Here is a 50755-nt window from a genome sequence, read left to right on the forward strand (position 1 = left end):
CCATGCTCGGGTTGCCGGGTCGCGACGAGGAACTCGAGAACGTCCGCCGCACGATCTCCAGTGTTGGCAGGGCCGGCATCGGCATACTCGGGTACCACTTCTGCCCCCTCGGCGTGGTCCGCACCGGCATGGACGGTCGCGGCCGCGGCGGCGCGGAAGTCACCTCGTTCGATCTCGGTAAGGCGGTGGACCCGGCCTTCGCCGATCAGCTACTTGTTGCCCGGCGCAACGCTCCACGCAGCGAGTCGGGACGGCTCGGCAAGGACGACTTCGCCGCCGGTGGATACCCGGACCTCGGGGTAGAGATCTCCGAGGAGCAGATGTGGGACAACTACCGCTACTTCCTTGAGGCGGTCCTTCCGGCGGCCGAGGAGGCCGGCGTACGGCTGGCGATCCATCCGGACGACCCGCCGGTGCCTACGCTCGGGGGCATCGCCCGCATCATTCGCAGCGTGGATGCGCTGGTCCGTGCCTCGGAGCTGGTGCCCAGCCGGGCATGGGCCGTCGAGCTCTGCCTTGGCACGGTTTCGGAGATGGGCGGCGAGGGCGCCGTACTCGAGGCCATCGAGCGGTTCGGGCCGCGCGACCAGATCGCCTACGTGCATCTGCGTGACGTCCGCGGTACCGTGCCGACGTTCGAGGAGAGCTTCCTCGGTGAGGGCAACTACGACCCGCTCCGGGTGGTCCGGGCGCTGCGGGAGTCCGGCTTCGACGGCTTCATCCTCGACGACCACACGCCGCGGCTGGTCGGCGACAGCGACTGGGGACACCGGGGTCGCGCCCATGCCGTCGGGTATATCCAGGCGTTGATCCACGCCACCGAGGACGTCGCGCAGACCGCCACGGACGCGGACGCCGGACTCGCGACAGCCTGACCTACAGCCTGGCTACAGCTTGACCAGAAGGCTGTGGGTCAGCGACCGCGAGCCGACGGGCGCGGCGAGCGGACGTCCTGCTCGTCATCCAGAACGAAGTAGTCCGGGTGCTGCTTCTCCAACGGTTCCAGGACGCCGAGGACACCGCGCAGATGCTGGGTGAGCAGTTTGTCAGCCTGTTGGGTGCGCTTCGCGGCGACGTGATCGACCAGCGTCGCGTGCTGACCGTGCATCGACGACAGGATCGCCGGATCAGGCAGCGAGAGCATCCGCACCCGGTCGAGATGGGCTTTGATCGACGAGACGACCGACCAGGTCTTCGGGTGACCGGCGATCTCCAGCAGGGCTCGGTGCAACTCCTCGTCGGTGCTGAACCACTCGACCAGGTCACCGCGTTCGCCGGCCGCGGACTGCCTGGCCAGAATGGCGCGGAGGAGAGCCTCATCCACCGGCGTGATCCGTTTGATCGCCTGCGGCAACGACGCCCGCTCGAGGGTCTCGCGGATGAACTGCGCCTCGGTGACCTCCCGGACGCTGATCCGCGACACGAACGTGCCGAGTTGCGGCACCACCTCGACCAGGTTCTCGCCCGCCAACCGGATCAGCGCCTCCCGGACCGGAGTCCGGCTCACCCCGTAGACTTCGGCGAGTTCGCTCTCGGACAGCACCTGGCCCGGTTGCATTCCCAGCGTGATGATCTCCGCGCGGAGCTGCGTGTACACCTGGGATCGCGTGCTCGAGTCGCGCATCCGGCTGAGCTGGACGCGTCGCCCGCGCTGGGCCGTTCGCTCCGCCATCGAGGTCTCCTTCTGCCGTCCGGACAGTTGTATGCTAGCATACAACTCGTCCGGACGGCCGATCGGGCCCGGTCAGCGGGTGGTGTCCGGGAAGGTGTGCTTGCGGATCAGGCGGAATGTCACGCCGGTCAGCGGGCCGCTGATGAGGACCGGCGGCCGTCGGAGCGTGACGTCGAGGTCGTTCGTCGTGAACACTGCGGTGCTCGAGTCGTACCAGGCCTTCCGGCCCCATTGGCGGGTGACCTGCAGACCGCCCGCCTGCTCGAATTTCATCGCCGGAAGCGTGGCGCTGTCGTTGTGCAGTACGACGGAGTAGTGGTCGTCGAGGTACGAGTTCCACAACGCCAGTACGTCGGAGCCGTCGAGATCCCGGAACTGCAACGCCCACAACTTCGGGTCCAGCGGATTCGTCAGACTGACGAACGTGCCGAACTTGACGATGTGCGCGACCGAATGGAGCGCGAAGTACCCCTCCTTCGGTGTGAGATCAGGGCGGACCAACCCGTAGTTCGGGCCGTAGATGTTGTAGGTCCACGCCTCGTCCTCGAAGGCGTAGAGCCAGACACCCTTCAGGTACGGGAGACTGCGCGCAATCAGATACAACCTCGCGACGTACGCCGCCTGCAGTTCCTGGGTGACGCCGGCGTCGTCGGGCTGATCCTTGAAACCGGTGGTCCAGCCGAGTTCGGTGACGTAGATCGGGAAGTCCTGGCCGCCGTTGTACGTCCTCAAGACAGCCTGGAGATCCTGGATGTGCTGCCACCACACCTCGGGAACCCGGTTCTCCACCGGCAGATCGGCGTACACGTAGGTGTGCACCGAGAAGATGTCGCACACGTCGAGAATCCCGTTGTCCAGCAGCGTGTCGATGTAGGTGTAGTTCAGCGCGGAGACGGCGCCGCCGACAACGGTGATACCGGGGTCGACATTCTTCAGTGCCGTGTAGACGGCCGAGAGCAGGGTGACGTATTGCGCCGGGTCGCCGTTGCCGGTCACGCCGCCGATCGCGATGTCCCACTCGTTCCACACCTCGAACTGCGTCACTCGGCCGGCGAAGTGCTGCGCCACGAACGCGGCGTAGTTCGCGAACGCTGTGACCGCCGCGGGTGAGGTCGGCCGCTGGCCCCCGTCGTACAAGGGGTTGCCGTAGTCGAGGATGATCAGCGGCTCGATGCCGCGATCGACCAGCTCCTGGTAGTAGGTGTCGATCGCGGCGGGGATCTGGTAGACCCCGGCCTGAGTCTCGACGACGTCCCAGTGGACCTCGTCGCGGGCGGCGTTCGCGCCGCTCTGCTGGAGGACGTTCGACGCGTCGGGGATGTACTTCGGTCCGGTCAGGTGGGTGTTCAGGCCCATCAGGAACTTGGCGGTCGTGAGGACCGCGTTTCCGTGGGTCGTGGGCTTGCCGGCACTGCCCGCCGGGTGTGCCGACGCGGGAACGGCGTTGCCGATCGCCGCGGCGACGGTGCTGCCTGCGACACCGCCGAGAACGGTGCGTCGGCTCGGGCGGGGGTGGAGCGGTTTGCGGATCGCCATGCTAAGGTACTACCATACTACGACTCAGGCGAACAAGGCTCCCGTTAGGACTGCCGATGACCATCCGCCGTACCTTCCTGACCGCAGCGGTGGTCGCGCTGAGCGCGGCCCTCACCGCCTGCGGTACCGCCAGCAAGCCCGCATCCGGTGGGAATTCCGGGTCGAACGAGCTCACCGTGTGGTTCCCGGGCAACAGTCAGGTCGAGATCGACCTGGTGACGAAGACGCTGATTCCGAAGTTCGAGCAACAGACCGGTTCGAAGGTCACGGTGACCTACATCGACTGGCCGAACATCTCCCCGAAGCTGACCACCGCGTTCGCGTCCGGCACCACGCCCGACGTCTGGGGCCACGGGACGGCCGCGGCCTCGGGTTTCGTCGCGAACGACCGGGTGCTCGCCCTCGACGACCGGATCAACGCGATGCCTGCCTCCGATCGGGACGACCTGAACGCCTTGCTGGACAAGGGTGTTGTCGACGGCAAGCACTACATCTCGCCGCTGTCGGCCTCCGGCACTCTGCTCGTCTACCGCAAGGACATCCTGCAGGCGGCCGGCGTCGACCCGGCAACCCTGACCTCGTGGGAATCGGTGTACGACGCTGCCCGCAAGCTGAAGACCCCAAGTCGTTCCGGAGTGCAGATCCTGACCACTCCGATCGCCGATGAGCAGTCGTTCATCGCGTTGCTCACGTCCGACGGCGGCAGCATGCTCAGCTCTGACGGCAAGAGCGCGACGTTCAACTCGGCGGCCGGTGTTGATGCGCTGAGCTACATGGTCAAGCTCTATCAGGGTGATGGTGCCGTTGCCACTGGCGTCGGCGACGACTACCTGAGCCGGCCTCCGGCGCAGCAGCCACTGGCTCTCGGCACCGCGGCGATCACCCAGCTCGGACCGAACCAGCTGCTTCAGCTCGTCGCAGCCAAGCCTGACCTCGCCGACAAGCTGGGCGTGTTGGCTCCGCCGTCGATGGGTGGCCATCCAGGCCGCGCGTACGGCGGTGTGGGCACCGGCCTCTTCATCAGCAAGGACAGCAAGAACCAGGACCTGGCGTGGAAGTTCCTGCAGTTCATGGCGTCCCCGGACGTCAGCAACCAGTACGCGCAGGCTATCGGCAGCATCCCGATCCGCAAGTCGGCCGCCTCGAGTGACTACGTGACGAAGAATCCGCTGCTGACGACGTTCCTCACCGCGCAGCCGTCGTACGTCGCGAACCCGAACGTGCCGGCCTGGGTGCAGGTCCGCGATGTGCTCAGCCGGTACCTGCAGCAGGCGCTGGCCGGGAAGACGCCACCGAAGGACGCCCTCGATAAGGCGGCGACGGAGGTCAAGCCGCTGCTCGAGAAGTCCTAGGAGCATCGATGATCGCTGAGGCTCGCCGATGACGCAGACGGCCCAGACGACGAACATCACCCAGCCGAAGCGGGTACCGGAACTGGTGACCGGTACCCGCCGCCCGCGACGGCGTTCACCGGTGCGGCGGATCCGGGTGGTCGGCGTACTGTTCATCCTGCCTGCCGCCGCGTACGTGGCGATCTTCCACCTCTTCCCCCTCGCGTACGGGCTGTACCTGAGCTTCACGACGTACGACCCGCAGTCCCGATCGGGACCACAGCCGGTCGGAATCGGCAACTACACCAAGATCCTCACCGATCCTGTGTTCCTGAGTTCCCTGCTGGTGACGGCCAAGTACGTGCTGTACGTGCTGCCCGGTGCCGTGATCCTGGCGTTGATCCTGGCGCTCATGGTCAATCGCGGCCGCCGCGGCGTCGGGTTCTTCCGTACCGCGCTCTACGTGCCGCATGTGGTGTCGCTGACAGCCGTCAGCATGGTGTGGCTCTGGTTGTACTCCGAACAAGGTTGGTTCAACCAGATCCTTCGCGCCGTGGGGATCGGCGAGCGGCAGTTTCTGCTCGAGAGCGGGACCGCACTGGCAGCCGTCGCAGTGATGCGGATCTGGAAGGCTCTCGGCGGGAACATGGTTCTGCTGCTTGCGGGGCTGCAGTCGGTTCCGCGCGAGTTGTACGAGGCCGCTGCGGTCGATGGCGCCGGCGGCTGGGCGAAGTTCCGCTACGTCACGCTGCCCGGGCTGCGCGGAATGCTGACGTATGTCGTCGTCACCGACATCGTCTACCTCGCCCAGTCGTTCGGTGAGATCTACATCCTCACCAGGGGTGGTCCGGTCGACTCGACCACCACGGTGAACTATCTGATCTACAAGCAGGCGTTCCAGTTCAACGACATGGGCACCGCGAGCGCGATGGGATTCGTGCTGTTCGCGCTGATCTCGGCGGTCTCCTTCGTGTCACTGCGTCAGATGACCGGCCGGGGAGGCCGCCGATGAAGCCGAAACCAGTGCGCACCATCGGTACGAACCTCGTACTGATCGCGGTCACGATCGCCGTGCTGGTGCCGTTCCTGTGGATGCTGTCGCTGGCTTTCACGCCCGCCGACCGGGCCTTTGCGGCCAGCGATCTGATTCCGTCATCGCCCACCATGACGAACTTCACCACCGCTTTGACCAGTGGGGGTCTCGGCCGCGCGATGCTGAACAGCACGGCGGTCGCGATCATCGTCGTGGCCACGAACTGCCTGTTCGCGAGCATGGCCGGATACGCGTTCGCCAAGCTGCGTTTTCCTGGTGACACGATCGTGTTCGGCGTACTGATCTCGACGGCGATGATCCCGGTCTCGGTCACCCTGATCCCGCTGTTCCTGATCACCAAGGGGATTCCGTTTGCCGGAGGCAACGATATTCTCGGCGCGGGCGGCACGGGTCTGCTGAACAGCATCGGCGGGCTCGCGCTGCCCTATCTCGTCGTACCGTTGAACATCTTCTTGTCCCGGCAGTACTTCCTCGAGTTCCCCGACGAGCTCGCGGAGGCTGCCCGGACCGACGGTGCGGGCGAGCTGCGGATCTTCTTCCAGATCTATCTACCGCTTGCCAAGCCGCTGCTGGCGACCCTCGGCGTGTTCGCGTTCACCGGGATCTGGGACGACTTCCTCTGGCCGCTGGTGATCACGAACACCGACGCGATGAACACCGTCCAGCTGGCGCTGGCCAAGTTCCTTACCAGCGGAAACGTCCAGTACGGCCCGGTCATGGCCGGCGCGGTCCTCGTCACGGTCCCGGTTCTGCTTGTCTTCGCATTCAACCAGCGAGCCTTCATCAGCGGCCTGGCCGATGGCGGCATCAAGGGCTGACCTTGACCCGTACGTCAAGCTGCTTGTTCGAACCAGGTGGTCGTGAGAGTGGCGACTGTGGTGGGGGCGTCGTCGGTGATGAAGTGTGCGGCGTTGTCGACGTACGCGAACTCGACGCGATCGGCGTATCGCTTCGGATCGCGGCAGACGCGTCCCATGAGGTCCTCGGTCCAGGGGCGGTCGCGGCGGCCGAACACGAAGAGGGTCGGCACCGTGAGGCGCCGGCGGCGATAGACGCCGCGCGACATGCGCATGGCCTCGGGCAGGATCATGCCGCGAGTGAGCGGACGTACGGCGCCGTCGATGTCGGGACGGCCCATCGGGGCGAGGTGGGCTTCGATGGTTGCCTCCGACATCGGCTGGGCGACGTACGCCTCGGAGAAGATGCCGCGCAACGAGGCGCCGGGGCGGTGCCAGATGAACCGGGGTAGATGCCGGAAGCCCGGGGCAAGCTTCGGGCTGAACGTGAAGAAGCCCGGCGGCACGGAAAGTTCTACTGCCGTTCGAACCCGCTCGGGGTGCTCGTAGGTGAGCTGCATCGCGGTGATGGCGCCCATATCGTGAGAGACGAGGTGGGCGCGCTCGATGTCGAGGGCATCGAAGAGCGCGAGCAGGTCCTGGAGCCGAGTCTCGCGTTCGATCCGCGGATCGTCGGCGACGGTCCAGCCGGCTCCGCGCAGGTCGGGACAGATGACGCGGTAGCCGCGGGCGGCGATGACCGGAGCTACGGCGCGCCACTGCCACCAGTGCTGGGGGAATCCGTGCAGCAGCACGACCGGTTCGCCCTCGCCGACGGTGGCGACGTGAGTGCGCAGGCCGGGCGTCTCGACGACGAGATGGTCGAAGCCGGGCGCCTCGGGAAGTGGCGGCGACCAGGCCGAGTCGTCGACCGACCGGATGATTCGGGTCTCGGGCGTGGCCATGGCCGCCTCCTTGGTGCGGGTGGACTACTATTTTTATAGTAGGCTTCTTGGAAGGAGGCGTCCATGCCCGCGGCAACCCGGGTGCGCGCACTCGAGGCGGCCGTGGAACTGCTCGGCGCGGAGGGCGTGCGCGCGCTGAGTCACGCGCGCGTCGACCGACGGGCAGGCCTCGCGCCCGGTTCGACCTCGAACTGGTTCCGCACCCGCCGGGCCCTGCTCGCCGGGGTGGTGGACTGGATCGCCGCGAGCGAGCGTGACGATTTCGACCCGGGCGCGATGCCGGCCATCACTGGACCCGAGGGGCTGATCGAGGGTTTGTGCGCGATGACCGAACTGCAATCCGGGGCATTCGCCGCGCGCACCCGGGCTCGTTACGCCCTCTTCCTGGAACTCGCGGACGATCCTGAGCTCGGTGAGCCGCTGCGTCGACAGCGACGCGAGTTCGAACGGTGGACCGAGAGCATCGTGACCGCTGCCGGCATCCAGGATCCGGTGCCGGCGACGAGGGCCCTGATGGCACTCGGCGACGGCCTTCTCTTGCACCGCCTCACTGTCGACCCCGACCTCGACATGCGCCCCGCCATCGAACGCGCAGTCCGCGCCCTCGCCTCATCCTGAAAACTTCCGTCGCCGGTTCACCGGTTCACCGGTTCACCGGTTTGTCAGGCGTCGGTCGGCGGGCCGCTCGACTCGCGGATGATGAGTTCGTGGGGGACGGTGTAGACGGCGGCCGGGTCTCGATTGCCCTGGATCCTGCTGATAAGGGCCTCGAACGTCCGGTCCGCCAGCAGGTCCAGATCCGTTGCCACACTGCTCAGGCTGGGGGACAGGTAGCGGCCGTCGACGATGTTGTCCCAGCCGATCACGGCGACGTCGTCGGGCACCCGGACGTGATGCGCGATGAACGTCCGGATGGCGCCGATCGCCAGCAGGTCGCTGGCGCAGACCAGGGCGTCGATCTCACCGATCTGGGGGAGCAGTTGCTCGGCCATCGCCGCGCCCGTCTCCCGGGTGTACCGGTCGCATCGGAGCAGCCAGTCGTCCCGGGTCTCCAGGTCGAGGTCATTCACCGCGGCACGGAAGCCCTGAAATCGTAGTTGTCCGACGCTCGACGACCGCGCCGGATTGCTGCCGACGTACGCGATCCGCTGCCGTCCGCCGTCGGCGAGATGCTGGACGACATCCCGGGCGGACTGCTCGTTGTCGATCGCGACGTAGTCCGCCGCGCCTTCACTCAGGTGTTCACCGAGCAGCACCATCGGAGTGAACCGGCTCATGTCCGCCAGCCGCCGCGGGTCCACGGCCAGTGGGCTGTAGATCACTCCGTCGATGCTGTTGCCGGGATATCCGGCTGCGGCGCGCAACTCGTGCTCGTCGCTGCGCCCGGTCTCGTCGGTGAAGACGGTGTAGCCATGTCGTTCGCCCGCCATGATCACGGCATGCGCCAGGGCGCCCAGGTACGGTTCGTCGATCCGCGGCACCGCCAGCGCGACGATGTTGCTGCGGCCGCTCTGTAGCTGCCGGCCGACCAGTGACGGGGTGTAGCCCAGCTCGGCGATCGCGGCCTTCACCCGGGCCCGGGTCTCGGCCTTCACATGGCGCCGCTCGTGGACGACGTTCGTCACGGTCTTCAGCGACACCCCGGCCAGCTCCGCGACGTCCTTCAACCGGGCGGGCCGAGCCGGCCTGCCGTCCCTACCGGCGCCGACGTCGTCGCGGTTGTCGTCCATCGTTCTCCCCTCGATGACCTCAAACACCGTAGGACGACATCTTGACAGAGCTCATGCGCCCCGCGAGCATCACTTCTAACGTTAGAAATTCTAACGTTAGAAGTTTAGCCGACGCATCGCCACCGACAACGGGAGTGGCTCGTGAAGAAGATCGCGTTCGTCGTCTCTGTCGCCCTCTCCACCGGAGCCCTGTTCGCCACCGCGGCGTGCACCGGCGGCGCTCCGGGGACCGGCTCCGGGGACGTGAAGCAAGACACCAGCGGTCAGCAGGAGATCCGCTACATGATCGGCCAGCCCGAGGATCCGGCGGACCTGGAGCTGATCAAGTCCGACCTGAAGACCTTCGAGTCCAAGAACCAGGGCATCACGGTGAAGCTCGACGTGATCCCGAGCGAGAATGTCCGGACCGTCCTGCAGACCCAGCTGCGCTCCGGTCAGGGCCCGGACGTCTTCGGCTACGACACCGGGCCCGGATTCGCCGGCGCCCTCGCCAAGGCCGGGCTGGTGTACGACCTGACCAGCGCGTACGCCGAGCACAAGTGGCCGATCTACGACTTCGCCAAGAAGCGGGTCACCTTCGGCGGCAAGATCGTCGGCGTACCGAGCCAGATCGAGGAGGTCGGCGTCTTCTACAACAAGACCTTGTTCGCGAAGTACGGAATCGCCCAGCCGACCAACCTCACCGAGCTGACCGCCGCGGCCGAGAAACTCAAGCAGAACAAGGTCACCCCGTTCGCCGTCAGCGACAAGGAAGGCTGGCAGGGCGGCCACCTGCTCAGCATGTCGCTGTCCAGCGCCGTCGGGTCCAAGGGCATGGACGACCTGCTCAACGGCCGTACGTCGTGGAACACCCAGCCGGTCGTCGATTCGCTGGCGGTCTGGAAACAGTGGAACGACAAGGGATTGCTGACTCCCTCACCCGCCGCGGTCAGTTACGACAACGCGAACGCACTGTTCTACTCCGGCAAGGCCGCGATGAACCCGACCGGCAGCTGGCTGGCCCTGGACATCGAGCGGAACGCCAAGTTCGACGTCGGGTTCATTCCGTTCCCGGCCCAGAACGGCGCGGGGATCTTCAGCGGCGGTCTCGGTTCGGGCACCTTCGTGTCCGCCTCGACCAAGAAGGCCGATGCCTCGATCAAGTTCCTGGACTACCTGCTGACCGCCGAGCACGGCCGGTGGGCCGCGGAGAAGTTGCAGGACATCCCGGCGTACCCGATCGACACGACCGGCATGAAGGCGTCGCCGTTGTTCAAGCAGGTGCTGGACGACTCGGCCAAGATCGCCGGTGGCACCGGCGACTTCGGGTACAACATCGACGTCCTCACCACCGACGTCTTCAACAACGCCATGTGGAAAGGCATCCAGGGCATCCTGAGCGATCAGGCCGAGCCGGCCAAGGTCGCCGCCCAGTTGCAGACGGCGTACGAGAAGTCGGCGAAGTAGCTATGCGGGCCGTCAGCAACGTTCCTCCGGTGACCCGCCGGGCCCAGGCGCGCCTCGGCATCCTGCTGGCGCTGCCGGTCGCGGTCGTGACCGCGGTGTTCTTCGTGTTCCCGATGCTCAACGCGCTGTACTACGCGGTGGTCGACTTCGACGGTCTCGACCCGACCCCGCCGTTCGTCGGGCTGAGCAACTTCACCGAGATGTTCACCGATGCCGCAACGTGGCACGCGCTGGGCAACAACGCGATCTGGATCGCGATCGGCACCGCCAGCCCGATGATCATCGGGCTGCTGGTCGCCGTCGTGATCTGGTCCGGCCGGAGCGGCGCGGCGGTCTACCGGCTGCTGTTCTTCCTGCCGTTCATGCTGCCCGGTGTTGCCATCGGCATCGTCTGGGGCTGGATCTACGATCCCGTCAACGGCTGGATCAACCGTGCGCTCGGGGCCGTCGGTCTCGGCAGCCTGACCCGCGGCTGGCTCGGGGATCCGAAGACCGCGATCTACGCCGTACTCGCGACTGCCATCTGGGCGACCTGTGGTTTCGTCACCATGATCATCCTCTCCGCACTGCGCAACGTCGACGTGGAACTGGTCGATGCCGCGCGGATCGACGGGGCGAACGCCGCCCAGCGGTTGTGGCACATCCTGCTGCCACAGATCATGCCGGTCTTCCTGATGGTGCTCACGCTCACTCTGGTCGGCGGCTTCAGCGTGTTCGACATCATCTTCATCATGACCGGCGGCGGGCCGGCGGACGCGACGGAGGTGCTCGGGACCTACGCGTACTCGAGCGCGTTCCAGCTCAACCGGATCAGTTATGGCACGGTGCTGGCCCTGCTGATCACGGTCCTGGCCGTGCCGTTCACGATCATGCTGAACCGGCTTCAGCGTCGGCTTTCGCTGCAGGGGCTGGGGGCCTGATGGTCGAGATGCCTGTCGCCGTGTCCCGTCGTACGGAGTCCGCGGAGCAGTCGGAGCTCCGCCGGCATGTCTTCCGGCGGACCACCGGCCTCGCCGTGCGCCACGTCGTACTCGTGGCGATGGCGGCGCTGACACTGTTCCCGGTGGTGCTGATCATCTCCACGGCGCTCAAGACACCCCAGGATGTCCGGAGCGACCCGTTCGGATTGTTCTCCTCGTTCTCCTTCGAGAACCTGCGGTCGGCCTGGACCGTCGGGAGATTCAGCAGCTATTTGTGGGACAGCGTGCTGCTGACGGTGCCCAGTACGGTCGTGGTGATCGTGATCTCGACGATGGCCGGTTACGCCTTCGCGCGGTTGCCGTTCCCGGGACGGACGATCCTGTTCTACCTCGTCGTACTCGGTCTGCTGGTGCCGTTCTTCACGTACATGATCCCGTTGTACTTCCAGCTCCGGTCGATGGGGCTGCTGGACAGCCTGGTCGGTGCCAACCTGGTGCTGGTCTCGACCAACCTGTCGTTCGGGACGTTCTTCATGCGGGCGTTCTTCTCCGATCTGCCCGAAGAACTGGAGCAGGCGGCCCGGATCGACGGCGCCTCCGAGAGCCGGATCTTCGCTCAGGTGATGATGCCGCTGGTGAGCTCAGGTGCCGCGGCGCTGGCCGTCTTCACCTTCCTGAGCAATTGGAACAACTTCCTGGTGCCGTTGCTCTACCTGCCTAGTGGGAAATACCGGCCCCTCACGGCCGGGCTCTACAACTTCACCGGCGGTCGCTCGATGGACATCGGGCCGCTGGCCGCCGGCACCTTGATCACCATCGTTCCGGTGATCGCGATCTTCGTCATCCTGCAACGTCAGGTCACGCAGGGCTTCCTGTCCGGCGCCGTCAAAGGCTGATCGCGCCGTCATCGTTGCCGAACTCAAAGGAGAGCAATGCCATCCCTGGTCAGATTCAGCTCGCCTCGTGTCGCGGAGGTCGTGCCCGACGCCGAGCCCGCGGTCCAACCGGACGAGGTCCTGATCCGCACGCTGTACTCCGGGATCTCGGCGGGCACCGAGCTCACGGCGTACCGCGGCAGCAATCCCTATCTGAACAAGCGATGGGACGACTCGTCCCGGCTCTTCGTCGACGGCGACACCTCGATCAGCTACCCCGTGGACGGGTGGGGATACGAGGAGGTCGGTGAGGTCGTCTCGCTCGGTGCCGGCGCCGCGGGCGTCAACGTCGGCGACGTCGTCTGGGGAACGTGGGGACATCGCAGCCACACGGTGAAGAAGGCTGACTGGGCCGCGCGGCGGATCCTGGACGCCACCGTCGATCCGCGGGTCGGCATCTTCAGCCAGATCGGCGCGATCGCGCTGAATCTGGTGCTGGACGCCGACATTCATATCGGCGAGACGGTGGCCGTCTTCGGCCTCGGCGTACCAGGGCAGCTGGCGGCTCAGTTGGCCCGGCTGAACGGCGGCCGGGTGATTGCCGTCGACAACCTTCCGGCCCGGCGGCAGTTGGCCTCGGACCTCGGTGCCGATCACGTGATCGATCCTGCCGAGGGCGGTGTTGCCGAGCGGATCCGCGACCTCACCGACGGCCGCGGCGCCGATGTGTGCTTGGAGGTGTCGGGCAACTATCACGCTTTGCACGAGGCGGTACGGGCGGTCGCTTACAGCTCGAGGGTCTGCGTCGCGGGCTTCATGCAGGGCGACGGGATCGGCTTGCGGCTGGGGGAGGAGTTCCATCACAACCGCGTGGCGCTGGTCTGCTCGCAGATCTCGGGTGTCGCCCCGGCGGTGCAGCATCGATGGAACTACGACCGACTGGCGAGGACCGCGATCCAGCTCGCCTCGGAGAAGCGGCTGCACGTGACCGATCTGATCACCCACACAGTGCCGATCGCTGAAGCCGCGGAGGCGTTCCGGATGCTGGATGAGCGTCCGGAAGAGGCCTTGCAGGTCGTGCTCAGCTTCGACGAGGAGGTAACCGCATGAGCTTCCGGCTCGCAGCTGCCGAGATGACCCTGCCCGGCGAGACGTTGGAGGAGAAGTTCACCTTCGTCAGAAAGGTCGGCTTCGACGGTATCGAACTGTCCGCCCGCGGCGACGGCATCTTCGGTGCTCGGATCCACGAACTGCGACGGGCCCGCGACGCCGGCGTGCTGATGCCGACCGCCGTCGTACACATGGACCATTTCATCGGTGATTTCGATGCCGGCCGGCGCCGCGATGCCATCGAACAGCTGAAGATCCACTTGAGCACGATCGCCGCGGCGGGCGGCACCGGCATCGTCTCGCCGCACGCCTTCGGGCTCTTTTCCCGACGGTTGCCGCCGTTCACTCCACCCCGGTCGGTCGAGGACTCCCGCGCGGCATTGGTCGAGGCTCTGCGGGAGCTGGGCGAGCACGCCGAGTCCGTGGGTACGAAGGTCTATCTGGAGCCGTTGAACCGGTTCGAGGACTTCGTGATCAACCAGTTGGCCGACGCGGCTTCCGTGGTCGAGGAGGTCGGATCACCTGGGGTGATGATCACCGCGGACACGTTCCACATGTCGATCGAGGAAGCCCGGATCGGCGAGTCGATCAGGAAGGCCGGCCCGATGATCGGCCACGTCCAGCTGGGGGACAGCAACCGGCTGGAGCCTGGTGCCGGTCACTACGACTGGCCAGAGACCCTGGAAGCCCTGCGAGCGATCGGGTACGACGGCTGGCTGGCAATGGAATGCGGCCTGAGCGGGCCGGTCGATCAGATCCTCCCGGAGGTGGCCGACCTGCTGTCGAGCTGACTGGGTCTGCTGGTGGGACCGTGGTGCTCATGCCGGGCTGGGGCGGCAGCATCTCGATCGCTTGCTCCTTGAGTTCGCGTCCGGATTCCGGGTGATCGCCGTCCATCTGCCGGGATCCGGACGACCCCAACCTCGGCCCACTTCGTCGGCTTCAGTGAGAACGCGCTGCACTCTAGGCGGTTTGGGCCTCGCGCTCGGTGGCTCGTTCCGCCGCTGGTCGGAGCACCTCGCGGCACCAGGTCCGGAAGTTGGTGGAGCCGATGGTCGCCGTGGTCCAGTCTGCGTCGTAGATGCCGTGGTCCTGGGCGGCGAACATCTCCAGAGTGTCTGTGATCGCCTGGTCGTGCGCCCCGCGTGTACGGAGAAAGGCCGCGAAGTCGTCCATGGCAATGCGCTGGTAGACGACCGGCCGTCCGAGCTCCTCGCTCATCACCCGGGCTGCGCCGTCCGGCGTGAGGCGATCGGGTCCGAAGAGCGGCAGGTTCTCCTGCCCGGCCCAGGACAGGTTGGTGAGCAGGTCGGCAGCGTGTACGGCGATGTCACGTGTGGCGATCATGGCGAGCGGTTGGTCCGCAGTACAGGTCAGTGAGAACGTGCCGCGCTCGCGGATCGCGTCGAGCTGGCCCAAGAGGTTCTCCATGTAGAAGGGCAGCGACAGCGCCCGGTAGGCAGCGCCCGATGCCGCCAGTTCGGCGTCCATCGCGAACGCCGCGGACAGGACGCCGGCGGGGTCAGACCATCCGTGTCCCGCGCTGCTGACGGCGACGACGTGGCGGACGTCGTGGCGGCGGATCGCGGCGGCCGCGGTCCTGGCGAAGGTGAGGTAGTGCTGCTCTGCGCTCGGCGCTCCCGGGTTCGGGGGCACGAGCCAGAACAGCGCGTCGGCGTCGGGCAGGGCCTTGTCCAGCACAGCAGCATCCGCATGCGACCCCTCGACGACCTCGACCTTCTCGCGCACCGTCTCGTCGAGGTGCGATGCGTCGCGGACGATGACACGGACATCGCTGCCCAGCTGGAGCAACCGGGTGACGAGTTGGCTGCCGATCCGCCCGGTCGGTGTGGTGACGACGATCATGAAACCTCCGTAATATGAATCGGAATTCCGGTTCCGAATATACCTCCGGGGGCCTGCCGCTTCGTCAACTACAGTGAGATGACCATGTCTGCTCCCGAACGATCACTGCGCGCGGATGCCCGACGCAACCGGGAGTCGGTGATCGACGCGGCCAGCGAGCTGTTCGCCCGTCGAGGCGACAACGTCCAGATGGAAGAGATCGCGACGCGGGCCGGGCTCGGCGTCGGGACGTTGTATCGGCACTTCGCCGACAAGCGGGCGCTGCGAGCGGCGATCATCGGCCGCCGGTTCGAAGCGATGACCAGTCTGGCCCGCGCCGCCGAGGAGCTCGCCGACCCCTGGGCCGCCTTCGAATCTCTCCTCCTGGGCTACCTGGAATCGGCGGAACCGGATGTGGCCTTCCGGCTGGCGATCCTGGGTCCGGAAGAGGCGGCCTGGGACGACATCGTCGCCCAGAAGACCGCATTCGCGGCGATCGTCGAGCGAATCGTGCAGCGCGCCGTCGACGCCGGCCTGCTCCGCGCCGACTTCCGCCCGGACGACTTCGTCCTCATCACCCGCGGCGCGATGGCAAACATGTCGGGCACCGCCGACTGGCGCCGGCACGTGACGCTACAACTCGAAGGCATCCGCGTCCCCGAGCGCTAAGGGCCGCCAGGTTCGCTGGGTGGTGCTAGCTGACGCGCTGGCACGGACGATCTCGCACCTCCAGCTGCCTCGTCGTAGCGGGCTGGATCCGCCCCATCTGCTCACGGAATGCGTCGAGGACGAGATCCGCCAACCGGCGCGCTGAGGTGTCACCGGTGACTGGGAGGGCGAGGTCAGCTGCATGGGCTGCCACATTCACGCGCGAGCAGCTCGTTGGGTGGTGTCGATGGCTACGCGGTCTCGGCCGCGGTACGCGCACCGTACTCGGCGAAGGTCGTTGACCCTGTGAGCCGCGGTGAGGATGGGGCTCGCGTGGAGGGCGCAGCGAGTGCTAGTCGAAAACGACGTGACCAGTCGCGGACGGCCGGCGATCACCCGCGACCGAGACCCCGACATCTGCCGCGGTCAGACGGTGGCGGGGGTCCGACCTGGGTCGAGCCCAAACCACCGCCGGCCGCTGACCCGCCAGGCTCAAGAACCCACGTTGAGTTTTCCGTTCGTGGGGTCGGCGAGTACGTGCGTGAAGCCGTGGCTCGGGGTTCTGGAGCCGTCCGCCTGCACTTGCGCCAGGCCGCTGAGTCCCAGCGATGCTGCAACGGTCAACGTCACCGCTCCAAGTCGGAGGATGCGACCGAGTTTGTTCTTCGACATGAATTCACCAATCTGCGTGAGCTGTTCGCGTGACTTGATCAGGTGATCGGGGTGACGATGATTTGCGGGTCGAGTACGGCGGGGTCGGACGATTCCGTGATGAGTTTCGCCGGGACTGTCAGCAGGATCCGGCCGTTGACGTAGTGGGCCGGCACGGCGGTTGCGTGGCCGTCGGCGTCGATCCAGGTGCCGTTGCTGTAGCTGACGTTCATGTCGCCGGTACGGCGCAACAGCAGGCCCGTGTCCGTCGTACCGGCGAAGTCGAGGCCGGTCGCGGCGACGGCGATGCTCAGGTCGCCGGACGCGGCCGGGGCGTGGTCCAGTGTCCAACTCTGCTCGGCGCTGCCGCCACTTGTCTGGACTTTCTCGGTGATCTGACCTCGCACTGTCGTGCCATTGTCTCCAGCCCACGCCCCGACCGTCTGCAGGTAAACCGCGGAGCCTCCGGCCGTGATCTTGATCCGGCCGCTGCTGACATCGATCTGCGTATGGCCGTCGGGGGAGTAGCGCGCGATGACGCTGTCGACCGGAACCGCGCCGGCGGTGCTCGCGAGGGCGCTGACACCGGCGACGATGACGGCGGCAGCAATGCTGCCTCGCCCGATGCGCTTGCGCATTCCCGACATCTTCCACCTTCCAGGAAATGACCTCTTGCTCGAATCAAGTCCACCTCCTGATAGGCCACCCGGTTACACAGTCGGCAAAGACCCGTCGTGATGTAACCCGCTGGCCTATGAACGGGTGCCGGTGCGGGCGGTTCGAGGACCGTCGTACGCCGGATGTGAGTCCCGCAAAGGATCTTCGAGCATCTGGAGCAGAATCGACCAGAACTAGAACCGCCAGATCGATCGCGGCGCTGGCGGCAGCCTCGATCGGCATCACTCTCGTGCCGATCCCCACGGACTGACCGCTCTCTACGCCGTGGTGCCGGCCGGGTCCTTCCGGCCGGCACCACGTATTCGTTGCCTACGACATCAACAGAGGGCATTCATCGGAGCGAGACAGCAATTTATGAAAGGTAGAACATGTCGAGAATCCGCAAGCACAGTGGGCGAAACAGCATCATCTTGGCGATCGCGGTTGCCGCTGTCGGCGTAATCGGTAGCACCGCGGAGGCCGCTCCTGCGACCAACGTCGCAACCGGCCACTCGGCCCGTGACAGTCACACGCAGATCGACGTGATCGGCGGGCGTATCCAGATCAGCGCAGGAGGTTCTGCGGTCGCCCTGGAGACCGTCGGGGCGTGGAGTGGTAACAGCGTTCTGGACACAGCGGTCCGCAGTAGTACGGCGAGCGGACCGATCGTCAGGACGGCACGGGGCGAACTCACCGAATCAGTCGAGAAGGGCGCGGACACGGCCGAGCAGAGCTGGCGGCTGGACCACGCCCCGGACAAGCCGGGTGCCCTGACAATCGCCGTCGCCACCTCGGGCCTTGAGTTTGCTGGTGTGACGGACACGGGGCTGTTGCTGCGTCGAGCCGGCGTAACCGTTGACTACGGCAACGGTACGTGGATCGACGCCAACGGCCGCGCTTCTGCTGTTCCAGCCCACTACGACAACGGCCGAATCCTGCTGACGGTCCCAGCGAAGCTGATCGCTGAATCGACCTATCCAGCTGTGCTCGACCCGCAGATCATTGTCACACCAATCACCCAGCCGTAAACCCGGTCCGACGGCGAATTGCGTCGAGGAACGTCAGCGCGCTCGACCTTCACGGTGCCGTGTAACCGCTCGCGCTATGAGTGGTTACACGGCACCGCCACCGTTCACCGCCCCAGACCTGCATCGGGAGCAGATATGAAGACCAGGAAGGCGGTCAGGCTGCTCGCAGCCCTGGCCTCGGCGGCCACCGGCCTCATCATGCTGGCCCCTGCGGGCATCATCGACGTCCAGAACTCCGCACACCGCTTAGTGACAAGCGATTCGCTCGCGAACCGGATCGACTCCGGTCGGAGCGTGGAAGGCACCACGCTCCCCGGGCTCGTGGGACAGTGCACCCGGGACGAGATCCCGCACTGCTGAGGTCCGTCACCGGATGAGTTCGCCGCTTCTCACCTGCAGAAGCAGCTCGCGGAATTTCTCTGGCTCGTCGTACTGCGGCGTGTGTGCTGACTTCTCGAACCACACCAGCCTTTTGCTCGGTGCGACCAGCGAGTCGTAGTACCGCTGTGTGAGTTCGCCGGGAGCGACCTGGTCCCGGCGGCCTTGGGCCAGGACGATCGGGACCTCGAGACGAGGCGCGGAGTGAGCAAGATCCGTGGTGGCAAGCTCCGGCAGCAACGCGGCCTGCGACAGGCTGATCCCGCGGATGGTGCGGACAGCGTCGGCGGCGGAGTAGTCGGCTGAGCGGACCAGACTGATCAGCAGCGTGCGGATCAGAGCGTTGAAGTTCCGGTTGACTGTGACGCCGCCGAAGTCGGCCAGCAACCTCGCCCTGGTGGCGAACTGACGCGCATCCAGCAGCGGAGGTAGGCCCATACGCTTCAGTTGCCGGATGGCCCACCGGCGGTTGCGTTCGTGGGCGGCGTTCAGCAGGAACTCGTGCATATGCCGCTCGGCTGCCGGAACGTCGATGTCCATTCCAGTGGCCACGATTGCGGCCACCAGCTCGGGGTGTCTCACGGCTGTGCGTACCGCGTAGGTCGCGCCGAAGGAGAACCCGGCGATGAATGTCTTCCGGCTGAACCTGCGGTGAAGCAGGTTCAGCAGCATTGCCGTGTCGTCGATCATTCGCGCGGCGCTGATCTCGAATCGGTTCGGCCTTCTGCGCATCGGCGGTGCCGACAGACCGGTACCGCGTTGGTCCCAGTAGACGACCGTGAAGTGTCTCTCGAGTCCGAGAAGACGCTCGTAGGTGCGTACCTCGTTGATGATCGGCAGCCCTGGACCCTGCTGCATCAGCAACAGGGTGGGATTGGAGAGGTCGTCGGAGCGCACCCGGATCCGCTGTGTCACCCCGCCCAGCTCGACTGCCTCGAGTCTGTCCAGCATCAACTGCCTCCGTACCTGGTGGTCGCGCGCTTCCGCTCTGCCGGTCAGCCCCTCGAGTCGGCGACAGCACCGCGTACCAAGTCGATCGTGCTATGTGCAGCCATCGCTTGCTCCAAAGGATTTGCGGTTACAGGTGCACGCCGAGGCGCCCCCCGGTAGATATGCGGCGGGGTTACACGTCGACACTCCCCGATGGCCTCGCCCTTAGATGCCGGGATGGCCGGGAACGCCGGGAGGCGCCTTCGGGGACTCCGTGGACATCGGGTCGCTGCGGCAGACTTTCTGCCCGCGGTCCGGGCTCGGTACGACGGGGACGACGCCGAAGAGCCGCACGACCGGCTTGGCGTGCATGCGGGCGATCTCGTCACCGCGCTCGATCGTGGAGCCGGCTTCGGCCACCAGCTTCACAGTACGGCGGCTGCCTCCTGCCCGGGGCTAGTCGCCGTACTGCGTTGCGGGCAGTGTCACGCTAGCGCCAGGAGGAGCTTCTCCATTTTGACGATGTCCACGGTCCCCGCCGACCAGTGGTGCCCCGCCACCCTGAGCCGGAGTACCGGCCAACAGCTGGCTGGACCGCCTCCGCGGGCGCTGACCCGTCGTCAGCCCTGACCTCCGTGGCGTCGAGACCGCCCGTGTCAGCCGAGCCGGGAGGCAAGCGCATGAGCAGCATCACACTGAGACGACCGGTCTACTCGTGCTAGTGTCCGCTTATGGCCATCAGGGAGACCGACACTCGTCAGCACATCCTGGACGCGGCGCAGCAGGTCGTGGTGCACAGCGGCTACGCAGCTACGGGCCTGACTGAAATCCTCAAAGAGGCCGCGGTTCCCAAGGGCTCCTTCTACCATCACTTCTCGTCGAAGGACGCCTTCGGGGAAGCGCTGATGAAGAACTACTTCCAGGGCTACCTGGCCACGATGGACCGGATCATCGCCGATACCTCGAAGAGCGGCGCTGAGCGGACGATGGCGTACTGGCAGTGGTTCTACGACGTCCAGACCGCGGACGAATGTCAGGGCCAGTGCCTTGTCGTCAAGCTGGCCGCGGAGGTCTCCGACCTCTCGGAAGCGATGCGGCTACAGCTTGCCGAAGGAACGTCGCAGATCATGGATCGACTGGAAAAACTCCTGACGATCGCTCTCGAGGACGGTTCGCTGTCTGGCGATGCGGTGACCACAACGCCCCGGGAGCTTGCGCTCAGCCAGTACGACGCGTGGCTTGGCGCGAGTGTGATGACGAAGGTGCAGCGTACGCCGGACTCCCTCCAGCGAGCCATGGCCGGCACCCGGCGGCTGCTCAAGGTGTAACCCCTCTGCGTTGCCAACCGGTGACGCATATCTATTCGGAGACGACCGGTCTACTCGGTCGTAAAGGAGAATCATGAACACCGAGCTGATCTACGCAGACGCTTCGGCCCTCGCCGAGCGCATCCGCACCGGGAAGGTGACCTCGGTCGAGGTCGTCCAGGCGTACCTCGATCGGATCCGGGATCTCGATCCGAAGCTGAACGCGATCGTGTCACTCAACCAGAACGCCCTCGCCGAGGCACAAGCCGCAGACGATGCGCTGGCCGCAGGACAGGAGGTCGGTCCGTTGCACGGCGTGCCTTTCACCGTGAAGGATTCGATCGACACCGCCGACGTCCTCACCCAGCGCGGATCCCCGATTTTCGCGGGGCGTGTCCCCGACGAGGACGCCACGAGCGTCGCCCGGATGAAGGCGGCCGGAGGCATCCTCCTCGCCAAGACGAACCTGCCCGAGTTCTCCTACGCCTGCGAGAGCGACAACCTGTTGACGGGTACGACAAACAACCCGTGGAACCTCGGACGCACCCCGGGCGGGTCCAGCGGCGGCGAGTCCGCTGCGATCGCGGCCGGGTTGAGCCCGCTCGGACTGGGCACCGACCTCACCATCTCGGTGCGCGGTCCGGCGGCGCTGACCGGCATCGTGGCGCTGAAGCCTACGCACGGCCGGGTGCCGATGACCGGGATCTGGCCGCGCGAGCCTCGCCGGGTCTGGCACGTCGGTCCGATGGCGCGGTCGGTCCGCGACGTGGAGTTGGCGTACTCGGTGCTGAACGGACCGGACGGCGCCGACGGCGTCTCGGTTGCGCCGCGCGGGTACGACGCCGGCGTCGGGTCGATGCCTTCGCGTCAGTTGCGGGTCGGGTGGTTCGTCGACTCCGGGCTCGGACCGGTGGACCCGGAGGTCGCCCAGACCGTCCGGAACGCCGCCGAGGCGCTCGCTGCCGCAGGGATGCACGTCGAGGAGGTGTCGATCCCCGCTTTGCGCGCCGACAACCCGCTCGCGCTGTTCTACAAGCAGCACGTCAACGAGCTCAAGCCTGCCGTCGCCGCCGCAACGGCCGGGCACGAGGACCTGATGTACAAGTACACGAAGGCCTTGATGGACACACCGCTCACCCCGGCCGAGGACTACGTCGAGGTCGAGCAGGCGTTCGACCGGATCCGCGACGGGTACGCCGACTACTTCTCCCAGTTCGACGCGGTCGTGCTGCCCGTGCTGCCGATCCCGGCGTACCCGCACGGTGCGTCCGAGTTTGTCATCGACGGTCAGACGGTCGACGCGGGCCATATCCAGTCGTACACCGTTCAGTTCAACATCACGGGCCTGCCTGCCCTGTCGCTGCGCTTCGGTACCAGCTCCGAGGGCCTGCCTATCGGTGTGCAGGTCGCCGCCGCGTGGCACGCCGAGTCGACCGTTCTGCACATCGGCAACCAGCTCGAGCAGGCCAGCACGGTCCGGGACCTGCACCCCGAGATCTAGGCGGCCGTCCCACCGAGCAAGGCAGCAACGTGGCGGCGGGCGTCCTCGAGCGGTTGCGGATCATTCAAAGCCTGCGAGCGGCTGATGGCCCCGTCGTAGAGCAAGGAGATCAGGGCACCGACTCGTTCAGGATCTTCGACACCGGCGCCGGCCGCCAGCTGCTGCAGCCGTTCCTGGAAGGCCTGCTTGTGGCGGACGGCCGCACGATGCGGATCGCTTTGCGGTTCGGGGAACTCGGTCGACGCCGCGATGAACGGGCAGGCGCCGATGGGCCTGTCGGTGCTCGTCGGAGCGAACAGACCTAGGATCTGCCCTCGCGGATCCTCCTCCGAACCCAACTGAACTGCGAACATCTGCCGGTCACGTTCCTGCAGATACGCGTCGATCAGAGCTGACTTGTCGCGGAAGTGCTTGTACAGCGTCCGTTTCGAGACGGGAGCGGCGGTCGCCACCGCCTCCATTTGCGTTGCCACGATTCCCTGCGCACGGAACAGGCGGCCGGCGGCGACCAGAATCCGCTCACGTGCACCGCGGCTCGTCCTCGGCTTCGCGAACTCGGTCATGCCGAAAGTGTACGCCACCGTTTACCTCCTCGAGCAAGAGTGCTACGGTCAGGTAAACGGATTCGTTTACACACAAAGCTCGCCCAACGAGTAGGACCGGCAATGCCACTGCCCGAGACCACCGCCACCGCCACCGCCACGGCGACCGCGACCAGCCAGCGTCTTCCGCTGACTCTGTTCGGCATGCCGCTCGGCATAGCGGGGCTGGGAGGTGCCTGGTCAGCGGCCGCGGTTGCCGTCCATGGACCGAGGTGGCCCGCCGAGATCTTCTACGGTTCCAGCTCGGCCCTCTGGCTGACATTCGTCATCGTGTACCTTCGCGGCGGTACGCGCACACGCGGCGCATTCGGCGACGATCTGCGGCATCCACTGAGCGGACCGTTCGCATCGGTGATCCCGCTCGTCGCGGTGCTGCTGTCGGCTCACTACACGACGTACAACTTCATGGTGTTCGCCTGGATCTGCGGCGTAGCGATCGCGGCGCTGGCGGTCGTCGTCGCCCAGCTGATTGCCCACTGGCTCAGTGGTGCCGTCGACCTGTATGCGATCCATCCCGGGTACTACATCCCCGCAGTCGCAGGGCCTTTCATCGCGAGCATAGGGTTGTCCGCCATCGGTCTGCGGCCCCTCGCCATCGCTGCGATCGGTGCTGGACTGTTCTTCTGGGTCGCCATGACCGCGATCGTGGCGGTCCGGATGCTCATCGGCGAACGGCTCCCTGACGCGCTCCGACCTGCGATGACCGCATTCGTCGCCGGTACGTCGACCGCCAACCTCGCCTGGATCATCGCCCACCCGGGACGTGTCGATCAGGCACAGGAACTCATGACCGGAGTGCTCGCGTTGATGCTCCTGGTGCAAGGCGCGCTGATTGGCGAGTACCGCACCCTCAGCTTCAGTGGTGGCTGGTGGATCTTCACGTTCCCGCTCGCGTCCACGACCAACTACGCCATCCGCTGGTTCTCCGCAGTACGGCCTGCTGGCTGGGAGATCTATGCGTGGGTGGTGCTGGGATGCACCACACTCTTCATCCTGTTCATCGCAGTACGCACCGCCGAGACGACTGTCCGCGCGCGAGTTGCTCGTGATCACCGGCGCGACCGGTAATGTCAGGCCTCCGGGGCGATGACGGTGACCCGTGAGGTTCGGCGTGGCTGGAAGCCCATGTGTTCGTAGAGGCGGATGGCGCCGGTATTGGTCGCAGCGACATGGAGGAATGGCTGGTCGCCTCGCGTGCGGATGCCATCGATCACCCGTTCCATCAAGGCGCGGGCGAGACCGAGGCCCCGATAGCGCTCGTCAGTGCACACGGCGCTGATCTCGGTCCAGCCGGGAGGCCGCAGCCGTTCTCCTGCCATGGCGATGAGGGCGCCGTCTGCTCGGACCCCGAAGAATGACCCGAGCCGATTCGTGCGTTCCGCGAAGGGGCCGGGATTGGTGCGTTGTGCCAACTCGAGCATCTCTGGAGCGTCCCTGTCGTCCAACGGCACGATCGTGAACCCGTGGTCATTGGCGGTGCCGCTCGCGGCCATTCCGGTCATCTGCACGACCGTGAGTTCGCGGTGCATCACCCAACCAAGCGGCGGCGTGGGCGCGTCGATGAGGGTGATGAGGTCGTCTCCCGCGAGCTTGCTCAGTTGTGCCCAGTCCTCGGCCGTGGCGTCGACCGGGATCGCCATGAACGGCGACACGTCGACCGGGTAGCCGGCGACCCGTCCCGAGCTCACTGCCAGCAGACGGTGGGTGCCGGCAAGCGAGTGCAGAACGGGGTTGTCAAGAACGAACTCCGAAGCACCTACGGGTTGTTCCGCGGGCGGCACGTCGCTGTCGGGCTCGCGACTCAAACGGTCAGGCATCTTCGGCCGTTACCAATTCAGTGGCGCTGCGACGAAGGGCTGGTCGTCCGGTGCCACCTTGCGGGCCCGCAGTTGTGCGATCGTGGCCTCGCCGACCGGAACGCGGAACGGCACCTCGGCACTTTCGATGGCATCGGCAACGACCGTTGCGAACTCCTCGACGGTGACCGGTGCGGTCCGGAACCCAGCGATCTGCTCAAGCATCGGGAAGTACGGGTCGTTCTCATCGAGAAACACCTTCGCGCGATCGCTACCGCCCGAGGACACTGCTCCAGGCTCGAACACCTGCACCTCGATCCCGAAGTGACGCACCTCCATCGCAAGGCCCTCGGCGATTCCCTCCAGCGCCCACTTCGACGCCGAATACGGGCCGATGAGCGGTATCGCGATCCGCCCCTGAACGCTGGAAATGAACGCGATCCGGCCGGATCCGCGCCGGCGCATCTGCGGCAGCACCGCCTGTACGACGCGGAGGGCTCCGAAAGTGTTCAGCTCGAAAAGGCGGGTCACCTCGTCCAGCGGAACCGTCTCGAGCGGAGCGCGGACCGTCGCGCCGGCGTTGCTGATGAGTACGTCGACCTGGCCCGCGGCGGCAACTGCGGCGTCGACGGACGCCTGCTCCGTCACGTCCAGCTGCAGCCGCTGCGCCGCGGGCACCTCGTCGAGCGACGACAGGTCTCGAGCTGTCGCGACCACCTCGTGTCCACGCTTGGACAGTTCGACCGCGATACCGCGCCCGATGCCTCGCGACGCACCGGTAATGAGTACACGTGCCATGACATGGTTCCTTCGATTAAGGACGTCTTACTATGTCGGACACTATACATACTTTGAAGAGAAACGGGTCCCGGCTGGTCGGCCACCAAAATCAGCGGGTGGCGCGCGCGTAGGCCAGGAGCGATGCCTTGATCGAGTCCCAAGGGCTGGTGCTGTGGAGCGCGCGAGCGGTGATCAGGGCGCCTTCGACGCCGGCGATCATTGCGTCGGCGAGGGAGCGCGCGGAGGCACGGTCGATGCCGAAGGCCACGAAATGAAACGTAACCCGGTCGACCATTTCCGCGAATCCTCGCGCGCTGGTCTCGGCAATCTCCTCGCTGTCGTGCGCCCCCTCGGTAACAAGGGGCGCAAGGCCGCACCCGCGCGAATAACCGCTGGCAAGCATGCCGTCGCGGCCTGCGTCGACGTACCGACTGATCAGATCCGGCGCTGAGGACGATTCGGCAGCGAGCTCGTCGATCATGCGCACTTGTTCGTGAGCGTGTAACGCGGCCGCCTCGACGGCCAACTGGGACTTGCCGCCGGGGAAGTGGAAGTACACCGATCCTTTCGGTGCACCGCTGCGCTCGAGTACGTCGGAGATTGCCGTCGCGTTCAGGCCGCGCTCACGGATGAGACCCCGAGCGGCCTCGATCATCTTCCGCCGGGCATCGCTTCTCCGTGGCATGACGCTCCCAAACCAATGCTATGTATGCTGAACGACATACTAACAGCCCCGCGCGGCGACCCATCAGCCGGGCGCGCGGCCGAGAATTGATTCTCGAAGGGCGGTGAGTGCCTGGTGCCTGGCGCCGGCGACCGCAGGCTCTAGTGTCAGTTGTGCGACTCGCACGGGCACCGGACGCGGGGTTGCGGCGACGTGGCGCGAGATGGCCTCGACGATGGTTGGGTGCGTGCCCCAGGTGCCGCCGAGGATGACGGTCGCGGGGTCGGCGAGAGCTACTGTGGCCGACACCACTCCGGCGGTCGCATCAGCGATCGCGGTCAGAACGCGCCGCCCGCGCGCCCCGCCGGCCTCGATGCTGCGCACGAGTGCAGCATCGTCGATAGCTGTGGAGTTCGGCTGGCGCAGGGCCAGTTCGGCGAACACGTCGGTGTAGGTGGTCGCGCGTCCTCGCGGTCCGCACGTCACGACGTACGCGATCTCACCAGCAATACCGGCATGACCACGGCGTACCTCCCCGTCGGCGACGACCGCGGCTCCGAGTCCCTCGCCGAGATAGAGGTAGACGAAATCGGCCGGGTGGTCGCCGTCGGCGGAGGCGAGCTCGGCGCGGGCGGCCCAATGTACGTCGTTGTCGACTGTGACCGGCCCGGAGACCAGCGGAGCGAGCAGCTCGACCGGTGACAACTCGCCTAGCAGGAACGGTGCGTCTGGCAGGTGCACGAGGCGACCCGTTGACCTGTCGACCGGATCGGCAGCACTGACGACCGCGAGACGTAGATGCCCTCGGCAACCTTCGGCGACCCGGGCTGCGACGGTCCGCATCACGCGCGCGACCTCGCGAGGTCGCGCCGGTCGCCGGACCGGCGCCGTCTCCCGCAGGATGACCTCGCCGTACACGTCGATGGCCTCGGCGACGACGCCCTCGGGGGCCACGCTCAGAACAAGGGCGGTGCCGAGGTCGTCGGCCAGCGCGTAGTAGGTACCGACGCGGCCACGACCGGTGGTGCGCTCGCCGGTGTCTTGCAGAAGGCCGGCCTCTGTCAATCGCTGCACGCTGTCGGACACGGCCGGTTTGGAGAGTTGGGTCCGTACGGCGATCTCCGCTCGGGTCAGCCGACGCTCGGTCATCAGCGCGCGGAGTACGTGCTCGTCGGTCAACGAGCGGAGCAGGTCCAGCGAGGGCTTGGCCGGCGTCATGGAAGAAGTCTAGTCAGGAGTGTTGCCTAAATCGGTGAGGGCGCTCTAGCCTGGATTTAGTTAGCGCTGCTTCCTAGAAAGGTGCGTGCCATGACCACCACTCCGCTGAGTAAGCCGTCCACGGAGCTGCCGCCGCTGCCGCACTGGGAGGAGGTGCCGGCCGACCTGAAAGCCGCGATCCGGGGGATCAAGACCGCCCTGCGCGCACGGATCGCGGCGTCGGGGCGCACGGTCGAGGAAGTGTTCGCCGTCGTCGAGCAGCGCATCACTGCCCGCGTCGAGGAGATCGAGGCGGCCAAACGCGCCGGCGAGACGGTCTGGCCGGTCATCGACTATGCCGACATCGAGAACGGCACCGTGTCCGCGCAAGCGCTGGCACTACTGCGCAGCAGGGGCTGCCTAGTGGTCCGTGGGCACTTCCCTCGCGAGCAGGCCGTCGCGTGGGACCAGGGCATCGTCGAGTACGTCGAAAGCAATCACTTCTTCGAGAACTATCGAGGCCCGGGCGACGACTTCTTCGGCAGCGTCGGTTCCAAGCCGGAGATCTACCCGATCTACTGGTCACCGGCGCAGATGCAGGCCCGGCAGAGTGACCGTATGGCCCGCGTACAGGCGTTCCTGAACGCGCAGTGGATGCACGAGTCCGGCGGCGTGCAGTGGTTCGACCCGAACCGCGACTCCCTGTACCCGGACCGGATCCGGCGGCGCCCACCCGGCATCGATTCCGGCGGCCTCGGGACCCACCTCGACCCCGGCACGCTGGACCTGTGGATGACCGAGTCGAGCCAGAACGCGTTCAGGCACCTTTTCGACGGCACCGTCGAGCAGTACGACCCGTGGAACGCCGCTTACCGCACCGACGGCTCGCAGTACCCCGGCAGCACGATGTGCTCGGCGTTCCGCACGTTCCAAGGCTGGACCGCGTTGTCGGACATGGATCACGACCAGGGTGTTCTGCATACCGTGCCCATCCCCGAAGCGATGGCCTACTTGATGCTGCGTCCGCTACTGGCCGACGTGCCGGACGACGACATGTGCGGCGTGACCGTGAACCAGGTGTTTCCTGCCAGCGAGACCTGGCACCCGTTGCTGCTGCGCGCTGTCAGCGGCATCCCCGATGTCAAGGCCGGCGACTCGGTCTGGTGGCACTGCGACATGATCCACGGCGTCGCGCCGGTGCAGAACCAGAAAGGCTGGGGCAATGTCATGTACATCCCGGCCGCCCCGTGGTGCCCTCGCAACGAGCGGTACGCCGCTGACGTACGCGAAGCCTTCCGTACCGGATCCAGCCCCAGCGACTTCCCCGACGAGAACTACGAACGCGAGTGGCACAACCGCTTCACCGCGGCCGACCTCAACCACACCGGCCGCCGGGGCCTCGGTCTCGAGTAGAACCCGGGAGATCGACTACCCCGACAGGTGGACCGGCACGTCGGCTGACGTTCTCTAGGCAGCTTCTCAGGTCGGGGTTTGTAGCTCGGATACATGCCCGTGAACCGGCGGACAGTACTGCGCTCGACCCTAGCCGCGCTGGGAGGTTCACCTGGCTCGTGAGCCATCCGGACATGGCGCAACGAGTCCTGCAGGGCGAGCGCGATCTGGGAAACCACACGATGCATCACAAGGCGATGCGGGTTATGCCGCCTGTGTCTCGTACGACGTCGACGGCCTGGACTGGCGGGACTCAGCTGCCGGGTCGGGCACGAGGCGCAGCACGTCGTACCGTCGTACGACCTGCGCACCTTGTCGGTGAACAACGACCTGGGGAACAGCCTGACTCCGATCGATCCGCGGACAATCCTTGCTGAACAGTGCATTCAGCCGGGGTTCAGCCAGAACAGTCAGCCGATGGTTCCGCCGGTGCCGGTGGATGTTGACGACGACGCGCCTAGCGTGGCCAGGTCTGGATGGGCGGGATGCCTTCGGCCAAGCGGGGCGGTGGCCATCGCCTGGATCAAGTTCAGAGTCACCGTCCGTGCGAAGGCCACCGTCGTCGACCGCGAGTCCGGGCCGCGCAGTGCTGGGACCCATTCCATCGAGCCGGTGGCGAATACGCCGGCTCCTGACGGGACCGTGTGGTACGTGGCATCCGAGAAGGTGTGCAGCCTGGGTCCGCAGCTCACCGGAGAGTGGGCCACCACCTGGAGATCGCCCGGCGTACCCGCGATCGGATAGGCACGGTCGACCTCTGTCGACGTCAGGCCCGTGGTCCCAGGCTTCGCGTTCTCGTCCACCGCGGTCGGCCCGGTAGAGCTCGCGTGGTGTGCCGGCGTCGAACTGGTCCGTCCGCTCGGCGCCGGCCGCACGGCAGGTCCGCCGGTTCGGCACCCAGCCACCGCAACCACGACGACCAGGCACCACACGATCCAACGACGCATCCGCACGACTCCTCAAGTCCCCCCAATCGTAGGCGTGGGCGGCCGTCAGACGGGGATCGTTGTCTTCCAGGTGTGGTCGCCGTGGGTGACTAGTTCTGGTGTGGTGGTGGCGGGTAGGTGGATGCGGGCGGTGGAGCCGATTGGGATGTGGACCGTGAGGTGGAACTGGTGGCCGTCGAGGTGCCAGGCGACGCGAGCTTCGCCGTACGGCGTGAGGTGGCGCGCGGATGCTGAAGTGAGGTGCGGAGAAGGTGATGGGCGTACGACGATCTCCCGGTAACCGGGTGCGGCGGGTGCTAGGCCGGCGACGCAGCGGTGGAGCCAGTCGGCGATGGCTCCGAGGGCGTAGTGGTTGAACGAGGTCATTTCGCCGGGATTGATGGTGCCGTCGGGGAGCATGCTGTCCCAGCGCTCCCAGATGGTGGTGGCGCCCATCGTGACCGGGTAGAGCCAGGATGGGCAGTCGGTCTGCAGCAGGAGGCGGTAGGCGACGTCAGTGTGTCCTGTCATCGTGAGTGCATCGGCCACGAGTGGCGTGCCGACGAAGCCAGTGCTGATCCGGTAACCGGACTCGCGGACGAGATCCGCGAGACGGCGGCCGGCCTCGTCGCGTTGTTCCTTGCTGGGCAGGAGATCCCACCTGATCGCCAGCGCATAGGCGGTCTGCGCGTCGGATCGCACCCGGCCGTGAGGTGTGACATAGGCGAGGGCAAACGACGTACGGACCTCGTCGGCCAAGGCGGCATACCGCTCGGCCAGGTCGGGCCGTTGAAGGACTCGCGCTGCTCGCGCGACGGTGTCGGCGGAGCGGAAGAAGTACGCCGTGGCGACGACGTCCGGATCCGCTTTTGCCTTGCCGGGCTGATCCGGCGGCGCGGTCGGATCGAGCCAGTCGCCGAACTGGAATCCACCGGTCCACAGCCGATCGGGTCCGGCGAGTTCCGCGATCTTGTCGACCCAGCGGCACATGCTCGGCAGTTGCCGCTCGAGGATGTCGCGGTCGCCCGTGCGCTGGTACACGACCCAGGGCACGATCGTTGCCGCATCACCCCAGGCAGCCGCGGCGGGGGAGTGATCCCGCAGGACGTCCGGTACGACGAACGGGACGGAGCCGTCCGGCTCCTGCTCCGCCCGGAGGTCGCCGAGCCACGAACTCAGGAAGCCGGCGCTGTCGAAGAGGTACATCGCGGTCGGCGCGAAGACCTGGAGGTCGCCGGTCCAGCCGAGTCTCTCGTCACGTTGCGGACAGTCGGTGGGTACGTCGAGGAAGTTGCCGCGCATGCTCCACACGACGTTCTCGTGGAGCCGGTTGAGGAGTTCGTGCGACGACGTGAACCATCCGGTCCGGCGCAGGTCCGAACCGATCACGACCGCCTCGATGTCTTCGCTACGCAAGCCGGGTACGCCGGTGACTTCGGCGTACCGGAAGCCGTGGAAGGTGAGCGCCGGCTCGAGGACGTCCTCTCCGCTGCCCCCGATCAGGTAGGTGTCAGTGGCCTTGGCTGCCCGCAGCGGACGGATGCCGAGTTCCTTGTCCTCCAGGACCTCGGCGTGGCGGACGATCACCTCGTCACCTGACGCGAGACCTCTGACCCGGAGTCGAACCCATCCGACGGCGTTCTGTCCGAAATCCACGAGCGTCCGGCCGGACGGAGATTCCCACACTCGCTGTGCAGGCAAGACCTCAGTGACTCGAACGGGAGGACCCTCGGGTGCAACGAGGCGGGTCAGGTCAGCCTCGATCGGTTCGACCGCGGCTCGGGCCGGTTGCCGGTCAGAGCGCAGCCGACGGAGATCGGTGCGCTGGCCGTTGTACAGGTCATGGGTGAGGACCTCGCTCTCACGAGCCGTCCATGATTCGTCCGTCGCCACGACATGTCGTTGTCCGTCCGTGGTGACGACTTCGAGCTGGGCGAGCAGTGCGAGCCTGTCGCCGTACAGGGCTCGCTCTCCCTTGAAACCGAGATAGCCGCGGTACCAGCCGTCGCCGAGGAGGATGTCCAGCACGTTCTCGCCACTGTGCATCAGATTCGTGACGTCGTACGTCTGGTACCGAAGACGGTTCGCGTACGACGTCCAGCCGGGCGCGAGCACCGCGTCGCCGATCCGGGCGCCGTTCAGCGTTCCGACGTACACCCCATGGGCGGTTGCATAAAGTCGGGCCACGCGGACTTCGCCGGGGATCGTGAAGGAGGAACTCACGATCGGCGCGGGCATGTCGGTCGCTCCGATGCCGACTGGGCTGACGAACTTCGCGACCCAGTCCGACGGCTCGAGTAGGCCGGCCTCGACGACCGCCGGTGCGCTCCACTCGCTCCAGTTGTCGTCGTGAGCGACTCGGACGCGAACCGACGCCGCCTCGCGGGATGCGAGTGGCTCGCTCGGCCACGGCACCAAGATCTGTTCGCAACTGTCGATCCTGTGCAGTTCGGCGTCGCCGCGTCGGGTGGTCTCGATCTCGTAGGCGGTCTGCCGGAATCCGGGAGCCGCATCCGGGATCGTCCAGGACAGGCGAGGAGTAGCTGTGCCCACGCCGAGCAAGGGGGACGGATCGGTGTGGTGTTCGAAGCGGAGTGCGCCCGGCGCCGTGGACATGGCCATGTCGGGCCTCCAGATCTTCTTGCAAGGGATGGCCCGAAGCCTCTGTGTAACGTTCTACACAACAGGGTAGAACGCCGCGTCCCAGGAAGTCAACGGATCGACGAGTGACTAGTGCATCGATATACAAGCGTCTCTGTAGAATCCGATGTCATGCGAAGCAGTCCCGCCCGGAGGGCCACGATCCAGGATGTCGCGCAGTCCGCGGGAGTGTCGGTGTCCGCGGTGTCCAAGGTACTGCGCGACGCGTACGGGGTCAGCCCGGAGATGCGGGCGAAGGTCACCACGGCGATCGAGAAGCTCGGCTACCGGCCGCACGCCGGCGCCCGGGGGATGCGCGGGCGGTCGTTCACGGTCGGCGTCGTCCTGACCGAGATGTCGTCGCCGTTCCAGCCGGAGGTCGTCGACGGCATCAACGACCAGCTCGAATCCAGCCCGTTCCAGGCGATCATGACCGTGGGTGGAGCCAACGCAGAGCGTCAGCAGCGCAGTATCGAGGCGCTGGTGGACCGGCAGGTCGACGGACTGATCCTCATCGCGCCGTTCGTCCGCCAACCCTGGCTGGAGAAACTCGCGGCGTCCATCCCGACCGTGGTGGTCGCCAGGCATGGCGGCGGCTCGAGCTACGACAGCGTCGTCGACGACGACTACGAGGGCGCACGGCTGGTCGTCGATCACCTTGCCGGGCTCGGCCATCAGCGCATCATGCACATCAGCCACCCGTCCGGCGGTCTGAAGCGCCCTTTCGTGTTGTCGCAGACCGCGCGTTGTGAAGGCTATGTCCAGGCGATGAACCGGCTCGGCCTCGACGCGGATGTCATCGAGACGACGTACTCCGAACAGGGCGGCTACCAAGCCACAGTCGAGGCGCTGGGCCGGTCGGTGCCGCCGACGGCGATCTTCGCGGGTGCGGACATCGCGGCCCTCGGTGCGCTGCGAGCCGCCGAAGAGCTCGGCCGCCAGGTGCCGGACGATCTGACTGTCGTCGGCTACGACAACATCTACGTCACGACGATCGGCCGGATCTCGCTCACCACGGTGGACCAGTCCGGACAGCTGACCGGTACCACAAGTGCCCGGCTTCTCCTCGAGCGCATAGAGGGCCGGTCGCAGCCGGTGCATTACGTCGTGGCGCCGCGGCTCATCGCGCGCAGCACGAGTGCGCCGCCGGCCGTGCATTCCGGCGGCCGGGGCGGGAAGCGCAAGCGATAGCGGATGCGCCTCCCGCGGGCCGTGCCGGGCGGCGCACTGCGATGAATGCATCGTCACCGATGTTGCGGAAACGTGACATCAGCTCGGGAGACGCGGTCTTGACACGTTTCAATAGTGTTCCGTAGCTTCCGGCGTAGAACGTTGCACACCGTCGAAGTGTCGATGGCGATCAAGTGGCGCTGTGTAGAACGTTGCATACCCCTGTGGCGCTCGAAGGAGTAGACATGCGACGCATTCACCTAGGGTTCGCCGTTCCGGTCGCAGTGCTTGCGCTCGTGGCCGCCGGCTGTACCTCCGAGACGAGCGCCGGCTCGTCCGCCGCCACCTCGTCCGGTGGCGAGAAGGCTCAGCTCACCGTGGCCCAGACCGTTGACTTCTACGGGTGGGACCCGAGCAACCAGCCCGGATATCAGGGCTGGGCAGCTGAAGCGGTGTGGGACCAGTTGTGCAAGACCGATGCGAACGGCAAGGCTGTGCCCGACATCGCGGACAAGTTCGAGATCACGAACGGCAACAAGACGTTCAAGGCACACCTGCGCGAGGGGCAGAAGTTCTCCGACGGCACGCCGGTGGATTCGGCGGCGGTCAAGGCTTCGTTCGAGTTCGTCGAGAAGAACGGCGGGGCGACGAACGACTACAAGGGCATCACGATCGACACTCCCGATCCGAACAGTGTCTCGATCACCTGGCCGGATCCCCAGGGACCGGTGATGGACAACAAGGCGTGCAACCCGAAGATCGTCCCGGCCGCCGTCCTTGCCGCGAAGAAGTTCGATCAGCCGGTCGGGTCCGGCCCGTACGTGCTGGACGCCGCTGCTTCGACGACCGGCTCGGTGTACACGTTCACCAAGAACGAGAACCACTGGAACGCCAAGAACTACCCGTACAAGAAGCTCGTCATCAAGGTCATCACCAGCGACACCGCGGCCGTGTCGGCCCTCAAGACCGGCCAGATCGACGCAGTACTCGTTCAGCAGGCTTCGCTGAACGAGGTCCAGGCCTCGGGCCAGAAGGTCATCAAGTTCCAGGGCCAGACGACGCGGCTGCTGCTGACCGACCACCTCGGCAAGGTGCTCAAGCCGATCGGCAACCTCAAGGTCCGGCAGGCGATCAACATGGTCTTCGACAAGGCGGCGATGGCCAAGAGCCTCTACCAGGGCAACGCCGAGCCGACGCCGCAGGTCTTCCGCAAGGGCACCGATGCCTACATCAAGGACATGCCGGACCCATACCCGTACGACGTGGAGAAGGCCAAGTCGTTGATGGCCGAGGCCGGCTACGCGAGCGGCTTCACTCTCGAGCTGCCGACGATGACCGGGCAGAACTTCGAGACCCTGATGCCGTATGTCAGCCAGCAGCTGGCCAAGATCAACATCAAGGTCAAGCAGGTGCCGCTGACCGGAGCCAACGCCATCGCCGATCTGCTGAGTGGCAAGTACCCGGTGGTCCTGTGGCAGCTGGGAAACCTGGGCAACTCGGCGTTGCAGATCTACATCGAGTCCACGCCGAAGGGCTGGTGGGACCTCGAGCACCAGCCCGACGCGACCGTCGACGGGCTCTGGAGCAAGATCACGACGGCCACGGACCCGGCGGAGTCGGCGAAGCTCCAGCAGCAGATCAACCAGTACCAGGTCGATCAGGCGTGGTTCGCGCCGATGGTCTACAACGGCACGAACTTCGCCTACAACGCCTCGAAGGTCGCGATTCCGACCGAGTCCGACCAAGAGGCGCTGGTCCCCAAACTGCGTGACTTCAGGTAACACGGGTCGACGAGGACTGGAGGCTCCGCGCGATGGCACTCTCGCTGGTGAAGAAGCTGCTCCGTTCCCTTGCGGTGCTGATCGTGGTCACGTTCGCGACCCTCTGCCTGATGTACGGCAACGGTCCGGGGATCGCCCACGCCGTACTCGGCAAGTCCGCGACACCGGAGGCGATCCAGGCCGAGGTCGTCAAGCTCGGCCTCGACAAGCCACTCGTGATTCAGTACTGGAACTGGCTCACAGGCGTGCTGCACGGCGACCTCGGTCGTTCCTTCTACACCAGTGAATCCGTCAGCGGTGCACTGTCGAATCGAGTCCCTGTGACTCTGGCCCTCGTCATTCTCGCCCTCCTCCTGACGGCCGTGCTCAGTGTGATTTTCGGGGTCACAGCGGCCGTCAGGGGAGGGTGGATCGACCGCACGCTCCAGTTCGTCTCCGTGCTGGGAACGGCGGTGCCTGCCTTCATCATCGCCATCGCTCTGGTCTTCTCGCTGGCGATTCACTGGCGGCTGTTTCCGGCGACCGGATATGTGTCGCCGGATGTCAGCCTCCGAGGCTGGTCGTCGTCGTTGGTCCTTCCGGTGGCGGCGCTGCTGATCGGCTCGGTGGCCAGTGCGACCCAGCAGTTCCGGACGGCCGTCCTCGACACCTTGGGCCGGGACTACGTTCGAACGCTCCGGGCCCGCGGGATACCCGAACGAGAAGTGATCTTCCGGAACGTACTGCGCAACTCCGCGGCGCCGGGGCTGACGGTGCTCAGCCTGACGACGTTCGGGCTCTTGGGCGGAGCGGTGTTCATCGAGCAGGTGTTCGCGCTGCCGGGCATGGGGCAGTTGGCGAACATGGCCGCCCAGATCAACGACGTACCGCTGGTGATGGGAACAGTGCTCGTCACGATCGTGATCGTGCTGGTCGTGAACTTCGCCGGTGACGTTGCGATCACCCTCCTCAACCCGAAGGTGAGGACCCGATGACTGTCGGACCCGAGCGGACGGCGGTAGATGACGAGATCGCCGTGGCGTCGGACGCCCCGGGGCGCTCAATGCTCCGGCTCCTGCTGCGGCATCCGCTCGGCGCTCCATGCCTGGTATTCCTGTTGCTGGTGGTCGCGGTCGCGATCTTCGCGCCGTTGTTGTCGCCGTACGGACCGCAGGAGACCGACCTGGCTGCTGTGAACGCCCCGCCGTTCACGGCCGGTCATTTTCTGGGCGGCGACAGTGCGGGTCTCGACATCCTGTCCCGGCTGATCTGGGGCTCGCGCCAGACGGTGGTCGCTGTGCTGATCGTCGTGGTGGTGGCACTGGTCCTCGGTGTCACCTGCGGCCTCGTCGCAGGCTTCTACCGAGGCCGGTTCGAAGCCGGTGTCGGCTTCCTGTCCGACGTGATCATGTCGTTGCCAGGCATCGTTTTCCTCATTGCCCTGTACGCCCTGACCGGCCCGAATGTGCCCGCCGCGATGGCTGTCTTCGGCGTGATCATCGCTCCGACCTACTACCGCCTGGTCCGCGCCATCGTGCTCGGCGTACGCAACGAGTTGTACGTCGATGCCGCCCGGGTCGTTGGTCTGTCGGACCTGAGGATCGTCGGGCGGCATGTTTTGTGGGCGGTGCGGGCACCGGTCATCATCCAGAGTTCGTTCGTGATGGCCGCCGGAATCGGGATCGAGGCCGGCATCTCCTTCCTCGGCCTCGGCGACCCGGCCGGAACCTCGTGGGGCATCGTTCTGCAGCGTTCGTTCAACGGGATCTACAACAATGCCTGGGGCGTGCTCTGGCCGGCGCTCCTGATCAGCGTCACGATCCTCGCACTCATCCTGCTCGGAAATGCGCTGAGCGACGTACTGCAGTCGTCGGCACGCAGTAAGGTCCTCCCGCCACGCCGGCGACGCAAGGCAATCGCCGCCGCCCTACGCGAGCTCGAGACAGCAGAGGTCCGCGAATCGACAGCAGTCGGCAGTTCCGACGACGTCGTGCTGTCGGTGCGTGACCTTCGGATCGCCTACCCGTCCCCGGACGGCACGGTCAACGAGGTCGTGCACGGCGTCGACCTCGATGTCCGTCGTGGCGAGATCCACGGCCTGGTAGGGGAATCGGGCTCCGGCAAGTCGCAGATCGCCTTCTCCACGCTGGGCATTCTTCCGAAGGAGGCACTCGTCCTGGGAGGTCATGTCCTGCTCGACGGCGAGGACCTGCTGGCCGACGACCGCAAGATGCGGGCTGCCCGCGGCCGCCGGATCGCCTACGTACCGCAGGAGCCGATGTCGAACCTGGACCCGTCCTTCACCATCGGGTCGCAGCTCTGGCGCGGCCTGCGCGCATCCCGCTCGATGCCCAAGAAGCAGGCGAAGGAGCTGATTGTCGACCTGCTGCAGAGGGTCGGGATCACGGACCCCGAGCGAGTGATGCAGCTGTACCCGCACGAGATCTCCGGCGGCATGGCCCAACGCGTCCTGATCTGTGGTGCCGTCGCGGCGGAACCTGACATCATCGTCGCCGACGAACCCACGACCGCTCTCGACGTCACGGTCCAGGCAGAGGTCCTGGAGTTGCTGCGAGAGCTCTGCGGGGAGCGCGGGCTCGCGATGATCCTGGTCACCCACAACCTGGGCGTCGTGGCCGACCTGTGCGACGTCGTCAGCGTCATGAAGGACGGCAACATCGTCGAGCACCAGGATGTCGAATCCATCTTTGCCGCACCTGCTGAGGCGTATACCCGGCAACTGCTCTCATCGTCTCGCACCGTCGAACTGATGGAGGTCTGATCATGCCGACGGACCAGTTGCTCGACGTACAGGACCTCGTCGTCACGTTCCCGGCCCGTCGCGGAACGTCGACGACGGTCATTCACGGCGTCTCCTTCGGCCTCGCGGCGGGCGAGACGCTGAGCCTGGTCGGTGAGTCCGGATCCGGGAAGACGACGATCGGCCGGGCGATCCTGGGCCTGGCGCCGGTCAGCGAAGGGACGGTCACGTTCCGCGGCAGCACGATCAGCAATGTTTCCCGCAAGGAGCGCCGACGGCTGGCCAAAGACATCCAGGTCGTCTTCCAGGACCCGTACTCGTCGCTCAACCCGTCGATGACGGTGGAGAGCATCCTGGTCGAGCCGCTCGCCGCGGCCGGCATCAAGGACGGACCCTCGCGGATCAGGGATCTGCTGGATGCGGTCGGCCTTCCCGCGAACGCCGGACGGCGATATCCGAGGGAGTTCTCCGGCGGGCAACGACAACGCATCGCCATCGCCCGGGCCTTGGCTCTGGAACCATCTGTGATCGTCTGTGACGAGCCGACGAGCGCTCTCGATGTCACGACCCAGGCGACGGTGCTCCAGCTGTTGAAGGAGCTCCAGCAGGCCACCGGCGTTGCCTACCTGTTCATCAGTCACGACCTCGGCGTCGTCAACGACATCAGCGACCGCATCGCAGTTCTCTACCGCGGCGAGATCGTCGAGATCGACGACGCACACAAGGTGGCGACTGCGCCGAGCCACGACTACACGCGCCGGCTCCAGATGGCCGCGCCCATCGCAGATCCGAAGAAGCAGCGTGAGCGTCGTGAGCTGCGCCGTACTTTGCTGAACTACAAGGGAGTGTCGTGATGGTCATCAAGGCTCGCCTACGTTCCTGTGCCGTCGTGCTCGCGGGCGCGCTGGTCGCCGCCGGGCTGCCCGCTGTCGGTGCGACGGCCGTGGCGAGGTCCGGTCGCGACTTCTTCACCGTTCCCGCGGCGGCGACGGTGCGCGCGCTCGGCGAGATCGCGCCCGGGCCCTGTCCGCCGGACGCCTCGCAGGTGTGCCAGGGCGAGTCGCCCAGTCCGTTCGAGCCGGTCAAGGGCAACTATCCGCTCACGGTTCCCGGTCTCGGCGGACCGCTGGGCGGTATCGGAGCCGGCTCGTTCATGATCAACCAGTCGGGCACGTTCGGGCCGTGGTTCTTCGGCGGTTCGCAGGACGACAGTTGGGAGATGCGGGCCCTGCCGCAGGCGGCGTTCCATGTGCGTGAGCAGGTCGGATCCGAACCGCCGACGGTGCGGACCCTTGCCGCCGACGGTCCGCAGGTCACCGGCACCGCCGGACCCGTCGCTGACCGATCGTGGGAGTCGCCTCTGCCGGCCTGGAACAAGCTGCGGCCGGGTGAAGGGAGTTATGCCGCGCTGTATCCGTTCGGCTGGACCAGTTACACGGCTCTGAAGACGGATGTGTCCATGCGGTTCTTCTCGCCGATCGTCGCGGGCGAAGACCGTCGTACGTCGTTGCCGGTCGCGTACTTCGATGTTCGGCTTGCGAACCACACCGGCAAGTCGAGCGATGTGTCGGTGATGTTCACCATGCCGAACGCGCCGGCGCATATCGGGCGACAGCCGGCGACGGTGCGGACGGGGCTGTCGAGTCAGTACCGTGCCGACCGGCGTACCGGAGTACAAGCTGTGACCCTGGCGGCTGACGATCCTTCCAACACGCCGGATGCGGCCAAGTCCGAGTGGACGATCGCGGCCAAACCCGGGCGCGGCCAGCAGGTGACCTACACGACGTCGTGGAACGCGGCGGGCGACGGATCGGACGTCTACGCGCCGTTCGAGCAGTCGGGTGCCTTGGGCAACGATTCGATCGACGACTCGAACTCGGCCGGGGCGATCTCGGTGTCGGCGAAGCTCCGGCCGGGTGAGGTGACGACGATCCCGTTCGCGCTGAGCTGGGACTTCCCGCAGGTCTCTTTCGCGGACAACAACACCGTGTGGATGCGCCGGTACACGAACTTCTACGGGGCCAAGGAAACCCCGGGCAACGACTATGTGCAGGGGAGCTACCCGTTCCACCAGGCCTACCGGATCGCTGACGACGCGCTCGCCGGCCATGACGACGCGCTTCGTGCCGTCGAGCAGTGGTGGAAACCGATCGCCACGGACGACACCTATCCGCTCACGCTCCGAACGGCAGCGTTGAACCAGCTCTCCCAGGTGGCGTCCAAGACCGCCCTGTGGGAAGGCGGCCTGGTGTCCAACACGGTGCCCCCCACCGGCGGCAAACGCCTCGGTACGTCGGTTCCGGGGACGCACCTGTACCTGGGCGTGGACTCTCCGGCCGGGGGTGCCGCTAACGGTGGCATGGGGACGGAGGTAGGCACGTTCAGCTATCTCGCCTACAGCCAGGTCTTCCCCAGCATCGAGCGGGATCGGCTGCGGGCCAAGATCGAGGCGACCATGGCCGATCCGCACGGTGACCCTCGAGATCCTGGCATGACCTCGTCGGTGGACCCGGCGCAGTACCAGGTCGAAGGCAATCCCTTCGTGACTTGGACGTACGGCGCGCAGCCGGCACCGGGCACGGTGTGGTTCGTGGATCGTCCGAGCGAGAACGTCTTCCGGCTGTACGACTACGCGCGCAGGCACCATGACCCTGCGTTTCTCCGGATGGCTTATCCGGCGATGCGTAAGCAACTGTCTTATGTGCAAGGCACGATTCCGGCGGGTTCGCACCTGCCAGAGGCGCCGAACATGATCCAGCCGAGCCCGGAGCTCAAGAGTCCACTGCCGTACGCCAACGTCTTCGACATCATCCCGGTGAACAAAGTCGACGCGTACGACGCACAGCTGTACCTGCTCGCGCTGGAATCCACGATCGCGACCGCGACACAGCCCGGGGTCAAGTCCACCGACCTTCGCACGGAGCTCGCCGCGGCGAAGGCGGAGTTCGAGTCGGTCTTCTGGAACGCCGATCACCAGTACTACCGCTACACCCCAGGTCCTACCGAGAACTACGACAGCGTCTTGCTCGCGACGTTCTTCGCTCAGCACCTCGCGGAGCGGGCCGGTCTGCCCGACCTCGTCGACCTGGACCGCTACCGCCTCCAGTTGCAGACGCAGTACGCGACGTTCATGTCTCGTCGTGACGCGGACGGGCGGTTGCTCGGGGCCCCGAACATGGCTCTTCCGCCTGGACAGGAAACCTTCCCGTACGTCGGCTTCCTCGGGACTCGCTTCGAGACAGAGGTCTGGCCGAGCGTGAACTACGTCGCTGCGGCGACGTACTACGACGCCGGCTCGCGCTTCCGGGATCCTCAGCTGAAGCGAAACGGCATCGAGATGGCGTCCGCGGTCGCAGCGCAGATCTGGCAGGTCGAGAAGAACACGTTCATGTTCGACGCCCCGATCGGGTGGAACCAGTTCAGAGCGGACCTCTATACGTATCCGGCGTTCGAGAGCAACCTCTCCGTCTGGGAGCTGCTCAACTCGATCAAACCGCTCAGCTGATGCAGACAGTTTCGACCTGGCGCACAGCGGAGTTGTCGTTCGAGAGCTCGCAGGACAGCGACAATCCGTATCTCGAGATGAGCGTCGAGGTCGTTTTCAGTGGTCCGGACGCTACGGAGATCCGACGGCCCGCCTTCTGGGACGGAGGGCGGACCTGGAAGGTGCGGTTCGCTCCGACCAGGCCGGGCGTCTGGCGCTACACGGCGTCCTCGAACGATGCCAGCGACCGCGGACTCAATGGGCCGAGCGGCGAGCTCCGCTGCGTCGATGATCCGATGGATCATCCGATCTACCGGCACGGTTTCCTGCGGAAGGGGCCGGCGGGTCGGTACCTCGCGCATGCCGACAACACGCCGTTCTTCTGGCTCGGCGATACGCATTGGCGGTTCACGTCGGAGTGCTGGGACAGCGCCAACAAGCCCGGCTGGACGTCGCAGTTCCGGGGAATGGTCGACCGACGCATCGAGCAGGGTTTCACCGTCTATCAGAGCAACCTGAAGCTGTACGAATGGGGCGATGCCAGCAGCCGCTACTTTCTCGAGGACGGGGAGCTGAATGTTGCCTTCCTGCAGAACGTCGTCGATCCACGGATGGCGTATATCGCGGATCGCGGCATGATAAACGCGCTGGGGCTGAGTTGGTTCTCGGCCATCGATGAGGATGTGGAGGCGCTGCAACGGTTCGCCCGGTACGTCGTGGCGCGCTACGGCAGTTACCCCGTGGTCTGGACGCTCGGCGGTGAGGTCGCCGGGTACGAGTTTGATCGCCGGCAGGAACGGATCGATGGATGGCGCGAAGTCGGCCTCACGATCCGCGAGGCCGACGGATACGACCAGCCGCGGACTGCGCATGCCACCGCGGAGCGCCCGATCGCGCCGTACTACCAGGGAGAAGACTGGCTCACGCTGACGCTCAACCAGCACGCCCATGGTGACTTCGACCTCAGCACCGACCACTATCGCGACCAGCTGTCCAAGCACCCGGGGACACCACTCGTCGAGGGCGAAAGCCTGTATGAGGGACTCCTCACCGTGGAGTCCGCGGGTCGCCGGCCGGTGACCGACACGATGGTGCGTCAGGTGGCGTACCGCGCGATCCAGTCGGGCTGCTGCGGGTACACCTACGGCGCCCAAGGCTGCTGGAATGCAGCCTGGGATCGCGCCGACGGGCGGAGCACGTGGGGCGACTTGCCGTGGTACGACGGAATCGACCTACCCGGCGCGACCCAGCTCGGCCACCTGCGCCGCCTCTACGAGGAGGTCGGATGGCATCGGTTCCGGCCGTTCATGGCGTGCTTCAGCTCCGACTACGCGTTGAACAACACGGTCTACGCACCACACGTCACGGCATCCATCGACATGGACACGGTCGTGGTCTACTTCGGCGAAACCTTCCGCAGCGACGAAGGGATCTCAACCCTGTCGCTGTTGAGGAGCGGGGCCTACGCGCTGCGGTGGTTCGATCCTCGAACCGGGGTTTCGACCGTCGCCGACAAACGGGCGCAAACGGTCCGTGGTGAGCTCATCCTTCCTGGCAAACCGGACGGTCAAGACTGGGTCCTGGTCGTCCAGCACATCGACGCCTAGCCGCGGGAAGGCGTCGTACTCACCCATGCTGGACCGCTCGCAGGCGGATGGCGAGGTCCGGGCGGCCGGGGAGCTCAACGCTGAATTCACCCTGGTACGTGCCGGGGAGCTCGGTGATGGTCATGTTCCAGGTGTCGATGATGTCGACGTGGTACGCCGTGCCGGGGTGTACCGAGATGGTTCGCCGGCGAGGTCGGTGGTTGCCGAAGTAGATGAGCTGGTAGCGGCCTTCGATCCCGCCGACCAGGACGTCGAAGTCCGACGGCAGCGGGTCGATGCCGGGCGCATCGGACGGCAGATCGTCCAGGATCGAGCGGAGGAAGCGGATGCGGGCCGTGCTCCGGCCTTTGAGCGAGCCGCCCTTGGACCACCACAGCACATCGTCGTCGTCCAGGAAGCATTCGCCGTGGGTTACGTAACCGCCCTGCACGACGGTCTCCCAGCAGCGACGGACGAGTTCTTGTGGCGGGAGGTTTCCCCAACCCCATTCGATGTCACCCTCGTAACCGCACTCGTCGACCAGGACCGGCTTGTGCCAGCGGTCGCGCAGTTCGGCGGTCCGTGCAGGCGGTCCCTGGAAGCTGGTGTGGGTTGCCCAAGGTGCTTCGTTGTCCCAGAGCTCGACCCAGTTGTGGATGCTGATCAGATGGTCGTGCGGATCGTGCTCGCGGATCAAAGCGGCGTACCGGTGCCAGTCAGCGGTCTCCTTGGCCCACAGCAGGTCGTACTCGTTCGCCAAGGACCACCAGACATTCGGGTACGCCGCGAGCCGCGAGACGACGTACCGCAGATAGAGGTCGTCCGCGGCGGTTCCGAGATCGGAGAACCCCCACCGGTCATAGGGATGGAAGAGGATCACATCGGCTTGGATGCCGAGGGCACCGAGTTGCGCGATGCGTCGTTCCAGATGACGGAAGTACGCCGGATCGGGGCGGAGTACGTCGAATCCGTCGTCGTCGGAGCGCTCGAACGGGTACCGCGGTGGCTCATTGGTGTTGTGCACAAAGGATTTGGGAAAGACGCACATGCGGATCTTGTTGAACGGGCTGCCGGCGAGCGTTCGCAGGGTCAGCTCCTCCAGTTCGTCGCCCTGGTGCGTCCAGGCGTAGGCGGTCGTACCGACCGGGAGGTAGCGCAGGCCGTCGGCGTGACGGAAGTGGTAGGTCCCGTGCACGCGTATCGGTCCGTGGTCTGCCGCGGTCACCGGTCCACAGCTGAATTCGCCGTCGATCTGGTCGAGAGACCGCGCATTGCTGGAGGTGCGGAACGTCCACGAGCCTTCCGCGTCGGGCATGAAACGGATCCGGTACACCCCGTCTCCGTCGTAGAAGCCGTGGGCAACGTATGTGCGTTCGCCGCGCCGGAATTCGGCCGACAGAACGACTTCGGTGAAGGGGTTGCCATGGGCCGGGCCGTGCAGTTCGAGCTCGAAGGGCCGCCACCGAAGCGCCTGCGTCGGCTTGAGGAGAGCAGCGCTGCCGGTAGGCACGTCAGCGGCCTCGTAGTCGTGCGAGGGGACCGGCAGCTCGATCGGCGCGGCAGGTTCATCCGGTGTCTCTTCGACCGTCGCCAACTCGGCATAGAGCGCCGCTCGGGCGGCGGGGTCGGTCCGGATCCCCGTCATGAGGCCGGTGACCTGCTCGACCGTGCCGTGCATGAACTGAACACGCGTCAGTTCGTCCGGCAGGCCTGGCAGGTACTTGTGGACCACGTCTGCCGCCTGCTTGTTCCGTAGTACGTCGCCGAGAATCGACGAAGGGCCGTAGGTCATTGAGTTCACGCCTCTGCAGGGGAGATCGTCGTCACGGACAGGAAGGAGCGTTGAGCGGCGGTCAGCACTCTCGGCTCACCGACGAGCTCGAGTGCACCTTGGAGGCGACGGTCGTCGGAGTCGAACCCGAGGAAGAAGTCGACTGTCGCGGGCTCGACCGCGAAGTCTCGCGCAACGTTGGTGTGGCCGAGCTTGGTCGCGGCGACCTGGAAAGTGATCCGGCGGGATTCGCCGGCGGCCAGCTCGACCCTGCCGAAGCCCGCGAGTTGCTGTGCCGGACGAGTGACGCCGCTGGTGTTGACGCGAAGGTAGAGCTGGACGACGGCTGCGCCGTCGACGCGTCCGGTGTTCGTCACGCTCGCCTCGATCTGCGCGACACCATCCATCGCGAGTTGGTGGTCGCTTTGGAGGTTACCGAGCTCGAAGTCGGTGTAGCTGAGACCGTGACCGAACGGGTACAGCGGAGTGGCTTCCAGGTCCAGATAGTGCTGCGGCACGCTCGGTGGCAACGGGGTGCGGTATCCGGTGCCTGCGTGCTGGTGGTGATAGACCGGGATCTGGCCGGTATGGCGGGGGATGCTGTACGGGAGCTTGCCGCTCGGGTTCGTCGCGCCGAAGAGAACGCCGGCGACGGAGCGAGCTCCGGAGGGGCCGCCGTACGGCGCGACGACGATCGCAGACGCGTTCTTCACAACGTCCGGCAGCGTGTAGGCACGTCCCTGAACGAGCACGACGACAACTGGCTTGCCGACTGCGGCCACCGCTTCAGCCAGCTCCGTCTGCACGGCAGGCAAGGCGATGTCAGCTGAGTCGCTCGCCTCGCCTTCGGTCCGCTCGCCGTTGAACCACAGACTCGCCCCGCCGAGTGCGAGGACCACGACGTCCGCCTCGCGGGCCACGGCGACCGCACGCTCCACCGCATCGGGATCCAATGGCGGGGTGAAGGTCGAGCCCTGTTCGGACCGTACGGTGGCCGCGTAGTCGGCGATCTCTTCGGACAGCGGACGAGCGCCGTACCGCTCGCGCACGAGCTTCTCGGGGTCCACCGGCGACAGCACGGCTTCGTACCAGGACGCGATGATCTCGTCGGCCCCCAGCATGTTGCCGAGGTCGCCGCGTGACATGGCGTTCACTGCCTCGCGCCAGGCCGGGTAGGTGTACGTAGCGAACTGCCGAAGAGCGGTGGCCGCATGCGACCCGATGACGGCGATTTTGTGCTGAGGAGCCAGCGGGAGGATCCCGTCGTTCTTCGCGAGCACAATCGATCGCTCGGCGAGTTGCCGGGAGAGCTCCAGCCCCTCGACGGCCGTGGCCTGTACATCGATGTGTTCGGCCGGATAGGGATCCTCGAACAGCCCGACTTCGAACTTCGCCCGTAGAACTCGCTGGACGCACGCATCGACCGCCCGGACGTGGAGCCGACCGCTTGTCACCTCCGCGACGAGCGGAGCGCCGTAGGCGTACGGCTTGGGCAGTTCGACGTCGAGGCCGGCCATGATCGCCAGCCTGGCCGCCTCGCCAGGCGTCGAAGCGACGCGCTGCCGCTCGACGATCTGGTCGATCGTCGTGTAGTCAGAGGACACAAAACCCTCGAATCCGAGGGTGTCGCGCAGCAGCCCGGTGAGGATCTCGCGGGAGACACCGACCGGGATGTCGTCGACCGTCGCGTAGGAGTTCATCACCGACCTCATCCCGGCCAGCTGGATCGCAGCCTCGAACGGGTAGGCGAACAGATCCCTGGTACGCCGCGCTCCCGCGTCGAACGAAGAGGTGTTGACGCCACCGGCCGGCAGCCCGTACCCGAGGAAGTGTTTGCCGGTGGCAATGACACCCTGGGACAGGTCCGGGCCTTGCAGCCCTCGGGTGTACGCGACGCTGAACGCGGCGCACAGGTACGGGTCCTCGCCGTACGTCTCGTGGACTCGACCCCAGCGCGGATCCAGCGCGACGTCCATGACGGGGGAGAGCGCGTGCGGCATACCGACCCGCCGCATCTGCCGCCGGATGAGGTCGGCCATCTCCTCGACAAGGTCCGGACTCCAGGTCGCAGCTAGGCCGGTGCCCGTCGGGAACGACATGTGGCCGCCTGCGAGGAAGCCGCTCAGCGCCTCCGCGTGGAAGAACGCCGGGATGCCGAGCCGCGTGCGCGTGATGAACCGCTGCTGCACCGCGGCGACGATATCCGCCAGCTTTCTCGGCTCGTCGACGATCAGCTGCGCGACATGGCCCGGCGGAGTACGCAGGTTCTGGTCGGTCGAGTTGGTGTCGGACCCGTCAGCCCGCACCATCGCCCACGGCATCACCGAAGTGAGCTGGAAACACTTCTCCTCCAGCGTCATCTCCCGCAGGAGCAGCTCGGCTCGAACGTCCGGCGCAAGGCTTGCATCGAGGTAGTGCGGAGTCGGCACGGCGGATCTCATTCTGTACGACGTTGTGTGCAACGTTCTACACAACCGGACGAGCCGCCGTCAAGCTGTCTGCAGGACTAGGTGCAATTCTGTTCTGGAGGTGATTCCTAGCTTGGCGAAGACCTTGTGGAGGTGGTACTCGACCGTTCGGGGGCTGAGGAACAGGCGGGCACCGATCTCGGAGTTGCTCAGGCCGTCCCGCGCCAGGTAGCCGATCCGCGACTCCTGTGTCGTGAGTTGACGGCCGGTCTCGAGGCTGCGTCTGCCGACTCGCTCGCCGGTGGCCAGCAACTCGGCATGTGCGCGCGCGGCGAACCCCTCAGCACCGATTGCCGCGAAGGTCTGCTGGGCTGCCCGGAGCGCGACGCGGGCGTCGACGCGTCTGTTCTGCCGGCGTAGCCACTCGCCGTACAGCAGTTGAGCCCTGGCGAGGTGGATACGGATGCCGGTGTCGGACAGCCGGTCGATCGCCTCCTGGTAGAGCTGCTCCGCAACCGGTACGTCGGACAGCAGTGCTTGTGCTGTGGCCCGTACACCGAGTGCCCACTGGGTTGCCGTGGCATCGGCGCGGTCACCGAGCCGGGCCAGCGCGGCGGCGTCGTCGCGTTGCCCACAGCGCGTTGCCGCTTCGATGAACTCGATGCACGCCCAGCCGGACAGCGCGAGCTGATCGGCCTCGACGGCTTCGCGGGCGGCCGCCAGGGTTTGCTCGTAGTGTCCGGCGCCGTTGTGCAGTACGGCCTCTGCCAGTTGCGCGGCGGTCAACGTCAGCGAGTCGCCGCGCTGCCGAGCCTGCTCGCACACTGTCGGTAGCTCACTACGCAGGACGTCCTGATTCCCTTGCCAGGCGGCCAATAAAAGGAGCGCAGGATTCGGCAGCGCGGAACCTGTGCCCAAGGCACGGGTGCCTCCGCGGGTGATGGCGTCCTGGGCGGCCTGGAAGCGGCCCCGGAATACGGCGAGCAGAGCAGCACCTGCCAACGGATGGCCGGGCGGCGACCCCTCGTACCCAGCGCCGTTGCCATCACGCCGTTCATGACGGTCCGGGGTGCTGAGTGCCGCCCAGGCATCCTCGTTCCATCCGTCGGCAGCGGCCCAGCCGGCCAGCCAGCGCCATCCGCGTGCCGAAGAGTCCAGGCTGTCCGCGCCGAAGGTGGTAACTGCCCGGCGCAAGACGTCGGCTGCAGGTCCGGGTCCGTCGAGCACCCTCGCTGCCAGCGCAGAGATCAGCAGGTCGATCGGGTCTGGCGATCCTTCGGTCGCCGTTGCGCGTGCAGCCCGTGCGACGTCCCGTACGCCGGGGGCAGCCGGACCGCGACCCGAGAGCATCACTGCCGCGAGGGCCTCGAGGTGCGCGCCCCGGGCCAGCCCGGGCGAGTACGCCCGGAGGCGGCGGGCTGCCGCCAGCAACAACTGCGGGCCGGCGTCATCGCGGCGAGTGGCGAACTCGATCCGTGCCCGCTGGAACTCGATGTACGCTTCCCGCGCCGGATCGGGAGGCCCGCTCGCCGCGATGCTGAGCAGGTGCCGCGCGGCGTCGAGACTGCCTGCTGCGCGCAGGGCGTCCGCTGCGGCGAGCGCGCGCCGGGCACGGGCGGCAGGGTCAGCCGTGACGAGGGCGGCCCGTTCCAGGAAGGCGGCACGCGCTGCGATCCCGCCGCGTGCCTGTGCCGCCGCGGCGCTCCGCTCCAGGTCGGCTGCGATCCGGTCATCGAGGCCGCTGGTGGACAGTGCTAGGTGCCATGCCCGGCGATCGAGATCTGGACCGCTCGTGATGGCCTCGGCCAAGGCCCTGTGCGCCAGACGGATCTCCGGTGGTGTCGCGTCCGCGTAGACGGCTGCGCGTAGCGTGGCGCAGCCGAACACGACGCGGGGCCCGAAGGTCAGCAAGCTCTCCGCCTCGAGCAGCTCGGCGGCGTGCGCGTCCACGCCCAGCCAGGTGGCCGCTCGCGAGGCGACGGCCGGATCACCGGTCGGCTCGGCCGCGATGGTCAGCAACAGCTGACGTGCGTCGGCAGGCAGGCGCCGCGCACGCCGTATGCAGTCGTGATCTCGGTGCCGGGAGTCGGGGCGCGAGGCGGGGATCGCGTAGCCACCGGCGAGCTCGGCGGCGGTGCCGTCGACAGCCTCCAGGAGTGCGCGCGGATTGCCGCGCGCCTCGAGCAGTATCCGCTCGGTCACGGCAGAGTCGATCTTCCCCGGCGCACCGGCGAGCAGCACCGAGTGCGCATCCCTCCACGGCAACGCTTCGAGTCGCATCTCCGGAAGCCCGTCGAGCTCGGGCACGTCCTGCCGGTCGCATTCACCGAAGACGACCAGCAGTGGGCTGCGCTCGGCACGACGTACGACGAAGGCCAGTATCAGCAAGGAGGCGGTGTCGAGCCAGTGCGCGTCATCGACCAGACAGCACACCGGTTGGTGCTCGGCGACGGCGGTGAGAAGGTTCAACACTGCGACGCTCACGAGCAGGCGGTCCGGCGGTTCGCCGCCGCTGAGGCCGATCGCCGTGGAGAGAGCGGCTTGCTGAGCGGGCTCGAGCCGCTCCAGTTCCTCGAGCACCGGAGCGCACAACAAGTGGAGGCCGGCGTAGGGGAGGTTGCGTTCGTCCGCCACGCCGCGGGCTCGCAGCACCCGGTAACCGTCCGCACGACGAGCGACGTGGTCCAGGATCGAACTCTTTCCGATGCCTCGTTCGCCGAGCACCCGCAGTGCGGTGGCCCGTCCGGTCGACGCGTCCTGCAACAACTGGTCCATTCGGGCGCACTCCGCGGTGCGCCCGTACAGCCGGGGCACGGCGAGCTGCGGTTCTGATGGGGGTTCGGTGTCACGGAGGAAGGACGTCACGCCCACCACCGTGCCGCGGCCGGCGCAGTTTGCAGCCCGAGGCCGGCACGGGTGAATCCCCGGGGCCGGGCGTCGGGAACACCCGGGGTTCCACCCGTACCGCAGCCTCAACCCGCGGGTGGGACTAGTGAAGTCCCGGGGGCGAGTGGCGGCCACGAGTGGTGAGATCGGTTCCGATCGCCGGACACGAGAGCACCGGGCCGTGCGGGACATGCCGTGCGGGACATCGAGGAGGAGAGGAAGCGCGAGATGGCAACTGTCTCGTTCAAGGGAGCCACCCGGGTCTACCCGGGCACCGACGTCCCCGCGGTGGACAAACTCGACCTGGACATCTCCGACGGCGAGTTCATGGTGCTGGTCGGGCCGTCGGGGTCGGGCAAGTCGACCGCGCTGCGGATGCTGGCCGGGCTCGAAGAGGTGAACGAGGGCGGCATCTATATCGGCGACAAGGACGTCACCAACGCCCCGCCGAAGGAACGCGACATCGCGATGGTGTTCCAGAACTACGCGCTCTACCCGCACATGTCGGTGGC

General features: G+C 66.5%; 44 protein-coding genes (1 of these 44 only partly in view). 26 read left to right on the forward strand and 18 right to left on the reverse strand.

Annotation, left to right across the window (positions count from 1 at the left end; genetic code table 11):
* Positions 1-875, forward strand: partial view of a mannonate dehydratase gene (locus tag AB0J62_RS21110; RefSeq protein ID WP_363873355.1) — the 3' portion only. Its footprint begins 217 nt before the window's first position; 875 of the gene's 1092 nt are visible here — the last part of the coding sequence; the start codon falls outside the window, past its left edge; it ends in the stop codon at positions 873-875.
* A 38-nt stretch (positions 876-913) separates the two neighbouring features.
* On the opposite strand, the gene AB0J62_RS21115 is transcribed toward AB0J62_RS21110, so the two are convergent.
* Entirely contained in the window at positions 914-1672 is a 759-nt protein-coding gene (locus AB0J62_RS21115) for a GntR family transcriptional regulator (protein ID WP_363873358.1), read from the reverse strand.
* Positions 1673-1744: 72 nt separating this feature from the next.
* A complete protein-coding gene (locus AB0J62_RS21120) occupies positions 1745-3208 on the reverse strand; it encodes a hypothetical protein (protein WP_363873362.1) in 1464 nt (487 codons plus the stop codon).
* A gap of 56 nt (positions 3209-3264) precedes the next feature.
* Here AB0J62_RS21120 and AB0J62_RS21125 point away from each other — a divergent pair, with 56 nt between their 5' ends.
* The 3 genes from AB0J62_RS21125 to AB0J62_RS21135 are packed head-to-tail and all read left to right on the forward strand — an operon-like array spanning position 3265 to position 6411.
* On the forward strand, positions 3265-4560 hold the full coding sequence (locus AB0J62_RS21125; RefSeq protein WP_363873365.1) for an ABC transporter substrate-binding protein: 1296 nt from the start codon (positions 3265-3267) through the stop codon (positions 4558-4560).
* Positions 4561-4588: 28 nt separating this feature from the next.
* Complete coding sequence (locus AB0J62_RS21130; RefSeq protein WP_363873368.1) at positions 4589-5551, forward strand: sugar ABC transporter permease; 963 nt, start codon at positions 4589-4591, stop codon at positions 5549-5551.
* Entirely contained in the window at positions 5548-6411 is an 864-nt protein-coding gene (locus AB0J62_RS21135; RefSeq protein WP_363873371.1) for a carbohydrate ABC transporter permease, read from the forward strand. The genes AB0J62_RS21130 and AB0J62_RS21135 overlap by 4 nt, the downstream gene beginning before the upstream one ends.
* Positions 6412-6425: 14 nt before the next feature.
* Here AB0J62_RS21135 and AB0J62_RS21140 read toward each other — a convergent pair whose 3' ends face one another.
* Complete coding sequence (locus AB0J62_RS21140; RefSeq protein WP_363873374.1) at positions 6426-7334, reverse strand: alpha/beta hydrolase; 909 nt, start codon at positions 7332-7334, stop codon at positions 6426-6428.
* Positions 7335-7397: 63 nt separating this feature from the next.
* On the opposite strand from AB0J62_RS21140, the gene AB0J62_RS21145 reads away from it, so the two are divergent.
* Entirely contained in the window at positions 7398-7952 is a 555-nt protein-coding gene (locus AB0J62_RS21145) for a TetR family transcriptional regulator (protein ID WP_363873377.1), read from the forward strand.
* 44 nt (positions 7953-7996) lie between these two features.
* Here AB0J62_RS21145 and AB0J62_RS21150 read toward each other — a convergent pair whose 3' ends face one another.
* Positions 7997-9064 carry a LacI family DNA-binding transcriptional regulator gene (locus AB0J62_RS21150; RefSeq protein ID WP_363873380.1) on the reverse strand — a complete coding sequence of 356 codons (1068 nt, stop codon included), beginning with the start codon at positions 9062-9064 and terminating at the stop codon, positions 7997-7999.
* A gap of 141 nt (positions 9065-9205) precedes the next feature.
* Between AB0J62_RS21150 and AB0J62_RS21155 the strand changes: the two genes are divergently transcribed.
* From AB0J62_RS21155 to AB0J62_RS21175, 5 genes are read left to right on the forward strand one after another with little or no spacing between them, the layout of a single operon-like run.
* Complete coding sequence (locus tag AB0J62_RS21155; RefSeq protein ID WP_363873383.1) at positions 9206-10510, forward strand: extracellular solute-binding protein; 1305 nt, start codon at positions 9206-9208, stop codon at positions 10508-10510.
* 29 nt (positions 10511-10539) lie between these two features.
* Entirely contained in the window at positions 10540-11430 is an 891-nt protein-coding gene (locus tag AB0J62_RS21160) for a sugar ABC transporter permease (RefSeq protein ID WP_363873386.1), read from the forward strand.
* Positions 11430-12326 (forward strand): carbohydrate ABC transporter permease, encoded by an 897-nt coding sequence (locus AB0J62_RS21165; RefSeq protein WP_363873389.1) that lies wholly within the window; start codon positions 11430-11432, stop codon positions 12324-12326. The genes AB0J62_RS21160 and AB0J62_RS21165 overlap by 1 nt, the downstream gene beginning before the upstream one ends.
* A gap of 36 nt (positions 12327-12362) precedes the next feature.
* The gene (locus AB0J62_RS21170) at positions 12363-13415 is read left to right on the forward strand and encodes a zinc-binding dehydrogenase (protein WP_363873392.1); all 1053 of its coding nucleotides are present in this window, start codon (positions 12363-12365) and stop codon (positions 13413-13415) included.
* Positions 13412-14206 (forward strand): sugar phosphate isomerase/epimerase family protein, encoded by a 795-nt coding sequence (locus AB0J62_RS21175; protein ID WP_363873395.1) that lies wholly within the window; start codon positions 13412-13414, stop codon positions 14204-14206. The genes AB0J62_RS21170 and AB0J62_RS21175 overlap by 4 nt, the downstream gene beginning before the upstream one ends.
* 172 nt (positions 14207-14378) lie before the next feature.
* On the opposite strand, the gene AB0J62_RS21180 is transcribed toward AB0J62_RS21175, so the two are convergent.
* Positions 14379-15281 carry an NAD(P)H-binding protein gene (locus AB0J62_RS21180; protein ID WP_363873398.1) on the reverse strand — a complete coding sequence of 301 codons (903 nt, stop codon included), beginning with the start codon at positions 15279-15281 and terminating at the stop codon, positions 14379-14381.
* 84 nt (positions 15282-15365) lie between these two features.
* On the opposite strand from AB0J62_RS21180, the gene AB0J62_RS21185 reads away from it, so the two are divergent.
* Together AB0J62_RS21185 and AB0J62_RS21190 are read left to right on the forward strand one after the other, a co-directional pair.
* Positions 15366-15929 (forward strand): helix-turn-helix domain-containing protein, encoded by a 564-nt coding sequence (locus AB0J62_RS21185; protein ID WP_363873401.1) that lies wholly within the window; start codon positions 15366-15368, stop codon positions 15927-15929.
* A gap of 19 nt (positions 15930-15948) precedes the next feature.
* Positions 15949-16074, forward strand: a complete 126-nt coding sequence (locus tag AB0J62_RS21190; protein ID WP_363873404.1) for a hypothetical protein — start codon at positions 15949-15951, stop codon at positions 16072-16074.
* A gap of 544 nt (positions 16075-16618) precedes the next feature.
* Here AB0J62_RS21190 and AB0J62_RS21195 read toward each other — a convergent pair.
* Positions 16619-17197, reverse strand: coding sequence for a hypothetical protein (locus AB0J62_RS21195; protein ID WP_363873407.1), 579 nt, complete (start codon positions 17195-17197; stop codon positions 16619-16621).
* Between the two features lie 408 nt (positions 17198-17605).
* On the opposite strand from AB0J62_RS21195, the gene AB0J62_RS21200 reads away from it, so the two are divergent.
* Positions 17606-18244, forward strand: a complete 639-nt coding sequence (locus tag AB0J62_RS21200; RefSeq protein WP_363873410.1) for a hypothetical protein — start codon at positions 17606-17608, stop codon at positions 18242-18244.
* A 135-nt stretch (positions 18245-18379) separates the two neighbouring features.
* Positions 18380-18604 carry a hypothetical protein gene (locus AB0J62_RS21205; RefSeq protein WP_363873413.1) on the forward strand — a complete coding sequence of 75 codons (225 nt, stop codon included), beginning with the start codon at positions 18380-18382 and terminating at the stop codon, positions 18602-18604.
* Between the two features lie 6 nt (positions 18605-18610).
* Here AB0J62_RS21205 and AB0J62_RS21210 read toward each other — a convergent pair whose 3' ends face one another.
* Both AB0J62_RS21210 and AB0J62_RS21215 read right to left on the reverse strand, forming a co-directional pair.
* Positions 18611-19573: an alpha/beta hydrolase gene (locus tag AB0J62_RS21210; RefSeq protein ID WP_363873416.1), complete on the reverse strand. Its 963-nt coding sequence runs from the start codon at positions 19571-19573 to the stop codon at positions 18611-18613.
* Between the two features lie 204 nt (positions 19574-19777).
* Positions 19778-19972: a hypothetical protein gene (locus tag AB0J62_RS21215; RefSeq protein ID WP_363873419.1), complete on the reverse strand. Its 195-nt coding sequence runs from the start codon at positions 19970-19972 to the stop codon at positions 19778-19780.
* Between the two features lie 311 nt (positions 19973-20283).
* On the opposite strand from AB0J62_RS21215, the gene AB0J62_RS21220 reads away from it, so the two are divergent.
* Both AB0J62_RS21220 and AB0J62_RS21225 read left to right on the forward strand, forming a co-directional pair.
* Entirely contained in the window at positions 20284-20880 is a 597-nt protein-coding gene (locus tag AB0J62_RS21220) for a TetR/AcrR family transcriptional regulator (RefSeq protein WP_363873422.1), read from the forward strand.
* 73 nt (positions 20881-20953) lie between these two features.
* The gene (locus AB0J62_RS21225; protein WP_363873425.1) at positions 20954-22360 is read left to right on the forward strand and encodes an amidase; all 1407 of its coding nucleotides are present in this window, start codon (positions 20954-20956) and stop codon (positions 22358-22360) included.
* Here AB0J62_RS21225 and AB0J62_RS21230 read toward each other — a convergent pair.
* Positions 22357-22923 carry a TetR/AcrR family transcriptional regulator gene (locus AB0J62_RS21230; RefSeq protein WP_363873427.1) on the reverse strand — a complete coding sequence of 189 codons (567 nt, stop codon included), beginning with the start codon at positions 22921-22923 and terminating at the stop codon, positions 22357-22359. The two genes, AB0J62_RS21225 and AB0J62_RS21230, sit on opposite strands and share 4 nt — an antisense overlap.
* A gap of 102 nt (positions 22924-23025) precedes the next feature.
* Here AB0J62_RS21230 and AB0J62_RS21235 point away from each other — a divergent pair, with 102 nt between their 5' ends.
* A complete protein-coding gene (locus AB0J62_RS21235) occupies positions 23026-24030 on the forward strand; it encodes a hypothetical protein (protein ID WP_363873430.1) in 1005 nt (334 codons plus the stop codon).
* Between the two features lie 2 nt (positions 24031-24032).
* Here AB0J62_RS21235 and AB0J62_RS21240 read toward each other — a convergent pair whose 3' ends face one another.
* The 4 genes from AB0J62_RS21240 to AB0J62_RS21255 form a co-directional block, all read right to left on the reverse strand.
* Positions 24033-24779: a GNAT family N-acetyltransferase gene (locus tag AB0J62_RS21240; RefSeq protein WP_363873433.1), complete on the reverse strand. Its 747-nt coding sequence runs from the start codon at positions 24777-24779 to the stop codon at positions 24033-24035.
* 9 nt (positions 24780-24788) lie between these two features.
* Entirely contained in the window at positions 24789-25556 is a 768-nt protein-coding gene (locus AB0J62_RS21245) for an SDR family NAD(P)-dependent oxidoreductase (protein ID WP_363873436.1), read from the reverse strand.
* A 91-nt stretch (positions 25557-25647) separates the two neighbouring features.
* On the reverse strand, positions 25648-26193 hold the full coding sequence (locus AB0J62_RS21250) for a helix-turn-helix domain-containing protein (RefSeq protein ID WP_363873439.1): 546 nt from the start codon (positions 26191-26193) through the stop codon (positions 25648-25650).
* A 93-nt stretch (positions 26194-26286) separates the two neighbouring features.
* The gene (locus tag AB0J62_RS21255; protein ID WP_363873442.1) at positions 26287-27420 is read right to left on the reverse strand and encodes an ROK family transcriptional regulator; all 1134 of its coding nucleotides are present in this window, start codon (positions 27418-27420) and stop codon (positions 26287-26289) included.
* Positions 27421-27510: 90 nt separating this feature from the next.
* Between AB0J62_RS21255 and AB0J62_RS21260 the strand changes: the two genes are divergently transcribed.
* Positions 27511-28812 carry a DUF1479 domain-containing protein gene (locus tag AB0J62_RS21260; protein WP_363873445.1) on the forward strand — a complete coding sequence of 434 codons (1302 nt, stop codon included), beginning with the start codon at positions 27511-27513 and terminating at the stop codon, positions 28810-28812.
* Positions 28813-29261: 449 nt separating this feature from the next.
* On the opposite strand, the gene AB0J62_RS21265 is transcribed toward AB0J62_RS21260, so the two are convergent.
* Positions 29262-29798: a N,N-dimethylformamidase beta subunit family domain-containing protein gene (locus AB0J62_RS21265; RefSeq protein ID WP_363873448.1), complete on the reverse strand. Its 537-nt coding sequence runs from the start codon at positions 29796-29798 to the stop codon at positions 29262-29264.
* Positions 29799-29843: 45 nt separating this feature from the next.
* Positions 29844-32399 (reverse strand): family 78 glycoside hydrolase catalytic domain, encoded by a 2556-nt coding sequence (locus tag AB0J62_RS21270; RefSeq protein WP_363873451.1) that lies wholly within the window; start codon positions 32397-32399, stop codon positions 29844-29846.
* 150 nt (positions 32400-32549) lie between these two features.
* Between AB0J62_RS21270 and AB0J62_RS21275 the strand changes: the two genes are divergently transcribed.
* The 7 genes from AB0J62_RS21275 (at position 32550) to AB0J62_RS21305 (ending at position 43199) form a co-directional block, all read left to right on the forward strand.
* Positions 32550-33608: a LacI family DNA-binding transcriptional regulator gene (locus tag AB0J62_RS21275; protein WP_363873454.1), complete on the forward strand. Its 1059-nt coding sequence runs from the start codon at positions 32550-32552 to the stop codon at positions 33606-33608.
* A gap of 224 nt (positions 33609-33832) precedes the next feature.
* Positions 33833-35368 carry an ABC transporter substrate-binding protein gene (locus tag AB0J62_RS21280; protein ID WP_363873457.1) on the forward strand — a complete coding sequence of 512 codons (1536 nt, stop codon included), beginning with the start codon at positions 33833-33835 and terminating at the stop codon, positions 35366-35368.
* A gap of 32 nt (positions 35369-35400) precedes the next feature.
* Entirely contained in the window at positions 35401-36342 is a 942-nt protein-coding gene (locus tag AB0J62_RS21285; RefSeq protein ID WP_363873460.1) for an ABC transporter permease, read from the forward strand.
* A complete protein-coding gene (locus AB0J62_RS21290) occupies positions 36339-38129 on the forward strand; it encodes a dipeptide/oligopeptide/nickel ABC transporter permease/ATP-binding protein (protein ID WP_363873463.1) in 1791 nt (596 codons plus the stop codon). The genes AB0J62_RS21285 and AB0J62_RS21290 overlap by 4 nt, the downstream gene beginning before the upstream one ends.
* 2 nt (positions 38130-38131) lie before the next feature.
* On the forward strand, positions 38132-38962 hold the full coding sequence (locus AB0J62_RS21295; protein WP_363873466.1) for an ATP-binding cassette domain-containing protein: 831 nt from the start codon (positions 38132-38134) through the stop codon (positions 38960-38962).
* Complete coding sequence (locus AB0J62_RS21300; protein ID WP_363873470.1) at positions 38962-41613, forward strand: GH116 family glycosyl-hydrolase; 2652 nt, start codon at positions 38962-38964, stop codon at positions 41611-41613. Before AB0J62_RS21295 ends, AB0J62_RS21300 begins: the two co-directional genes overlap by 1 nt.
* Positions 41613-43199 carry a DUF4038 domain-containing protein gene (locus tag AB0J62_RS21305; protein WP_363873473.1) on the forward strand — a complete coding sequence of 529 codons (1587 nt, stop codon included), beginning with the start codon at positions 41613-41615 and terminating at the stop codon, positions 43197-43199. Before AB0J62_RS21300 ends, AB0J62_RS21305 begins: the two co-directional genes overlap by 1 nt.
* A 19-nt stretch (positions 43200-43218) precedes the next feature.
* Here the strand turns inward: AB0J62_RS21305 and AB0J62_RS21310 are convergent, their stop codons facing one another.
* Genes AB0J62_RS21310 through AB0J62_RS21320 form a run of 3 tightly spaced genes read right to left on the reverse strand, consistent with a single transcriptional unit; the run spans position 43219 to position 50222 of the window.
* Positions 43219-44970 carry a DUF5605 domain-containing protein gene (locus tag AB0J62_RS21310; protein WP_363873476.1) on the reverse strand — a complete coding sequence of 584 codons (1752 nt, stop codon included), beginning with the start codon at positions 44968-44970 and terminating at the stop codon, positions 43219-43221.
* 5 nt (positions 44971-44975) lie between these two features.
* Positions 44976-47390 carry a glycoside hydrolase family 3 N-terminal domain-containing protein gene (locus tag AB0J62_RS21315; RefSeq protein ID WP_363873479.1) on the reverse strand — a complete coding sequence of 805 codons (2415 nt, stop codon included), beginning with the start codon at positions 47388-47390 and terminating at the stop codon, positions 44976-44978.
* A gap of 48 nt (positions 47391-47438) precedes the next feature.
* Positions 47439-50222, reverse strand: coding sequence for an AAA family ATPase (locus AB0J62_RS21320; protein ID WP_363873482.1), 2784 nt, complete (start codon positions 50220-50222; stop codon positions 47439-47441).
* 249 nt (positions 50223-50471) lie between these two features.
* Between AB0J62_RS21320 and AB0J62_RS21325 the strand changes: the two genes are divergently transcribed.
* Positions 50472-50755: ATP-binding cassette domain-containing protein (locus tag AB0J62_RS21325; protein ID WP_363873514.1), on the forward strand; the 284-nt coding region annotated here is incomplete at its 3' end.

This window comes from Kribbella sp. NPDC049584 (assembly GCF_040675555.1).
In the GTDB taxonomy this organism is placed as follows: Bacteria; Actinomycetota; Actinomycetes; order Propionibacteriales; family Kribbellaceae; genus Kribbella.

Coding starts and splice junctions, on each gene's coding strand:
- AB0J62_RS21115 (WP_363873358.1), bottom strand. CDS start 1,672: ATGGCGGAGCGAACGGCCCAGCGCGGGCGACGCGTCCAGCTCAGCCGG.
- AB0J62_RS21120 (WP_363873362.1), bottom strand. CDS start 3,208: ATGGCGATCCGCAAACCGCTCCACCCCCGCCCGAGCCGACGCACCGTT.
- AB0J62_RS21125 (WP_363873365.1), top strand. CDS start 3,265: ATGACCATCCGCCGTACCTTCCTGACCGCAGCGGTGGTCGCGCTGAGC.
- AB0J62_RS21130 (WP_363873368.1), top strand. CDS start 4,589: ATGACGCAGACGGCCCAGACGACGAACATCACCCAGCCGAAGCGGGTA.
- AB0J62_RS21135 (WP_363873371.1), top strand. CDS start 5,548: ATGAAGCCGAAACCAGTGCGCACCATCGGTACGAACCTCGTACTGATC.
- AB0J62_RS21140 (WP_363873374.1), bottom strand. CDS start 7,334: ATGGCCACGCCCGAGACCCGAATCATCCGGTCGGTCGACGACTCGGCC.
- AB0J62_RS21145 (WP_363873377.1), top strand. CDS start 7,398: ATGCCCGCGGCAACCCGGGTGCGCGCACTCGAGGCGGCCGTGGAACTG.
- AB0J62_RS21150 (WP_363873380.1), bottom strand. CDS start 9,064: ATGGACGACAACCGCGACGACGTCGGCGCCGGTAGGGACGGCAGGCCG.
- AB0J62_RS21165 (WP_363873389.1), top strand. CDS start 11,430: ATGGTCGAGATGCCTGTCGCCGTGTCCCGTCGTACGGAGTCCGCGGAG.
- AB0J62_RS21170 (WP_363873392.1), top strand. CDS start 12,363: ATGCCATCCCTGGTCAGATTCAGCTCGCCTCGTGTCGCGGAGGTCGTG.
- AB0J62_RS21175 (WP_363873395.1), top strand. CDS start 13,412: ATGAGCTTCCGGCTCGCAGCTGCCGAGATGACCCTGCCCGGCGAGACG.
- AB0J62_RS21180 (WP_363873398.1), bottom strand. CDS start 15,281: ATGATCGTCGTCACCACACCGACCGGGCGGATCGGCAGCCAACTCGTC.
- AB0J62_RS21185 (WP_363873401.1), top strand. CDS start 15,366: ATGTCTGCTCCCGAACGATCACTGCGCGCGGATGCCCGACGCAACCGG.
- AB0J62_RS21195 (WP_363873407.1), bottom strand. CDS start 17,197: ATGCGCAAGCGCATCGGGCGAGGCAGCATTGCTGCCGCCGTCATCGTC.
- AB0J62_RS21200 (WP_363873410.1), top strand. CDS start 17,606: ATGTCGAGAATCCGCAAGCACAGTGGGCGAAACAGCATCATCTTGGCG.
- AB0J62_RS21205 (WP_363873413.1), top strand. CDS start 18,380: ATGAAGACCAGGAAGGCGGTCAGGCTGCTCGCAGCCCTGGCCTCGGCG.
- AB0J62_RS21210 (WP_363873416.1), bottom strand. CDS start 19,573: ATGCTGGACAGACTCGAGGCAGTCGAGCTGGGCGGGGTGACACAGCGG.
- AB0J62_RS21220 (WP_363873422.1), top strand. CDS start 20,284: ATGGCCATCAGGGAGACCGACACTCGTCAGCACATCCTGGACGCGGCG.
- AB0J62_RS21225 (WP_363873425.1), top strand. CDS start 20,954: ATGAACACCGAGCTGATCTACGCAGACGCTTCGGCCCTCGCCGAGCGC.
- AB0J62_RS21230 (WP_363873427.1), bottom strand. CDS start 22,923: ATGACCGAGTTCGCGAAGCCGAGGACGAGCCGCGGTGCACGTGAGCGG.
- AB0J62_RS21235 (WP_363873430.1), top strand. CDS start 23,026: ATGCCACTGCCCGAGACCACCGCCACCGCCACCGCCACGGCGACCGCG.
- AB0J62_RS21240 (WP_363873433.1), bottom strand. CDS start 24,779: ATGCCTGACCGTTTGAGTCGCGAGCCCGACAGCGACGTGCCGCCCGCG.
- AB0J62_RS21245 (WP_363873436.1), bottom strand. CDS start 25,556: ATGGCACGTGTACTCATTACCGGTGCGTCGCGAGGCATCGGGCGCGGT.
- AB0J62_RS21250 (WP_363873439.1), bottom strand. CDS start 26,193: ATGATCGAGGCCGCTCGGGGTCTCATCCGTGAGCGCGGCCTGAACGCG.
- AB0J62_RS21255 (WP_363873442.1), bottom strand. CDS start 27,420: ATGACGCCGGCCAAGCCCTCGCTGGACCTGCTCCGCTCGTTGACCGAC.
- AB0J62_RS21260 (WP_363873445.1), top strand. CDS start 27,511: ATGACCACCACTCCGCTGAGTAAGCCGTCCACGGAGCTGCCGCCGCTG.
- AB0J62_RS21265 (WP_363873448.1), bottom strand. CDS start 29,798: ATGCGTCGTTGGATCGTGTGGTGCCTGGTCGTCGTGGTTGCGGTGGCT.
- AB0J62_RS21270 (WP_363873451.1), bottom strand. CDS start 32,399: ATGGCCATGTCCACGGCGCCGGGCGCACTCCGCTTCGAACACCACACC.
- AB0J62_RS21275 (WP_363873454.1), top strand. CDS start 32,550: ATGCGAAGCAGTCCCGCCCGGAGGGCCACGATCCAGGATGTCGCGCAG.
- AB0J62_RS21280 (WP_363873457.1), top strand. CDS start 33,833: ATGCGACGCATTCACCTAGGGTTCGCCGTTCCGGTCGCAGTGCTTGCG.
- AB0J62_RS21285 (WP_363873460.1), top strand. CDS start 35,401: ATGGCACTCTCGCTGGTGAAGAAGCTGCTCCGTTCCCTTGCGGTGCTG.
- AB0J62_RS21290 (WP_363873463.1), top strand. CDS start 36,339: ATGACTGTCGGACCCGAGCGGACGGCGGTAGATGACGAGATCGCCGTG.
- AB0J62_RS21295 (WP_363873466.1), top strand. CDS start 38,132: ATGCCGACGGACCAGTTGCTCGACGTACAGGACCTCGTCGTCACGTTC.
- AB0J62_RS21300 (WP_363873470.1), top strand. CDS start 38,962: ATGGTCATCAAGGCTCGCCTACGTTCCTGTGCCGTCGTGCTCGCGGGC.
- AB0J62_RS21305 (WP_363873473.1), top strand. CDS start 41,613: ATGCAGACAGTTTCGACCTGGCGCACAGCGGAGTTGTCGTTCGAGAGC.
- AB0J62_RS21310 (WP_363873476.1), bottom strand. CDS start 44,970: ATGACCTACGGCCCTTCGTCGATTCTCGGCGACGTACTACGGAACAAG.
- AB0J62_RS21315 (WP_363873479.1), bottom strand. CDS start 47,390: ATGAGATCCGCCGTGCCGACTCCGCACTACCTCGATGCAAGCCTTGCG.